At 58.8% G+C, this 54,538-nt stretch carries 58 protein-coding genes, 1 tRNA gene and 3 pseudogenes (1 of these 62 only partly in view); 36 read left to right on the forward strand and 26 right to left on the reverse strand.

What is annotated here, in order from left to right; all coding sequences use genetic code 11:
- The 6 genes in view from ACLBW8_RS15800 to cysG are tightly spaced (at most 54 nt apart) and all read left to right on the forward strand, a layout consistent with a single transcriptional unit that may run on beyond the window.
- Positions 1-2,338, forward strand: partial view of a DNA translocase FtsK gene (locus tag ACLBW8_RS15800; RefSeq protein ID WP_447805779.1) — the 3' portion only. 68 nt of this gene lie to the left of the window's left edge; the window shows 2,338 of its 2,406 coding nt (coding positions 69-2,406); its start codon lies beyond the left edge, outside the window; its stop codon occupies positions 2,336-2,338.
- Between the two features lie 54 nt (positions 2,339-2,392).
- A complete protein-coding gene (lolA, locus tag ACLBW8_RS15805; RefSeq protein ID WP_064452889.1) occupies positions 2,393-3,016 on the forward strand; it encodes an outer membrane lipoprotein chaperone LolA in 624 nt (207 codons plus the stop codon).
- Between the two features lie 27 nt (positions 3,017-3,043).
- Entirely contained in the window at positions 3,044-4,366 is a 1,323-nt protein-coding gene (locus ACLBW8_RS15810) for a replication-associated recombination protein A (RefSeq protein WP_447805780.1), read from the forward strand.
- Positions 4,366-4,740 carry a fluoride efflux transporter CrcB gene (crcB, locus tag ACLBW8_RS15815; RefSeq protein ID WP_024076158.1) on the forward strand — a complete coding sequence of 125 codons (375 nt, stop codon included), beginning with the start codon at positions 4,366-4,368 and terminating at the stop codon, positions 4,738-4,740. Before ACLBW8_RS15810 ends, crcB begins: the two co-directional genes overlap by 1 nt.
- Before the next feature lie 16 nt (positions 4,741-4,756).
- Positions 4,757-6,037 (forward strand): serine--tRNA ligase, encoded by a 1,281-nt coding sequence (serS, locus tag ACLBW8_RS15820; RefSeq protein ID WP_447805781.1) that lies wholly within the window; start codon positions 4,757-4,759, stop codon positions 6,035-6,037.
- The gene (gene cysG, locus ACLBW8_RS15825) at positions 6,038-7,432 is read left to right on the forward strand and encodes a siroheme synthase CysG (protein WP_128587991.1); all 1,395 of its coding nucleotides are present in this window, start codon (positions 6,038-6,040) and stop codon (positions 7,430-7,432) included.
- Between the two features lie 113 nt (positions 7,433-7,545).
- Here the strand turns inward: cysG and ACLBW8_RS15830 are convergent, their stop codons facing one another.
- The 6 genes from ACLBW8_RS15830 to tusD form a co-directional block, all read right to left on the reverse strand.
- Positions 7,546-8,541 (reverse strand): glutathione S-transferase family protein, encoded by a 996-nt coding sequence (locus tag ACLBW8_RS15830; RefSeq protein ID WP_447805782.1) that lies wholly within the window; start codon positions 8,539-8,541, stop codon positions 7,546-7,548.
- A gap of 88 nt (positions 8,542-8,629) precedes the next feature.
- Positions 8,630-9,631 (reverse strand): glycosyl transferase family protein, encoded by a 1,002-nt coding sequence (locus tag ACLBW8_RS15835; protein ID WP_432750727.1) that lies wholly within the window; start codon positions 9,629-9,631, stop codon positions 8,630-8,632.
- A complete protein-coding gene (locus ACLBW8_RS15840; protein ID WP_064452883.1) occupies positions 9,628-9,963 on the reverse strand; it encodes a TusE/DsrC/DsvC family sulfur relay protein in 336 nt (111 codons plus the stop codon). The genes ACLBW8_RS15835 and ACLBW8_RS15840 overlap by 4 nt, the downstream gene beginning before the upstream one ends.
- On the reverse strand, positions 9,960-10,238 hold the full coding sequence (gene tusB / locus ACLBW8_RS15845) for a sulfurtransferase complex subunit TusB (protein WP_064452882.1): 279 nt from the start codon (positions 10,236-10,238) through the stop codon (positions 9,960-9,962). Before tusB ends, ACLBW8_RS15840 begins: the two co-directional genes overlap by 4 nt.
- Positions 10,238-10,588, reverse strand: coding sequence for a sulfurtransferase complex subunit TusC (gene tusC / locus ACLBW8_RS15850; protein WP_064452881.1), 351 nt, complete (start codon positions 10,586-10,588; stop codon positions 10,238-10,240). Before tusC ends, tusB begins: the two co-directional genes overlap by 1 nt.
- Position 10,589: 1 nt before the next feature.
- Positions 10,590-10,982 carry a sulfurtransferase complex subunit TusD gene (tusD, locus tag ACLBW8_RS15855; RefSeq protein WP_447805783.1) on the reverse strand — a complete coding sequence of 131 codons (393 nt, stop codon included), beginning with the start codon at positions 10,980-10,982 and terminating at the stop codon, positions 10,590-10,592.
- A gap of 158 nt (positions 10,983-11,140) precedes the next feature.
- On the opposite strand from tusD, the gene ACLBW8_RS15860 reads away from it, so the two are divergent.
- Positions 11,141-12,322, forward strand: coding sequence for a CaiB/BaiF CoA transferase family protein (locus ACLBW8_RS15860; RefSeq protein WP_447805784.1), 1,182 nt, complete (start codon positions 11,141-11,143; stop codon positions 12,320-12,322).
- A 110-nt stretch (positions 12,323-12,432) separates the two neighbouring features.
- Here ACLBW8_RS15860 and ACLBW8_RS15865 read toward each other — a convergent pair whose 3' ends face one another.
- Positions 12,433-12,927: a SprT family zinc-dependent metalloprotease gene (locus tag ACLBW8_RS15865; RefSeq protein ID WP_064454959.1), complete on the reverse strand. Its 495-nt coding sequence runs from the start codon at positions 12,925-12,927 to the stop codon at positions 12,433-12,435.
- A gap of 128 nt (positions 12,928-13,055) precedes the next feature.
- Positions 13,056-13,658, reverse strand: a complete 603-nt coding sequence (locus ACLBW8_RS15870) for a Yip1 family protein (protein WP_064452879.1) — start codon at positions 13,656-13,658, stop codon at positions 13,056-13,058.
- 274 nt (positions 13,659-13,932) lie between these two features.
- Between ACLBW8_RS15870 and ttcA the strand changes: the two genes are divergently transcribed.
- Both ttcA and ACLBW8_RS15880 read left to right on the forward strand, forming a co-directional pair.
- On the forward strand, positions 13,933-14,757 hold the full coding sequence (ttcA, locus tag ACLBW8_RS15875; RefSeq protein ID WP_128588005.1) for a tRNA 2-thiocytidine(32) synthetase TtcA: 825 nt from the start codon (positions 13,933-13,935) through the stop codon (positions 14,755-14,757).
- 67 nt (positions 14,758-14,824) lie between these two features.
- On the forward strand, positions 14,825-15,496 hold the full coding sequence (locus ACLBW8_RS15880; RefSeq protein ID WP_064452877.1) for a DNA-3-methyladenine glycosylase I: 672 nt from the start codon (positions 14,825-14,827) through the stop codon (positions 15,494-15,496).
- 89 nt (positions 15,497-15,585) lie between these two features.
- Here the strand turns inward: ACLBW8_RS15880 and ACLBW8_RS15885 are convergent, their stop codons facing one another.
- The 3 genes from ACLBW8_RS15885 to arsC are packed head-to-tail and all read right to left on the reverse strand — an operon-like array spanning position 15,586 to position 16,950.
- Positions 15,586-16,002 (reverse strand): DUF2069 domain-containing protein, encoded by a 417-nt coding sequence (locus ACLBW8_RS15885; RefSeq protein ID WP_447805785.1) that lies wholly within the window; start codon positions 16,000-16,002, stop codon positions 15,586-15,588.
- Positions 15,986-16,600 carry an NAD(P)H:quinone oxidoreductase gene (gene wrbA / locus ACLBW8_RS15890; protein ID WP_064452875.1) on the reverse strand — a complete coding sequence of 205 codons (615 nt, stop codon included), beginning with the start codon at positions 16,598-16,600 and terminating at the stop codon, positions 15,986-15,988. The genes ACLBW8_RS15885 and wrbA overlap by 17 nt, the downstream gene beginning before the upstream one ends.
- Positions 16,597-16,950 carry an arsenate reductase (glutaredoxin) gene (gene arsC / locus ACLBW8_RS15895; protein ID WP_447805786.1) on the reverse strand — a complete coding sequence of 118 codons (354 nt, stop codon included), beginning with the start codon at positions 16,948-16,950 and terminating at the stop codon, positions 16,597-16,599. Before arsC ends, wrbA begins: the two co-directional genes overlap by 4 nt.
- A 115-nt stretch (positions 16,951-17,065) precedes the next feature.
- On the opposite strand from arsC, the gene ACLBW8_RS15900 reads away from it, so the two are divergent.
- A complete protein-coding gene (locus ACLBW8_RS15900; protein ID WP_053256807.1) occupies positions 17,066-17,527 on the forward strand; it encodes a TlpA disulfide reductase family protein in 462 nt (153 codons plus the stop codon).
- Between the two features lie 140 nt (positions 17,528-17,667).
- Here ACLBW8_RS15900 and ACLBW8_RS15905 read toward each other — a convergent pair whose 3' ends face one another.
- The 4 genes from ACLBW8_RS15905 to ACLBW8_RS15920 form a co-directional block, all read right to left on the reverse strand.
- A complete protein-coding gene (locus ACLBW8_RS15905) occupies positions 17,668-18,072 on the reverse strand; it encodes an META domain-containing protein (protein WP_447805787.1) in 405 nt (134 codons plus the stop codon).
- Entirely contained in the window at positions 18,069-18,509 is a 441-nt protein-coding gene (locus ACLBW8_RS15910) for a hypothetical protein (protein WP_053256805.1), read from the reverse strand. Before ACLBW8_RS15910 ends, ACLBW8_RS15905 begins: the two co-directional genes overlap by 4 nt.
- A gap of 71 nt (positions 18,510-18,580) precedes the next feature.
- Entirely contained in the window at positions 18,581-19,570 is a 990-nt protein-coding gene (locus ACLBW8_RS15915) for a 2-hydroxyacid dehydrogenase (RefSeq protein WP_447805788.1), read from the reverse strand.
- Positions 19,571-19,621: 51 nt separating this feature from the next.
- Positions 19,622-22,375 (reverse strand): response regulator, encoded by a 2,754-nt coding sequence (locus tag ACLBW8_RS15920; RefSeq protein WP_064454958.1) that lies wholly within the window; start codon positions 22,373-22,375, stop codon positions 19,622-19,624.
- Between the two features lie 205 nt (positions 22,376-22,580).
- On the opposite strand from ACLBW8_RS15920, the gene ACLBW8_RS15925 reads away from it, so the two are divergent.
- Positions 22,581-23,309: a response regulator transcription factor gene (locus ACLBW8_RS15925; RefSeq protein ID WP_447805789.1), complete on the forward strand. Its 729-nt coding sequence runs from the start codon at positions 22,581-22,583 to the stop codon at positions 23,307-23,309.
- Positions 23,296-24,654: a histidine kinase sensor domain-containing protein gene (locus tag ACLBW8_RS15930; protein WP_447805908.1), complete on the forward strand. Its 1,359-nt coding sequence runs from the start codon at positions 23,296-23,298 to the stop codon at positions 24,652-24,654. The genes ACLBW8_RS15925 and ACLBW8_RS15930 overlap by 14 nt, the downstream gene beginning before the upstream one ends.
- Here ACLBW8_RS15930 and ACLBW8_RS15935 read toward each other — a convergent pair.
- Complete coding sequence (locus ACLBW8_RS15935) at positions 24,651-25,172, reverse strand: DUF2062 domain-containing protein (RefSeq protein WP_069552728.1); 522 nt, start codon at positions 25,170-25,172, stop codon at positions 24,651-24,653. The genes ACLBW8_RS15930 and ACLBW8_RS15935 overlap by 4 nt on opposite strands.
- 135 nt (positions 25,173-25,307) lie before the next feature.
- Between ACLBW8_RS15935 and ACLBW8_RS15940 the strand changes: the two genes are divergently transcribed.
- The 8 genes from ACLBW8_RS15940 (at position 25,308) to murB (ending at position 32,163) form a co-directional block, all read left to right on the forward strand.
- On the forward strand, positions 25,308-27,533 hold the full coding sequence (locus ACLBW8_RS15940; RefSeq protein WP_447805790.1) for a DNA internalization-related competence protein ComEC/Rec2: 2,226 nt from the start codon (positions 25,308-25,310) through the stop codon (positions 27,531-27,533).
- A gap of 109 nt (positions 27,534-27,642) precedes the next feature.
- Positions 27,643-28,278: a MotA/TolQ/ExbB proton channel family protein gene (locus ACLBW8_RS15945; RefSeq protein WP_064452867.1), complete on the forward strand. Its 636-nt coding sequence runs from the start codon at positions 27,643-27,645 to the stop codon at positions 28,276-28,278.
- Positions 28,275-28,703 (forward strand): ExbD/TolR family protein, encoded by a 429-nt coding sequence (locus ACLBW8_RS15950; RefSeq protein WP_064452866.1) that lies wholly within the window; start codon positions 28,275-28,277, stop codon positions 28,701-28,703. Before ACLBW8_RS15945 ends, ACLBW8_RS15950 begins: the two co-directional genes overlap by 4 nt.
- Entirely contained in the window at positions 28,703-29,713 is a 1,011-nt protein-coding gene (lpxK, locus tag ACLBW8_RS15955) for a tetraacyldisaccharide 4'-kinase (RefSeq protein ID WP_447805791.1), read from the forward strand. Before ACLBW8_RS15950 ends, lpxK begins: the two co-directional genes overlap by 1 nt.
- Before the next feature lie 23 nt (positions 29,714-29,736).
- Positions 29,737-29,922, forward strand: a complete 186-nt coding sequence (locus ACLBW8_RS15960) for a Trm112 family protein (protein WP_003174668.1) — start codon at positions 29,737-29,739, stop codon at positions 29,920-29,922.
- The gene (gene kdsB, locus ACLBW8_RS15965) at positions 29,919-30,683 is read left to right on the forward strand and encodes a 3-deoxy-manno-octulosonate cytidylyltransferase (RefSeq protein WP_064452864.1); all 765 of its coding nucleotides are present in this window, start codon (positions 29,919-29,921) and stop codon (positions 30,681-30,683) included. Before ACLBW8_RS15960 ends, kdsB begins: the two co-directional genes overlap by 4 nt.
- Positions 30,683-31,147, forward strand: coding sequence for a low molecular weight protein-tyrosine-phosphatase (locus ACLBW8_RS15970; protein WP_064452863.1), 465 nt, complete (start codon positions 30,683-30,685; stop codon positions 31,145-31,147). The genes kdsB and ACLBW8_RS15970 overlap by 1 nt, the downstream gene beginning before the upstream one ends.
- Positions 31,144-32,163 carry a UDP-N-acetylmuramate dehydrogenase gene (gene murB, locus ACLBW8_RS15975; RefSeq protein ID WP_447805792.1) on the forward strand — a complete coding sequence of 340 codons (1,020 nt, stop codon included), beginning with the start codon at positions 31,144-31,146 and terminating at the stop codon, positions 32,161-32,163. The genes ACLBW8_RS15970 and murB overlap by 4 nt, the downstream gene beginning before the upstream one ends.
- A gap of 62 nt (positions 32,164-32,225) precedes the next feature.
- On the opposite strand, the gene ACLBW8_RS15980 is transcribed toward murB, so the two are convergent.
- On the reverse strand, positions 32,226-32,897 hold the full coding sequence (locus ACLBW8_RS15980) for a Bax inhibitor-1/YccA family protein (RefSeq protein ID WP_064452861.1): 672 nt from the start codon (positions 32,895-32,897) through the stop codon (positions 32,226-32,228).
- A gap of 152 nt (positions 32,898-33,049) precedes the next feature.
- On the opposite strand from ACLBW8_RS15980, the gene ACLBW8_RS15985 reads away from it, so the two are divergent.
- Positions 33,050-33,140 (forward strand) — tRNA-Ser (locus tag ACLBW8_RS15985).
- Between the two features lie 127 nt (positions 33,141-33,267).
- Here the strand turns inward: ACLBW8_RS15985 and ACLBW8_RS15990 are convergent.
- A pseudogene (locus ACLBW8_RS15990) lies at positions 33,268-34,110 on the reverse strand (tyrosine-type recombinase/integrase); the annotation flags it as partial.
- A 172-nt stretch (positions 34,111-34,282) separates the two neighbouring features.
- Here ACLBW8_RS15990 and ACLBW8_RS15995 point away from each other — a divergent pair.
- The 5 genes from ACLBW8_RS15995 to ACLBW8_RS16015 all read left to right on the forward strand — a co-directional run bounded on the left by ACLBW8_RS15995 (position 34,283) and on the right by ACLBW8_RS16015 (position 40,053).
- Positions 34,283-34,636: a hypothetical protein gene (locus tag ACLBW8_RS15995; RefSeq protein ID WP_447805793.1), complete on the forward strand. Its 354-nt coding sequence runs from the start codon at positions 34,283-34,285 to the stop codon at positions 34,634-34,636.
- Positions 34,637-34,986: 350 nt separating this feature from the next.
- Complete coding sequence (locus ACLBW8_RS16000) at positions 34,987-36,372, forward strand: MFS transporter (RefSeq protein WP_447805794.1); 1,386 nt, start codon at positions 34,987-34,989, stop codon at positions 36,370-36,372.
- A gap of 118 nt (positions 36,373-36,490) precedes the next feature.
- On the forward strand, positions 36,491-37,825 hold the full coding sequence (locus ACLBW8_RS16005; RefSeq protein WP_447805795.1) for an OprD family outer membrane porin: 1,335 nt from the start codon (positions 36,491-36,493) through the stop codon (positions 37,823-37,825).
- 217 nt (positions 37,826-38,042) lie between these two features.
- The gene (locus ACLBW8_RS16010) at positions 38,043-39,032 is read left to right on the forward strand and encodes a LacI family DNA-binding transcriptional regulator (RefSeq protein WP_447805796.1); all 990 of its coding nucleotides are present in this window, start codon (positions 38,043-38,045) and stop codon (positions 39,030-39,032) included.
- Positions 38,989-40,053 (forward strand): nucleoside hydrolase, encoded by a 1,065-nt coding sequence (locus ACLBW8_RS16015; protein ID WP_447805797.1) that lies wholly within the window; start codon positions 38,989-38,991, stop codon positions 40,051-40,053. The genes ACLBW8_RS16010 and ACLBW8_RS16015 overlap by 44 nt, the downstream gene beginning before the upstream one ends.
- A 351-nt stretch (positions 40,054-40,404) precedes the next feature.
- Here the strand turns inward: ACLBW8_RS16015 and ACLBW8_RS16020 are convergent.
- From ACLBW8_RS16020 to ACLBW8_RS16030, 3 genes and pseudogenes are all read right to left on the reverse strand, one after another.
- A pseudogene (locus ACLBW8_RS16020) lies at positions 40,405-41,453 on the reverse strand (tyrosine-type recombinase/integrase).
- Between the two features lie 1,624 nt (positions 41,454-43,077).
- Positions 43,078-43,554, reverse strand: a complete 477-nt coding sequence (locus ACLBW8_RS16025; protein WP_064452857.1) for a hemerythrin domain-containing protein — start codon at positions 43,552-43,554, stop codon at positions 43,078-43,080.
- A 352-nt stretch (positions 43,555-43,906) separates the two neighbouring features.
- Complete coding sequence (locus ACLBW8_RS16030) at positions 43,907-44,338, reverse strand: hypothetical protein (protein WP_082895912.1); 432 nt, start codon at positions 44,336-44,338, stop codon at positions 43,907-43,909.
- 492 nt (positions 44,339-44,830) lie between these two features.
- Between ACLBW8_RS16030 and ACLBW8_RS16035 the strand changes: the two genes are divergently transcribed.
- Positions 44,831-45,850 (forward strand): alpha/beta hydrolase, encoded by a 1,020-nt coding sequence (locus tag ACLBW8_RS16035; RefSeq protein WP_447805798.1) that lies wholly within the window; start codon positions 44,831-44,833, stop codon positions 45,848-45,850.
- Positions 45,851-45,981: 131 nt separating this feature from the next.
- Here the strand turns inward: ACLBW8_RS16035 and ACLBW8_RS16040 are convergent, their stop codons facing one another.
- Positions 45,982-46,323, reverse strand: coding sequence for a hypothetical protein (locus ACLBW8_RS16040; protein WP_447805799.1), 342 nt, complete (start codon positions 46,321-46,323; stop codon positions 45,982-45,984).
- A 64-nt stretch (positions 46,324-46,387) separates the two neighbouring features.
- On the reverse strand, positions 46,388-47,047 hold the full coding sequence (locus tag ACLBW8_RS16045; RefSeq protein ID WP_447805800.1) for a LexA family protein: 660 nt from the start codon (positions 47,045-47,047) through the stop codon (positions 46,388-46,390).
- 86 nt (positions 47,048-47,133) lie between these two features.
- Here ACLBW8_RS16045 and ACLBW8_RS16050 point away from each other — a divergent pair.
- The 9 genes and pseudogenes from ACLBW8_RS16050 (at position 47,134) to ACLBW8_RS16090 (ending at position 52,199) form a co-directional block, all read left to right on the forward strand.
- Positions 47,134-47,321: pseudogene (locus ACLBW8_RS16050) on the forward strand (YdaS family helix-turn-helix protein).
- A gap of 250 nt (positions 47,322-47,571) precedes the next feature.
- Positions 47,572-48,129: a hypothetical protein gene (locus ACLBW8_RS16055; RefSeq protein ID WP_447805801.1), complete on the forward strand. Its 558-nt coding sequence runs from the start codon at positions 47,572-47,574 to the stop codon at positions 48,127-48,129.
- Between the two features lie 162 nt (positions 48,130-48,291).
- Entirely contained in the window at positions 48,292-48,525 is a 234-nt protein-coding gene (locus ACLBW8_RS16060; RefSeq protein ID WP_221295025.1) for a hypothetical protein, read from the forward strand.
- A 131-nt stretch (positions 48,526-48,656) separates the two neighbouring features.
- Entirely contained in the window at positions 48,657-48,854 is a 198-nt protein-coding gene (locus ACLBW8_RS16065; protein WP_447805802.1) for a hypothetical protein, read from the forward strand.
- 84 nt (positions 48,855-48,938) lie between these two features.
- On the forward strand, positions 48,939-49,019 hold the full coding sequence (locus tag ACLBW8_RS16070) for a Com family DNA-binding transcriptional regulator (protein WP_410524802.1): 81 nt from the start codon (positions 48,939-48,941) through the stop codon (positions 49,017-49,019).
- A 155-nt stretch (positions 49,020-49,174) separates the two neighbouring features.
- The gene (locus tag ACLBW8_RS16075; RefSeq protein ID WP_447805803.1) at positions 49,175-49,927 is read left to right on the forward strand and encodes an ankyrin repeat domain-containing protein; all 753 of its coding nucleotides are present in this window, start codon (positions 49,175-49,177) and stop codon (positions 49,925-49,927) included.
- A 125-nt stretch (positions 49,928-50,052) separates the two neighbouring features.
- Positions 50,053-50,370, forward strand: coding sequence for a hypothetical protein (locus ACLBW8_RS16080; RefSeq protein WP_447805804.1), 318 nt, complete (start codon positions 50,053-50,055; stop codon positions 50,368-50,370).
- 51 nt (positions 50,371-50,421) lie between these two features.
- Positions 50,422-51,584, forward strand: a protein-coding gene (locus tag ACLBW8_RS16085) for an IS3 family transposase (protein WP_447805805.1) whose coding sequence is annotated in 2 segments (ribosomal slippage) — positions 50,422-50,677 and positions 50,677-51,584 — 1,164 coding nt in all. Because the reading frame shifts where the segments join, the coding sequence is not laid out codon by codon here.
- A gap of 156 nt (positions 51,585-51,740) precedes the next feature.
- Positions 51,741-52,199, forward strand: a complete 459-nt coding sequence (locus ACLBW8_RS16090; protein WP_064452848.1) for an Hsp20 family protein — start codon at positions 51,741-51,743, stop codon at positions 52,197-52,199.
- Positions 52,200-52,357: 158 nt separating this feature from the next.
- Here ACLBW8_RS16090 and ACLBW8_RS16095 read toward each other — a convergent pair whose 3' ends face one another.
- From ACLBW8_RS16095 to ACLBW8_RS16105, 3 genes are all read right to left on the reverse strand, one after another.
- Complete coding sequence (locus tag ACLBW8_RS16095) at positions 52,358-52,918, reverse strand: fasciclin domain-containing protein (RefSeq protein ID WP_447805806.1); 561 nt, start codon at positions 52,916-52,918, stop codon at positions 52,358-52,360.
- 191 nt (positions 52,919-53,109) lie between these two features.
- Positions 53,110-53,634 carry an N-acetyltransferase family protein gene (locus ACLBW8_RS16100; RefSeq protein ID WP_447805807.1) on the reverse strand — a complete coding sequence of 175 codons (525 nt, stop codon included), beginning with the start codon at positions 53,632-53,634 and terminating at the stop codon, positions 53,110-53,112.
- Between the two features lie 441 nt (positions 53,635-54,075).
- On the reverse strand, positions 54,076-54,258 hold the full coding sequence (locus tag ACLBW8_RS16105) for a hypothetical protein (protein WP_447805808.1): 183 nt from the start codon (positions 54,256-54,258) through the stop codon (positions 54,076-54,078).
- Between the last annotated feature and the right edge of the window lie 280 nt (positions 54,259-54,538).

Here is a 54,538-nt window from a genome sequence, read left to right on the forward strand (position 1 = left end):
ACTCAAGGAAGGTGCGCTGATCGCCATTGGCGCCCTGTGCCTGTTCCTGATGATGGCCTTGCTCACCTATGGCAAGGACGATCCGGGCTGGAGCCACAACAGCAAGATCGAAGACGTGCAGAACTTCGGCGGCCCCGCCGGTTCCTACAGCGCCGATATTCTGTTTATGGTGCTGGGCTACTTTGCCTACATCTTCCCGCTGCTGCTGGCGATCAAGACCTGGCAGATCTTCCGCCAGCGTCACGAGCCGTGGCAGTGGAGCGGCTGGCTATTCTCCTGGCGCCTGATCGGCCTGGTGTTCCTGGTGCTCTCCGGCGCGGCACTGGCGCATATTCATTTCCACGCACCCACCGGCCTGCCGGCGGGCGCGGGCGGGGCGCTGGGCGAAAGCCTTGGCGACCTGGCGCGCAAGACCCTGAATATCCAGGGCAGCACCTTGATGTTTATCGCGCTGTTCCTGTTCGGCCTTACCGTGTTCACCGACTTGTCGTGGTTCAAGGTGATGGACGTGACCGGCAAGATCACGCTCGACCTGCTCGAGCTGTTTCAGGGCGCCGCCAACCGCTGGTGGTCGGCCCGGGTTGATCGCAAACGCATGGTTGCGCAACTGCGCGAGGTCGATACCCGTGTCAACGAAGTGGTGGCCCCGAGCACACCGGACCGACGTGAGCAAGCCAAGGTCAAGGAGCGCCTGATCGAACGCGAACAGGCCCTGAGCAAGCACATGTCGGACCGCGAAAAGCAGGTGCCGCCAGTGATTACGCCAGCGCCGGCCAAGGCGCCCGAGCCCAGTGCACGTGTGCAGAAAGAGAAGCAGGCGCCGTTGTTTGTCGACAGCGCCGTCGAAGGCACCTTGCCGCCGATCTCGATTCTCGACCCGGCCGAAAAGAAACAGCTCAACTATTCCCCGGAGTCGCTGGCGGCCGTAGGTCACCTGCTGGAAATCAAACTCAAGGAATTCGGCGTCGAAGTCACCGTGGATTCGATCCACCCAGGTCCGGTCATTACCCGTTACGAGATCCAGCCGGCCGCTGGCGTCAAGGTCAGCCGTATTTCCAACCTGGCGAAAGACCTGGCGCGCTCCCTGGCCGTAACCAGTGTGCGGGTTGTGGAAGTGATTCCCGGCAAGACCACCGTCGGTATCGAGATTCCCAACGAAGACCGCCAGATCGTGCGCTTCTCCGAGGTGCTGTCGACTCCGGAATACGACAACTTCAAATCGCCGGTCACCTTGGCCCTGGGCCATGACATCGGCGGCAAGCCGGTGATTACTGACCTGGCGAAAATGCCGCACTTGCTGGTTGCCGGTACGACGGGTTCCGGTAAGTCGGTGGGTGTGAACGCGATGATCCTGTCGATCCTGTTCAAGTCCGGCCCCGATGACGCCAAGCTGATCATGATCGACCCGAAGATGTTGGAATTGTCGATTTACGAAGGCATTCCGCACCTGTTGTGCCCGGTCGTGACCGACATGAAGGACGCCGCCAACGCACTGCGCTGGAGCGTCGCCGAGATGGAGCGCCGCTACAAGCTGATGGCGAAGATGGGCGTGCGTAACCTGTCGGGCTTCAACGCCAAGGTCAAGGAAGCCCAGGACGCCGGCACACCGCTGACTGACCCTTTGTACAAGCGCGAAAGCATTCACGACGAAGCGCCGCTGCTGACCAAGCTGCCGACCATCGTGGTGGTGGTGGATGAATTTGCCGACATGATGATGATCGTCGGCAAGAAGGTTGAAGAACTGATTGCACGTATCGCCCAGAAGGCGCGGGCCGCCGGTATTCACTTGATTCTCGCTACCCAGCGTCCGTCGGTGGATGTCATCACGGGTCTGATCAAGGCCAACATCCCGACGCGGATGGCGTTCCAGGTCTCCAGCAAGATCGACTCGCGGACCATCATCGACCAGGGCGGCGCCGAGCAATTGCTCGGTCACGGTGACATGCTTTACATGCCGCCGGGCACCAGCCTGCCGATTCGTGTCCATGGCGCCTTTGTGTCCGATGACGAAGTGCACCGCGTGGTGGAAGCCTGGAAGCTGCGCGGCGCACCGGAATACAACGACGATATCCTCGCGGGCGTTGAAGAAGCCGGCAGCGGCTTCGACGGCGGCAGCGGTGGCGACGATGATGCCGAAACCGACGCGCTGTACGACGAAGCCGTGGCGTTCGTGCTCGAAAGTCGTCGTGCTTCTATCTCCGCAGTGCAGCGCAAACTGAAAATCGGCTACAACCGAGCCGCCCGCATGATCGAATCCATGGAAAATGCCGGCGTCGTGACTGCTATGAACACCAACGGCTCGCGTGAAGTCATCGCCCCAGGGCAGATGCGCGACTGATCACATGCCGCGTGGCAGCACGCGGCTCGCCCTAACGACTCAATGAGGACTCCCATGCGTCTTATCCGCATGCTGTTGTTGCCGGCACTGGCCCTGACGGCTGTTTCGGCCCACGCCGATCCGGCCTCCGTGGCCAGCCTGAAGAACCTGTTGGACAAATCCCAAACCCTCACCGCGCGCTTCTCTCAGTTGACCCTGGATGCCGGTGGCACCCAGCTGCAGCAAACCGAAGGTGAAATGGCTGTGCAGCGCCCAGGGCTGTTCTATTGGCATACTGAAGGGAAGTCCGAGCAGACCATCGTTTCCGACGGCCAGAAAGTCACGCTGTGGGACCCGGACCTGGAGCAGGCGACCATCAAGAAGCTGGACCCGCGCCTGAACCAGACCCCGGCGTTGTTGCTCTCGGGCGACGTGTCGAAAATCAACGACAGCTTCGAGATCACCTCCAAGCAAACCAGCAACGTTATCGAGTTCACCCTCAAGCCGAAATCCAAGGACACGCTGTTTGACAGCCTGAACCTGTCGTTCGGCAACGGCGTGATCAATAACATGCGCCTGATCGACAGTGTTGGCCAACGCACCGATATCCTGTTCTCCGGGGTCAAGGCCAACCAGCCGGTGCCGGCATCCAAGTTCAAGTTCGACATCCCCAAGGGTGCCGATGTGATCCAGGAATAACCTGCCCAGAGGTTTCAAACGCTGCCCATGGACCTGTTTCGAAGTGACCCGATTGCTCAGCCCCTGGCCGCACGCTTGCGTTCGACCAACCTGGATGAGTACGTCGGGCAAGAACACCTGCTCGCTCGCGGCAAGCCATTGCGCGAAGCCCTGGAGCAGGGGGCGCTGCACTCGATGATTTTCTGGGGGCCGCCGGGCGTGGGTAAAACCACCCTGGCACGGCTGCTGGCGAAAGTCTCGGACGCACACTTCGAAACGGTTTCTGCGGTGCTGGCCGGGGTCAAGGAGATCCGCCAGGCGGTGGAAGTCGCCAAGCAGCAGGCCGGGCAATATGGCAAGCGCACCATCCTGTTCGTTGATGAAGTGCACCGCTTCAACAAGTCCCAGCAGGATGCGTTTTTGCCGTATGTCGAAGACGGCACGCTGATCTTTATTGGCGCGACCACCGAAAACCCTTCGTTTGAACTCAACAACGCCTTGCTCTCACGGGCGCGCGTCTACGTGCTCAAGAGCCTGGACGAAGCGGCGATGCAAAAGCTGTTGCACCGCGCCTTGACCGAAGACAAGGGCTTGGGCAAGCGCCAGCTCAGTCTCGGTGACGAAGGCTTCAAGATTCTGCTGAGCGCCGCCGATGGCGACGGCCGCCGTTTTCTGAACCTGTTGGAGAATGCCTCCGACCTGGCCGAGGACGGCAGCGAGATCGGCGTCGATCTTCTGCAAAGTTTGCTCGGCGACACCCGCCGCCGTTTCGACAAGGGCGGTGAAGCCTTTTACGATCAGATCTCGGCGCTGCACAAGTCTGTGCGCGGTTCCAACCCCGACGGCGCGCTGTACTGGTTTGCGCGGATGATCGACGGTGGCTGCGATCCGCTGTACCTGGCGCGCCGCGTGGTGCGCATGGCCAGCGAAGACATTGGCAACGCCGACCCGCGCGCGCTGAGCCTGTGCCTGGCGGCCTGGGAGGTGCAGGAGCGCCTTGGCAGCCCGGAAGGCGAGTTGGCCGTAGCACAGGCCATTACGTATCTGGCCTGCGCGCCAAAAAGCAACGCGGTGTACATGGGCTTCAAATCGGCCCTGCGCGCTGCTGCCGAACACGGCTCGCTCGAAGTACCGCTGCACCTGCGCAACGCCCCGACCAAACTGATGAAACAGCTGGGCTACGGCGACGAATACCGTTATGCCCATGATGAGCCGGACGCCTATGCCGCCGGCGAAGATTACTTCCCCGATGAGCTTGAGCCGCAGCCGTTCTACCAGCCGGTGCCTCGTGGCCTGGAGCTGAAGATCGGTGAAAAGCTCAATCACCTCGCCCAACTCGATCGCCTCAGCCCCAAACAGCGGAGAAAGTAGTGCTCAAGACGATTCTTGCCGTGTCCGTAGCCGGCATCGCTGGTACATTATTGCGTTTCGCCACCGGTACTTGGGTCAACGCCAACTGGCCGAAGCATTTTTATGCGGCGACCCTGGCGGTCAACCTGGTGGGCTGCTTGATCATCGGGCTGTTGTACGGGTGGTTCCTGTTGCGCCCGGAAGTGCCGATTGAAATTCGGGCCGGCTTGATTGTCGGCTTTGTAGGCGGTCTGACGACCTTTTCATCCTTTTCACTGGATACGCTGCGCCTGCTGGAAAGCGGGCAGGCCCTGGTAGCCTTCGGTTACCTGGGCATCAGCGTGTTCGGCGGGCTGCTCGCCACCTGGGCTGGCCTGTCCTTGACCAAACTTTGATAAACGAGAGACCGACATGCTCGATTCCAAACTGTTACGTAGCAACCTTCAGGACGTAGCGGACCGCCTGGCATCCCGTGGCTTTGCCTTGGATGTTGCGCGCATCGAAGCGCTGGAAGAACAGCGCAAGACCGTCCAGACCCGCACCGAAGCACTGCAGGCTGAGCGTAATGCGCGTTCCAAATCCATCGGTCAGGCCAAGCAGCGCGGCGAAGACATTGCGCCGTTGATGGCGGACGTCGAGCGCATGGGCACCGAGCTGTCCGACGGCAAAGTCGAGCTGGAAGGCATTCAGAGCGAGCTGGACTCGATCCTGCTGGGCATTCCCAACCTGCCGCACGAGTCGGTACCGGTTGGCGAAGACGAAGACGGCAACGTCGAAGTGCGCCGCTGGGGCACGCCAAAAGCCTTTGATTTCGAGATCAAGGATCACGTCGCCCTGGGCGAATTGACCGGTGGCCTGGATTTCGAAACCGCCGCCAAGATGTCCGGCGCGCGCTTTGCCTTGCTGCGCGGTCCAATTGCACGGATGCACCGTGCCCTGGCGCAGTTCATGATCAACCTGCACACCGGCGAACACGGCTACGAAGAAGCCTACACCCCGTACCTGGTGCAGGCACCGGCGCTGATGGGTACCAGCCAGTTGCCGAAATTCGAAGAAGACCTGTTCAAGATCAGCCGCGATGGCGAAGCCGATCTGTACCTGATCCCGACGGCCGAAGTGTCGCTGACCAACATTGTGGCCGGCGAGATCCTCGACGCCAAGCAGCTGCCGATCAAGTTCGTCGCCCACAGCCCATGCTTCCGCAGTGAAGCCGGCGCGTCGGGGCGCGACACCCGCGGCATGATCCGCCAGCACCAATTCGACAAGGTCGAGATGGTGCAAGTGGTTGAGCCATCGACCTCCATGGAAGCCCTGGAAGGCCTGACCGCCAACGCCGAGCGCGTCCTGCAACTGCTTGAGCTGCCTTACCGCGTGTTGGCGCTGTGCACCGGCGACATGGGCTTCAGCGCCGTGAAGACCTACGACCTTGAAGTGTGGGTGCCGAGCCAGGACAAATACCGCGAAATTTCGTCGTGCTCCAACTGCGGTGATTTCCAGGCGCGTCGCATGCAGGCGCGTTTCCGTAACCCGGAAACCGGCAAGCCGGAACTGGTGCACACCCTCAACGGTTCGGGCCTGGCGGTAGGCCGCACCCTGGTAGCCGTGCTGGAAAACTACCAGCAGGCTGACGGTTCGATCCGTGTACCTGAGGTGCTCAAGCCTTACATGGCGGGCGTTGAGGTCATCGGCTAAATGGAATTTCTGCCGCTGTTTCATAACCTGCGCGGCAGTCGTGTGTTGGTCGTCGGTGGCGGGGAGATTGCGTTGCGCAAATCCCGGCTGCTGGCCGACGCCGGTGCGTTGCTGCGGGTGGTTGCTCCCCAGATCGAAGACCAGTTGCGTGAACTGGTACTGGGCAGTGGCGGGGAACTGATTTTACGCGGTTATCAGGAGCCCGACCTTGAGGGTTGCACCCTGATTATCGCCGCGACTGACGACGAGCCGCTGAACGCGCAAGTGTCCAGTGATGCCAAGCGTCGCTGCGTGCCGGTCAATGTGGTGGACGCGCCAGCCTTGTGCAGCGTGATCTTCCCGGCAATTGTCGACCGTTCGCCCCTGGTGATTGCCGTGTCCAGCGGCGGCGATGCGCCGGTGCTGGCGCGCTTGATCCGGGCCAAGCTGGAAACCTGGATTCCTTCCACTTACGGCCAGTTGGCCGGGTTGGCGGCGCGTTTTCGTGCCCAGGTCAAAGGCTTGTACCCGGACGTTCAGCAGCGTCGTGCGTTTTGGGAAGAGGTTTTCCAAGGCCCGATCGCCGACCGTCAGTTGGCCGGGCAGGGTGCTGAAGCTGAGCGCTTGTTGATCGAGAAGGTTAACGGCGCGCCACCGTACGCGCCAGGTGAAGTCTATTTGGTGGGCGCAGGCCCGGGTGATCCGGACCTGCTGACCTTCCGCGCCCTGCGCCTGATGCAGCAAGCCGACGTGGTGCTGTATGACCGTTTGGTTGCTCCGGCGATTCTTGAACTGTGCCGCCGGGATGCCGAGCGTATTTACGTCGGCAAGCGTCGCGCCGATCATGCCGTGCCGCAAGACCAGATCAACCAGCAATTGGTGGATCTGGCCAAGCAAGGCAAGCGTGTGCTGCGTCTAAAAGGTGGCGATCCGTTCATCTTTGGCCGTGGTGGCGAAGAGATCGAGGAATTGGCGGCCCATGGCATTCCGTTCCAGGTAGTGCCGGGAATCACTGCCGCCAGTGGTTGCGCGGCCTATGCCGGGATTCCGCTGACGCACCGTGACTATGCCCAGTCGGTACGTTTTATCACCGGGCATTTGAAGAACGGGACGTCAGACCTGCCTTGGCAGGATCTGGTGGGGCCGTCGCAGACCCTGGTGTTCTACATGGGTTTGATTGGCTTGCCGATCATCTGTGAACAACTGATCAAGCACGGTCGCGCAGCGGATACCCCGGCGGCGTTGATCCAGCAGGGCACCACGTCCAATCAGCGCGTGTTTACCGGCACCCTGGCGGACTTGCCGCGCATGGTGGCGGAGCATGAAGTGCATGCGCCGACCTTGGTCATCGTCGGTGAAGTGGTGGTGTTGCGCGAGAAGCTGAAGTGGTTTGAGGGCGCGCAGTCCCAGGTCTGAGCCTTAAAAGCATCGCGGGCAAGCCCGCTCCCACATTGGCCTGTGTGCACAGATCCAAATGTGGGAGGGGGCTTGCCCCCGATGAGGCCTTCAAACACAGCCAATGATTCGGATCAGCCCTGGACGCCTTTGCCACTTAGCCGCTTCCTGTCATGCCCGGCATCAAAGGTTTGCAACGGCCCCTTCGGCACAATCCCCGTCGGATTGATCGTCCGATGGCTCGCATAGTAATGCCCCTTGATGTGCGCAAAATCCACCGTCTCGGCCACGCCCGGCCACTGATACATCTCCCTCAGCCAGTTCGACAAGTTCGGATAATCGGCAATCCGCCGCAGGTTGCATTTGAAGTGGCTGTAATACACCGCATCAAAACGAATCAGCGTGGTGAACAGCCGCACATCGGCTTCGGTCAGGTATTCACCGGCCAGGTAACGGTGCGCGTCCAAGTGCTGCTCCAGGTGATCCAGCTCGGCAAACACATCATCAAACGCGCTTTCATAGGCCTTCTGCGAGGTGGCGAAGCCTGCGCGGTACACGCCATTGTTCACGGCTGGGTAGATGCGTTCGTTCAGCGCGTCGATGCTCGGGCGTAGCGCCTCGGGGTAGAAGTCCAGCGTGTTGCCGGTCAGTTCGTTGAAGGCGCTGTTAAACATGCGGATGATCTCCGCGGATTCATTGCTCACGATGCGCTTGAGCTTTTTGTCCCACAGCACCGGTACGGTGACGCGGCCGGTGTAGTTGGCGGTGTCAGCGGTGTAGCGCTGGTGCATGAATTGGAAGTCATCGAGTTTGTCGCCGCTGGAGCCATGGGCCTTGTCGAAGGTCCAGCCGTTTTCCAGCATCAGCCAACTGACGACGGAAACGTCGATCAAGCTTTCCAGGCCTTTGAGCTTGCGCAGGATCAAGGTGCGGTGGGCCCACGGGCAGGCGAGGGAAACATACAGATGATAGCGACCGGCCTGCGCCTGGAAGCCGCCGTCGCCACTGGGGCCAGGCTCGCCGTCGGTTGTCACCCAGTTACGCCGTTGCGCCTGCTCGCGCTGGAAAGCGCCGTCTGCACTACTTTCGTACCACTGGTCTTTCCAATGTCCTTCGATCAGCAAACCCATGACTGGCTCCTTGGCTAATAAGCGTTGGAGCCCAGTCTAAAGGGATGAGTTCGAACTAAAAGCGCAAAGACTGCGGGCAAATGATCGATTAAATCGATTTGTCCCGCGCGTCCCAGTATTGCTGGGCGAGTTCGAAGGCTTGCACCCGTGGGTGGCCGAGGCCGCGCAAGGCCAGGGCCATGGTGGCGATCAGGGCCAGTTGCGGATAGCTGTCCTCGACATCGCCGCGCCACAGCGCTTTCAACTGCTCGGGCTCCAGGGTCGCGGGTTTGACGTGGCGCTGAGCGGAGAGGGCGGGCCACTCTTCGTCCCAGCTTTCGCCGCCGGTGGTGCCGTAGAGGTGGCTCAGGGTGTCGGGGTTGATCTCGACCTCGCCGCCGTCACCCTTGACCACAATCACGTTGTCGCCGAGCAGGCCGCTGGCGTCACGGTGCACGCCCTGGTAACCGGGGTGGAAAATACTTTGCAGGCCGCAGCGTGCATTCAGCGGGTTGAGCAGGCGCGCCAGGGAATGGATCGGCGAGCGCAGGCCCAGGGTGTTACGCAGATCAATCATGCGTTGCAGTTGCGGCGCCCAGTCACCCAGCGGGATAAACGCCAGGTTGCCGTGTTCGAACGCGCTTTCAACCTGCTGCCAATTGCGGCACAGCGGGATGTGCAGGCCTTCCAGCAATTGCTCGGTGTACAACCGGCCAGCGGTGTGAGCGCCGCCGCCGTGCATCAGGATGCGCACGCCGTTCTGCGCCAGGCATTTGGCCGCCAGCAAATACCACGGCAGGTGGCGTTTTTTCCCGGCGTAGGTGGGCCAGTCGATATCCACGTTCAGCGCCGGCGCATTCAGGCGTTCGCGTACCGCTTCGGTGAATCCGGCGAGTTCTTCCGGGCTTTCTTCCTTGTGCCGTAGCAACATCAGGAAGGCGCCGAGCTGGGTGTCTTCGACTTTTTCGTCGAGCAGCATGCCCATGGCCTCACGGGCTTCTTCGCGGGTGAGGTTGCGCGCGCCGCGCTTGCCTTTGCCCAGGATGCGCACGAACTGCGCAAACGGGTGTTCGGCAGGGGTTTCAAGGGTCAGCGGGGCAAAGTCGGTCATAAGCAATTCGTCGGCCTGGGCAGGCCCGCCAGCTTGGCGGCGAGTTTGGCGGGAGTGCCGTTGAACAGTTTGTTGAGGTGCAGGCTGTTGCCCTTTTCCGGGCCCAGCTTCAAGGCGGTGTACTTGATCAGCGGGCGCGTGGCGGGGGACAACTGGAATTCGGCGTAGAAGCCACGCAGCAGTTCGAGGATTTCCCAATGGTCCGCGGTCAACTCCAGGGGTTCGGCGGCGGCAAGGGCGTTGGCCACGTCGGTGGACCATTGACTCAGGTCGACGAGATAGCCGTCCTTGTCCAGTTCGAGGGTGCGCGAACCTACGGTCAGGGTGTTCATAGCCAGGTGTTGACCTTGTCGTAGTCGATCGACAACTGCACGAAACCTGGATAGTCCACGCTGTCGGCCCAGTCTGGCAGGGGCAGGTTGCGCGCCTGCATGTCTTCGGCCAGCACAAAGACCTTCACACCCTTGGTCTGCAGGGCCGGATTGTGCAGCCCGTAGGCGCCATCGCCGCACAGCAGGATCGCGTCCTCGGGGCCGCAAACGCGCAGGCAACTGGCGAGGCGGCTATCGGTAAACGGGGAGTGGGACACCACATGTAAAGTCGACATCAGAGGGTAATCACCTGGTCGTAACGGTCAATCAGTTGGGAAATCTGTTCGCTGCCCAGCGCTTGAGCACTGGCGGGGGGCGCGAGCCCGCGCTCGGCCAGGCTGTGGCTGCAGGCGAACACGTCATCGATACCGAACAGGCCCAACGCCTGCAAGTTGGCGCCGAGGTCTTTTTGCTGCACGGCCTTGGCGTCCTGGTGTGGCGCCAGCTGAAACACCCCGTCATCCATAAACAGCAGGCCGATCGGCAGATCAAATGCACCGCCGGCCAGCACGATATCCAGCGCTTCGCGCGCGCTGGGCCCCGACCACGGTGCCTGGCGGCTGATCACCAATAAGGATTTGGACATGTCATGGCCCTCCAAAGCAAATCAGGCGGTCAGCGGCCTGGGTGGCGTCATGCAGCTGCCCAAGGCCCGACAGCGCCCAGGGCGCGTCGAGGTTCACTGCGCTGCGTTGATAGCGCGTGGCTTCTTCCTTATTCAACACGCCACGGCGCAAGGCAGCGGCGATGCACACCACGCCGTCGAGCTGGTGCGCGCTGACGAACTCGCGCCATTGCCGGGCGATGTCTTGCTCATCCTGGGGCGCAACGATGTTAGTGGAGGCGCTGTACACCCCGTCCTGATAAAAAAACAGCCGCACAATTTCGTGCCCGCCGGCAAGCGCTGCCTGTGCGAACAGCAAGGCGCGGCGCGAGGAGGGCGCATGGGCGGCGGAAAACAAAGCAATCGCAAACTTCATGGAACACTCTGCAAGCAAACGTAAGCCAATCATAAAGCCGCCGCCGCGAAAAAGCCCGCCGTGATCAAAACGGTCACTCGCGGTGATTGTTCTGACGATTGCCGCCAGGCTCAAGGCTGCCTACGCTGTGGGCATTCGAAACCCCAAATGGAGTCTCCATGTCAGGTCCCTTGGCATCGCTCAAAGTGCTGGATTTTTCCACCTTGCTGCCGGGCCCGTTCGCGTCCTTGATGCTGGCGGACATGGGCGCTGAGGTATTGCGCATCGAATCGCCCACGCGCATGGATCTGTTGCGGGTCTTGCCACCCCATGACCACGGCACCTCGGCGAGCCATGCCTACCTCAATCGCAATAAGCGCAGTCTGGCGCTGGATCTCAAGCAGGTCGAGGCGCTGGAGATCGTGCGCGAACTGGTCAAAGACTACGACATCGTCCTTGAGCAATTCCGGCCTGGGGTGATGGAGCGTCTGGGCCTGGGTTATGAGGCGTTGAAGGCGATCAACCCCAAGCTGATTTATGTTTCGATCACCGGCTATGGCCAGACCGGCCCTTACAAAGACCGTGCAGGGCACGATATCAACTACCTGGCGCTGGCCGGCGTCGCCAGTTACACCGGCCGCCAAGACAGCGGGCCGTTGCCGCTTGGCGTGCAATTGGCGGATGTGGGCGGTGGTTCGCTGCATGCGGTGGTCGGTTTGCTCGCAGCGGTGATTGCCCGGCAACAGAGCGGTGTCGGCCAATACCTGGATGTGAGCATGACCGATTGCTCGTTCAGCTTGAACGCGATGGCCGGCGCTGGGTATCTGGCCTGTGGCGTGGAGCCGGGTTGGGAGACGCATGTGCTGAACGGCGGCAGTTTCTACGATTATTACCGGTCCCGCGATGGGCGCTGGATGTCGGTCGGCAGCCTGGAGCCCGCGTTTATGCAGGCATTGTGCGCGGCATTGGGGCGGCCGGAGTTGGCGGCACAAGGCCTGTCTCCCAAGCCGGAGCAGCAAAAAGCACTGAAGCTGGCATTGCAGGTCGAGTTTGAGAAACGCAGCTTTGACGAGCTGTGCGAGCTGTTTGCCGGGGTGGATGCGTGTGTGGAGCCGGTACTGACGTTGAGTGAGGCTGTGGAGCATCCACACTTGAAGGCGCGGCAATTGGTCAGCCAGGTGCCACGCGGTGATGGCTCGACCCAGGCGCAAATGGCCTGTCCGTTGAAGTTTTCCGAGGGGTTGCCGCAGCCTCGGCATATTGGGGCGGCTGTGGGGGCGCACAGTGATGAAGTGCTCGCCGAGTTAGGCTTCAGTGCTCAGAGGATAGACGCCTTGCGGCGGGCCAAGGTGGTTGGGTAGTGCCTGCACGGATGCTATCGCAGGCAAGCCAGCTCCCACATTTGATAGGCGGCGCGGTCAAAGTGTGGGCGCTGGCTTGCCTGCGATGGGGCAATCACTGACACCACCCCTCACTCCACCCGCGTTTCCCCGGTGTACACCAAGGTATGCCGGCACCGCCGACACAAATAACGCCGGCCCTGATTCACCAACCCATGCCGCTGGGCCGAGAACGGGAAGTCGCTGTCGGCACACGGGCAGCGGTAGATATAGCGGGTCACTTGTCGACGCTTGATTGCATAGGTGTGGCAGCGATCCGGCGGCAGCTCGTAAACCCCGCGCATGATCAATTGCCATTCCTCGCCATGGGGCTGGATGCGCTCGCCAAACAATTGATGGGCAATCAGGTGCGCCACTTCATGGGCCACGGTCTGTTTAAGGAAGTGCTGGCTGTTTTCGCGGTACAACTGTGGGTTGAAGCGCAGCAGGTTCTCGTGCAAATGCGCGACACCGGCTTTCTGGCCCCGCAGCTTGAGGCTGACCTGGGGGCGTTTGAAGCTTCGTTTGAAAAAGGATTCGGCTTGCAGGAAACAATCTTCGACGCGGGTATTGAGTTGCTCGGGCATGCTGTACATATCTCCAGAGACGTCCAGTATGCCGCAAAAGCAGGTGTTTCCGAATCTGTCAGGCGCCGAATGGTCATGCATAACGCACAAAGCCACCTTGCGGTGGCCTTGCCCAGGTTTTTATCAGCCTAATTGGTATAGATCGGGCCCACGCCCAAGCCCCAGACGATCACGGTAAACGCCATGATCGCCACCAGCACCACCAGGCCCACGGCCAGCACCGAGCTGGAAAACAGGAAGCCCTCGTCCGGGTCGATGCTCATAAAGGTCGGCAGCCCGACATACAGCAGGTACACCGTGTAGCAAATCGCCGCTGTACCCACGACCATTCCCAGCCACATGTGCGGGTAAAGCGCCGCCAGCCCGCCGATAAACAGCGGTGTCGCAGTGTACGTGGCAAACGCTACACACCGCGCCATGCTGGGGCTGGCGTCATAGGTACGGGCCATCCAGTGAATGAACGCGCCCATCACCGCCACGCCGCCGAGCATGGCCGCATACGACATGATGGTCATCCACAGCGCGCTTTCCTGAGTCAGCATGACCGGGGACCGGCTGCCAATCACCCAGCCGACGCGGGTGGTGCCGATGAAGGCGGAGACGGCGGGGATCGCCGCGAGAATCAAGGTATGAGTGAGGTACATGTGGCCGATACTTTCTTCCTTATCGCCACGAATTTCCCGCCATTCCTGGTCGGGATGGGTAAACAGCCCCACGACGTGATGGATCATGCCAGTCACTCCTGTCGTTGTTACCATCGCCCCCCATCGGAGCGCCCACGGGCCAAATGGCCTCAAAGGTCCTGGATAGTTGTGCGACCTCAAGTCGCAGTATAGGAAGTCATGACCGGAAAAACTGTAGGGCTTTAGAGTAAATTGCGCTGTAAACACTAGCCCTAATCGCGGCGAGGTCTGTCAAACCCCCTCGATCAGAAATGGATCTTGGGCGTCCTTACCGCTAAAATACCGCGCTTTTCGTCACACACCTCTCGCGGATCCAAGCGCCATGGGCACTCTTACGGTCAACCAGAACAAACTGCAAAAACGCCTGCGTCGCCTGGCCGGTGAAGCGGTTGCCGATTTCAACATGATCGAGGAGGGCGACAAGGTCATGGTCTGCCTCTCCGGCGGCAAAGACAGCTACACCCTGCTTGACGTGCTGCTGCACCTGCAGAAGGTCGCACCGATCAAGTTCGAGATCGTCGCCGTCAACATGGACCAGAAACAACCGGGCTTCCCCGAACACGTATTGCCGGCCTACTTGAAAGCGCTGGGCGTCGAGTACCACATCGTCGAGAAAGACACCTATTCGGTGGTCAAGGAACTGATCCCGGAAGGCAAAACCACCTGTTCGCTGTGCTCGCGCCTGCGCCGTGGCACGCTCTACACCTTTGCCGATGAAATCGGCGCGACCAAGATGGCCCTCGGTCATCACCGCGATGACATCGTCGAGACATTCTTCCTCAATATGTTCTTCAACGGCTCCCTCAAGGCCATGCCGCCCAAGCTGCGCGCCGATGATGGGCGCAACGTGGTGATCCGCCCGCTGGCGTATTGCAACGAGAAGGACATCCAGGCTTACTCCGACTTCAAGCAATTCCCGATCATCCCGTGCAACCTGTGTGGCTCCCAGGAAAACCTGCAACGCCAGGTGGTCAAGGAAATGCTCGTGGATTGGGAGCGCAAGACTCCCGGGCGCACCGAAAGCATCTTCCGCAGCCTGCAGAATGTGCAGCCGTCCCAATTGGCCGACCGCAACCTGTTCGACTTCACCCGCCTGAAAATTGATGAGACCGCCGCTTCGCGCTTCGTCAATGTTGTGAACCTCTGACACCTTTCAACGCTCTGAAAGACGGCGCTTGCGGGCGCCGTTTTCAATTCAATTGCCAGGAGAGGGCATGCGCGATTACAAGTGGCTGCACGAATATTGTCTGAACCGCTTCGGTTCGGCGGCCGAGTTGGAAGCCCATCTGCCTGTACCCAAGACCCCGGCGCAATTGCGCAAGATCAGTGATGACCGTTACCTGTCGACCCTCGCGTTGCGGGTGTTTCGCGCCGGGCTCAAGCACAGTGTGGTGGACGGTAAATGGCCGGCGTTCGAGCAAGTGTTCTTCGGTTTCGACCCGGAAAAAGTCGTGCTGATGGGCGCTGAGCACCTGGAGCGCTTGATGCAGGACACCCGCATCATCCGTCACCTGGGCAAGCTCAAAAGTGTGCCGCGCAATGCGCAGATGATTCTGGATATCGAGCAGGAAAAGGGCAGTTTCGGCGCGTTTATCGCCGACTGGCCGGTGACCGATATCGTCGGTTTATGGAAGTACCTGAGCAAGCATGGCCATCAGTTGGGCGGGCTGTCGGCGCCGCGCTTCCTGCGCATGGTAGGCAAGGACACATTTGTGCCGAGCGATGACGTGGTAGCGGCCTTGAACGCGCAGAAGATCGTCGACAAGGCCCCGACCAGCCTGCGTGATCTGGCGACGGTGCAGGGCGCGTTCAACCAATGGCATGCCGAGAGTGGTCGGCCGATGTGCCAGTTGTCGATGATGCTGGCTTACACAGTGAATCATTGAGACCGACGTGTGGCTATCGCAGGCAAGCCAGCTCCCACAGGGAAATGCATTCCAAATGTGGGAGCTGGCTTGCCTGCGATGACTGACTGTCAGGCACCCTGGGCTAGCGCCAACCGCCGATTCAGTTGATGCCGCCAGCGCACATACAACAGCGCCGTACAAAACACCGCCAGGCTCGCCAGCATCTCCAGCACCCCGAACCACTGCCGATTCGGGTCATACGCCGCCAGCGCGCCCTTGATGAAATACAGGTTCACCACAAAGCACATCCATGAATGCCCGCGCGCGCTGCCGAGCAGCATCCCCGGCGCCAATAACACCAATGGCACCAACTCGATCAGCAGGATTACCCATGGGCGTGCGCCGTGCAGGTCGGCGACGAACAGGTAATACCCGCACAGCAAACCCACCAGGCCAAAAAACGCCAGCAGGCTCAGCGCCCGTGCGACCTTGACCCGTGGTTCCAGCCAGTCTTGGGGCGGGAGGACCTTAGGCTTTCTGGCCACGGCCGTTCTCCAGCAGCATCGCGGTGTTGGCCAGGCGCAAGCCCAAGGCGCGGCACAGGGTGGTTTCGTGTTGATCGAGCATGCGCTTGCCGTCGGGCCCGGCGTGATGGCTGGCGCCATACGGCGTGCCGCCGCCCTGGGTATCGAGCAGCGCCTGTTCGCTATAAGGCAGGCCGGTGATCAGCATGCCGTGGTGCAACAGCGGCAACAGCATCGACATCAGCGTGGTTTCCTGGCCACCATGCAGGCTGGCGGTGGAAGTGAACACACCCGCAGGCTTGCCGACGAGCGCGCCGGTGAGCCACAGGTTGCTGGTGCCATCAAGGAAGTATTTGAGCGGTGCGGCCATGTTGCCGAAGCGCGTCGGGCTGCCGAGGGCCAGGGCCGAGCAGTTTTTCAAATCATCGAGGCTTGCATACAGCGCGCCTTCGTCCGGGATACTCGGCGCCACGGCTTCGCATTCGGCGGAGATCGCCGGCACGGTGCGTAATCGCGCTTCCAGGCCACCTTGCTCGATGCCCCGGGCAATCTGACGGGCCATTTCGCTCACCGAGCCATTGCGGCTGTAATACAACACCAGCACATACGGCGCAGTCACGGCAGGATCTCCAGCACGTTTTCCGGCGGACGGCCAATGACGGCTTTACCGCGGGTTTCCAGAATCGGGCGTTCCATCAGCTTCGGGTGCTCGGCGATGGCCGCGATCAACTGGGTTTCGCTGAGACTGGCGTCGGCCAGGTTGAGGGCTTTGTATTCCTCTTCGCCGGTGCGCAGCAGTTGGCGCGCGCTGATCCCCAGCTTACCGAGCAAGGCCTTTAATTGCGCAGCGCTCAGCGGGGTTTCGAGGTAGCGAACCACGCTCGGATTCAGGCCGCGAGCTTCCAGCAGTTCGAGCGCTCCGCGGGATTTCGAGCAGCGCGGGTTGTGATAAAGCGTCAGATCGGTCATGTGCGGGTCGCATCTTGCGTAAGGTGGCGGGTATTCTACCTGCGCTGCGGCCCGTCCTTAAACCGTAAGAGGCGATAGGTCGCAGCCAACGTTCATTTTTGCGAAGGATTACCCCATGACTAGGCGACTGATCGGTGCATTGGCGATCATCACAACCCTGCTGCTCAGCGGCTGCGGTAACGATTACGGCGTTGACCAATACGGCAAGAAAGTGGCGGCCGAACGCCTGGACAAGCAATGGGTGGTGGTCAATTACTGGGCCGAATGGTGTGGCCCGTGTCGCACGGAAATCCCGGAACTCAATGCCTTGGCCGAGCAATTGAAAGGGCAGAACGTGGGTGTGTTCGGGGTCAATTTCGACAATGTACAGGGTGAAGAACTCAAGGCCGCCAGCGAGAAGCTGGGGATTAAGTTCACCGTCCTGGCGCAGAACCCGGAGGAGATTTTTGATATTCCGCGCAGTGAGGCGTTGCCCGTGACCTACATCATTGATGACAAGGGCAAGGTGCGTGAACAGTTGATGGGTGAGCAGACGGCGCAAGGGGTGCTGGCCAAACTTAAAGCCTTACGCGGCTAAAGCAACAACAGAAAACCAATGTGGGAGGGGGCTTGCTCCCGATGGCAGTCTGTCAGCGACTTATTAGTTGACTGACCCACTGCTATCGGGAGCAAGCCCCCTCCCACATTTAGACCTCACCCGTATCTGGATGGGGGCTATCAGCCTTCTTCAAGCCACAGGCGAATGGGCTTGCCTTCGACAGGCCAGAAGCGCGTCTGCTCGATCGGCGAGATGTCCCAGCGCTCAACGCCTTGCAGGGCCTGGAAGAAGCGGTGTTCCTGCTCCATCAAGGCGTCGGCGCACAGTTTGCGGGTACTGCCGATCTTGCCGAAGCTGAGCTTGTCGCCCTCGACGGTGTACGGCGCAAACCAGTGGTTGCAGCCGCCATTGCCATAGGCGCGGCCATCGGCACCGAGGGTGACGGTCAGGTTCGCGTAGTCCATCAGCGGGCGCTCACCAATCCATTCCACTACGTAGCTGTGATCCTGCTCAAGCTTCACTGCATCCCCGGCGCAGCCCGTCAGGCCAACCCCGATGGCGGCGAGCACAAGCGCGCCTTTCATTGCGCGGCCTGCTGGCATTTCGGGCAGCGGTGCTTGTCGCCTTCGCTGGCCCAGCCCAACTCCTTGATGCGCGCGTTGGCGGCCGGTTGCAGCGGCTCTTTGGTCAGCTTGGTTTCCACCGCGAATTCAAACTCCAGCACGCTGTCGCAGCTGTCGCAATTGACCTTCCAGGTGTGAATCTCCAGCTCGCCGAATTTCGGCCCCTGGGCCATGGCGACCCATTGGCCCGCCGGGCGGATGGAATAGCGCGCGTCACCTTCGACGGTCAGGCGCATCGACAGGGTTTTACTGCCGCGCAGGGTGACAATCAGAATGTCGCCATGCTTGATCGAACCACCGTTGCCAGTGACTTGGTAACGGCCCGGCACCAGGGCGCGGCATTCGATCAGGGTGTGTTGCGGGCTCAGCAAGCTGAAGCGGAAATCGTGTTCGGCCATGGATCCTCCAAATAGGCGCGGCATCCTATCACGGGTGCCGGCCTATCATGAGCCTGGTATGTGACCGCTGATCAACCTTCGACGAGGTTCTGCGGCTGGCCATTGGCCCAGGCGGCAATGTTGGCCAACGTGGTGCCGGCGATTGCCGCCAGGGCTTCACGGGTAAGAAATGCCTGGTGTGCGGTGATGATCACGTTGGGAAAGGTCAGCAGGCGCGCGAGCACATCGTCTTGCAGGGGCAGGTCGGAGCGGTCCTCAAAAAACAGTTGGGCCTCTTCTTCGTACACGTCCAGCCCCAGGTAGCCGAGTTGGCCGTTCTTGAGTGCTTCGATCAGCGCCGGCGTGTCTACCAAACCACCGCGACCGGTATTGATCAGCATCGCGCCAGGTTGAATCTGCGCCAAGGAGCGGGCGTTGATCAGGTGTTTGCTGTCGGCGGTCAGCGGGCAGTGCAGGCTGATGATCTGCGCTTGGGCCAGCAATTCAGGCAGGCTTACGTAATGGGCGCCGAGGGCCTGTACCTGCGGGTTGGGGAAGGGGTCAAAGGCAAGCAACTGGCAGCCGAACCCGGCCATGATCCTGGCGAACGTGGCACCGATCTGCCCGGTGCCAACCACGCCGACGGTCTTGCCTACCAGGTCAAAGCCGGTGAGCCCATGCAAGCTGAAATCACCGTCGCGGGTGCGGTTGTAGGCGCGGTGCAGGCGGCGGTTCAGCGCGAGGATCAGGGCCACGGCGTGCTCGGCCACCGCGTGAGGCGAGTAGGCGGGGACGCGCACGATGCTCAGGCCCAGGCGCTTGGCGGCGGGCAAGTCGACATGGTTGTAACCGGCGGAGCGCAGGGCAATCAGGCGTGTACCGCCTGCGGCCAACTGTTCCAGCACCGGGGCGCTGAGGTCATCGTTGATAAAGGCGCAGACCACTTCGTGGTGTTCGGCCAGGGCCACGGTGTCGAGGTTGAGCCGGGCAGGTTGAAATTGCAGTTCAAGGCCTGTTGGCAGTGGCTCGCCGAGAAAACTGTCGCGGTCGTAGGTCTGGCTGCTGAAAAGTATCACGCGCATTAAAAAGCTCCCTGCACTCGCTGAAAAAATACATCACCCCACAGAGAAGTCTCAAGCGCTGACGCGCGCCTCGCTGGCCAGCCGTGCAATGGCCATGTCCAGTTCGTCCAGTGCGGTAATGGCTTTGGCGTCGTCTTGCTTGAGCAGGGTTTCCGCGCGTTGGCAGGCGGCGCGCAATTGCGGCACGCCGCAGTAGCGGGTGGCGCCATGCAAACGGTGGACGCGCTCGATCAGGGCATTGTTGTCTTTGGCTTCGCGGGCAGCGGTAATGGCCAGGCGATCAGCTTCCAGGGAGGCCAGCAACATGGCGAGCATATCGGCCGCGAGGTCGGCTTTGTTGGCCGCCAGGCGCAGGCCTTCGTCATGATCCAGTACCAGCAGTTGTACGCCTGGGCCAAAGCTGTCGGTCGTACGTTCCGGCCCTTGATTGCGCAGCGCCAGGCCGGTCCATTTCAACACCACTTGGGCCAGTTGCCGCTCGCTGATGGGTTTGGTCAGGTAGTCGTCCATGCCGCTTTGCAGCAGGGCGCGTTTTTCGTTAGCCATCGCGTGGGCGGTGAGGGCGACCACCGGCAAAGGTGTGCCGTGGCGCTCGCTTTCCCATTGGCGGATTGCCTCGGTGCTTTGGCGGCCATCCATGCCGGGCATTTGCACGTCCATCAGCACCAGGTCGAAGGTTTCCTGCTTCACGGCGTCGATGGCGGCGTAACCACTTTCCACGGCCTGGACCTTGGCCCCCATGTCTTCGAGCAGGGTTTGCACCAACAGCAGGTTTGCCGGGTTGTCGTCCACGCAAAGCACACGGGGTGCGCGGCTGGACAATGGCTCGCCGGGCTCATTGCGCAACGGGCGCGGGCTGATCAAGTCGGCAAGGGCGCGGCGCAGCTTGCGTGTACAGGCCGGCTTGGCCTGCAACTGGCTGTTGGGGTTGGGCACCGACTGGTTGAACAGCATCTGTTCGGTGGTCGGGCACAGCACCAGCACCTTGCAACCGAGGTGTTCAAGGTCCCATAGATGCTGGTTGAGGCGTTCGGGCGGAATGTCATTGGCGGTGACGCCGAGCACGGCCAGGTCAATCGCCTGTTCGGTCTGATGGGCGCTGGTGATGCCGTTGGTCAGGCTTTCCAGGGTATTGAACGGCGTGACTTCCAGGCCGCAGTCTTCCAGTTGATGTTGCAGGGCCTGGCGCGCCAACTCGTGGTTTTCCAGCACCGCCACACGGCGGCCGAGCAACGGCGGGGAGGGCAGGTCTTCGGCGTCGTCGCGGGTCTTGGGCAGGTTCAGGCTGATCCAGAACTCCGAGCCTTCGCCCGGCGTGCTGTCGACACCGATTTCACCACCCATCTGCTCGATCAGTCGCTTGGAGATCACCAGGCCCAGGCCGGTACCGCCCGGTTGACGCGACAGCGAGTTGTCGGCCTGGCTGAAGGCTTGGAACAGCGCGCGTACATCCTGGTTGGACAGGCCGATGCCAGTGTCTTGCACGCTGATGCGCAGTTGGACGCTGTCTTCCTGTTCGTCCTCGACCATCGCCCTGGCGACGATGGTGCCCTCGCGGGTGAACTTGATCGCATTACTGATCAGGTTGGTGAGGATCTGCTTGAGGCGCAGCGGGTCGCCCACCAGCGCCAGCGGGGTATCGCGGTACACCAGGCTGACCAGTTCCAGCTGTTTGGCATGGGCGGCGGGGGCGAGGATGGTCAACGTGTCTTGCAGCAAGTCGCGCAGGTTGAAAGGCACGCTGTCGAGCACCAGCTTGCCCGCTTCGATTTTCGAGAAGTCGAGGATTTCGTTGATGATGCCCAACAGGTTGTCGGCAGATTTCTCGATGGTGCCCAGGTAATCCAACTGGCGCGGCGACAGCTCGCTTTTCTGCAGCAGGTGGGTAAAGCCGAGGATGCCGTTGAGGGGCGTGCGGATTTCATGGCTCATATTGGCCAGGAACTCCGACTTGATACGGCTGGCTTCCAGGGCCTCCTTGCGTGCCAGGTCCAGCTCGATGTTCTGGATCTCGATGGTTTCCAGGTTCTGGCGCACGTCTTCGGTGGCCTGGTCGATGCTGTGTTGCAGTTCTTCCTGGGCATTTTGCAGGGTTTCGGCCATGCGGTTGATGCCCGAGGCCAACTGGTCCAATTCCTGGCTGCCCAAGGGCGGCAAGCGGGTTTCCAGGTTGCCGTCCTTGAGTTGGGCCACGGCCTGCTTGATCTGGCCGATCGGTGAGTTGATCGTGCGGCTGATCCGCAGGGCCAGGGCGGCGGTGCAAATCAGGCCAATGGCGATTAGCAGCAGGCTGGCAAACAGGCTGCGATAGCCGCGCAGCAACATGCCATTGTGCGACAACTCCACTTCGACCCAGCCGAGCAGGCGGTCGGCTTCGTCGGGGATCAACTCGCCGGCGAGGTTGCGATGGCGGCCGAATACCGGCTGCAGGTAGCGTGTGGCGTCATTGCCGGTGCGCTGCAGCAGGTGGGAGCTGTTGCCGACGGGCGGCTGGTTAAGCATGGTCGGGCCGGCGTGGGCCAGGGGCGAACGGTCCGGCGCAAGGAACGACACGGCGCGTACGTCCGGTTGCTCCAGGGACTGGGTGGCGATGCGCTCCAGCAGGTCGGTGTTCTTGGCGCTCAACGCCGGGGCCACCAGCGGTGCCAATTGCTCAGCGATCATTTCGCCGCGTTGCAGTAATTGGGACTGCAATTCCGACAGCTGCATCCAGGTGAAATAGCCCCCCAGCAACAGGGCCATCAGGCTGGTCGGTAATAAGGTCAGCAACAGTACGCGGCCTTTTATTCCCATTTTTGTAAGCACGCCACTCTCCTGTTGCCACATTGTTTTCAATTATCCACGCGGGCATCCGGCCCACGCGACTTGCGCAGTGTAGCCATTTGCGCGGTTCGGAATCTCGCAAATTAATGACAGAGCGCAATCTTCGGGCCGTTGGGCACTGGCTGGCGATTGCCTGCGACAGCTTAATCTTGAATAATCAGTGATTGAGAATGACTTGCAGACGCTAATGAATCCCGCAGTGGTTGGCCTACCCAGTATCCTGACAATCGAAGATGACCCTGTGTTGGGCGCCTATGTCCATGAACACCTGGGCCGCTGTGGCTTCCAGGTCACCTTGTGCCGTAACGGCGAACGGGGCCTGCAAATGGCGCGTGATCAGGTGTTCGACGTGGTGTTGATGGATATCCTGCTGCCCGGCATGGACGGCTTGTCGATCCTCACGCATCTGCGCCAGAGCCATACAACCCCCGTGATCCTCATGTCGGCGCTGGGCGCCGAAGCGGATCGCGTCAGCGGCTTTCGTCTCGGTGCGGACGACTACTTGCCCAAGCCGTTCAGCATGATCGAATTGCGGGTACGCATTGAGGCCATCCTGCGTCGCGTGGCCCTGGACCGTCGCCCGTCGCCCACGCTTTTACCGGCGCGCGACGATATTTTCCCCCTGCGCTTTGACGATGAACGGAATGACGTCTGCTACCAGACACTCTGGGCAGGGTTGACCCGCAGCGAATTTCGCCTGCTGGAAACCCTGCACCGCAATGCCGATGAAGTGCTCAGCAAAGCGTTCCTTTATCAGCATGTGTTGCAGCGCGGTTATGCGCCCCACGACCGTAGCCTGGACATGCATATCAGCCAGATTCGCCGTAAGCTCAAGGCAATCGGCTACAACGAGCGCGAAGTGCGCACGGTGTGGGGCAAGGGCTATGTGCTGAGCGTTCATGATGAAGTGCTTTGAGCAACTGCCCGGCAAGCACTCGTTATTCTGGAAGCTCGCGTGCCTGTTGATCGCCTTCTGTCTGCTGATGATTTGGCTCAGTTGGTCCTGGGGCCGGTACATGGAACAGCGCAGTGCCTATGTGGCCGAGGAGTCGCGCGAAATTCTGCGGGGGTATGCGGCGGGGGCGGAACTGGCATGGAGTACACAGGGCAGCGCAGGCGTGGACGCCTGGTTGCAGCTGATGGCCAAGCGCGAATCCACGTGGATGGGGGTAATCGGCCACGACTTGCAGTCGCTGAGCAGTACACCCCTGAGTGACAAAGAGAGCCAGCGCCTGACCTTTCTGCGCGGGCTGGAGTGGCCGGTCAGTCGGCATGTCAAAGGCCTGCCGTGGGTGAAAATCCCATTCCCTGTGGACGCTGGGGTTGGCTCGCTGGTGATTGAGTTACCCCAGCGCTTTATGCCGGGGCGTTACCAATTGTTCTGGCGCGTGGTGACCAATGGCGTGATTCCCGGCCTGTTTACCTTGCTGCTGTGCGTGGGCCTCTATCGGCTGCTGATCATGCCCCTCAACCAATTACGCGAGCAGGCCAATGCGTGGCGTGCCGATCAATTGAATACGCGTCTGTCCAGCGAGGCCACCAGCCGCCAGGATGAATTGGGTGAGTTGGGCCGTGCCTTTGACCACATGTCCGAGCGTTTGCAGGGCACCGTGCTGTTGCAGCAACAACTGCTGCGGGACATGTCCCACGAACTGCGTACCCCTTTAAGTCGTTTGCGGGTGGCCTGTGACAGTGAGCAGGATCTGGCGCAGTTGCGTGAGCGATTGAGCCGGGAAATCGACGCCATGCAATGCCTGGTAGAAGACAGTCTGCAACTGGCGTGGCTGGACAGCGAAACAGCGCCGCTGCCCCACGAAGATATCCAGCTTCAGGCCTTGTGGGACATGCTGCGGGAAAACGCCTGTTATGAAAGTCACTGGCCGGCGTCGCGTTTGCCCTGCCTGTTGCCAGCGGATTGCTGGGTGCGTGGCAACCTGAATGCGCTGGCCCAGGCCCTGGAAAACATCCTGCGCAATGCCATCAGGCATTCTCCCGCCCACGGGGTGGTGACGCTGGACGGGTGTCGCGAAGGTGATGAATGGCATATCTGGCTGGAAGATCAAGGCGGCGGCATTGCTGAGCAGGACTTGGAACGTATTTTTGCGCCGTTTACCCGATTGGAGGGCTCACGGCCCGGTGATGGCGGTTTCGGCCTTGGCTTGAGCATCGCCCGCAACGCCGTACGGCGCCAGGGCGGGTGTTTGTGGGCGGAAAATACCGAGCAAGGCTTGCGCGTGCATCTGCGACTGCGGGCAGGTTAGCTTCCAGCGCGACGCTGCTTGCGCTTCTTCCACTGGTGCGCGACCCACCAACGCCAGTACCCCATCGTCAGGCAGTACGCCAGCGCGGCCAGCACCAGGCCGCACACCACGGAGCCCAACAGGAACGGTTGCCACAGGGTGCTCAACTGGCTGCTGATCCATTCCCAGGTCAAGTCATCGGGCAAGCTGCGTGGCGGCGTGTTCATCAGCCACGCGCCGGTCAAGTACGTACAGAAGAATACTACCGGCATGGTGATCGGGTTGGTCAGCCACACCAGGCTGACAGCAATCGGCATATTGCCGCGCACGGCGATCGCCAGGATCGCCGCCAATAACATCTGCAGCGGAATCGGGATAAACGCCGCGAACAGGCCCACCGCCATGGCGCGCGCGACGGAGTGCCGGTTCAGGTGCCAGAGGTTGGGGTCATGCAGCAACGTGCCGAGAAATCGTAAGGACTTGTGTTCCCGGATACTCGTGGGGTCGGGCATGTACCGTTTGAATAAGCGCCGGGGCATAAGGGGTCCAGGTCAGTGCGAGGGGCAAGTATGCCCGCATTCTATAAACAGAAAATTCAGACTTTGTGACAAAACATCATAGGCCATGCTGGGCGCCCGACTAAGACTGAGTGGATCACTTGAAAAGGATGATTCATGAGAACAGGCATGTTCGCACTCGGGCTTGGATTACTTGCGCTGCGATTTCTACCGGCACTGCCGCCGACTGCATGGCTGCTGGCCATGTTGGTGCTTGCGTTGATGCTGTTGCCGTTTCGCACCTACCCGGTGGCGTTCTTCCTGCTGGGCTTGAGTTGGGCCTGCATCAGCGCGCAATGGGCGTTGAATGATCGCCTCAAGCCTGCGCTGGACGGGCAGACGCGCTGGGTAGAGGGCCGTGTGATTGGGTTGCCACAGCAAACGAGCACCGGCGTACGCTTCGAATTGGCCGACGGCCGGTCGCGTAACGCTCGGTTGCCCAAGCGCATCCGAGTGTCCTGGCAGGGTGGCCCGCCGGTAAACAGCGGCGAGCGCTGGCGGCTGGCGCTCACGTTGAAGCGGCCCTCGGGGCTGCTTAATTTTCATGGCTTTGACTATGAGGCCTGGTTGCTGGCCCAGCGTATTGGTGCCACCGGCTCGGTGAAAGATGGCCAGCGCCTGGCGCCGGCCCGCAATGCTTGGCGCGACAGCGTCCGGCAGCGCTTGAAAACAGTCGATGCTCAAGGTCGCGAGGCGGGCTTGGCGGCGTTGGTGCTGGGCGATGGCTCGGGGCTGGCGACCGAAGATTGGCGGGTGTTGCAAGACACCGGAACCGTGCATCTGCTGGTGATTTCCGGTCAGCACATCGGCTTGCTGGCGGGTTTGATCTACGGCCTGGTGGCCGGTCTGGCACGCTACGGTTGCTGGCCCCGAGCCTTGCCGTGGCTGCCGTGGGCGTGCAGCCTGGGGTTTGCCGCCGCGCTCGGTTATGGCCTGCTGGCGGGGTTCGGTGTACCGGTGCAGCGGGCCTGTGTGATGGTCGGGCTGGTATTGCTGTGGCGTTTGCGTTTTCGGCATTTAGGCGTCTGGTGGCCGTTATTGCTCGCCCTCGATGGCGTGCTGGTGCTCGAGCCGTTGGCCAGTTTGCAGCCGGGGTTCTGGTTGTCGTTCGCAGCCGTGGCGGTGCTGGTTCTGGCGTTCAGCGGGCGCTTGGGCCCGTGGAGTATCTGGCAGGCCTGGACTCGCCCCCAATGGTTGATAGCCATCGGTTTGTTTCCGGTATTGCTGGTGCTGGGTTTGCCCATCAGCCTCAGCGCGCCGGTTGCCAATCTCTTTGCCGTGCCGTGGATCAGCCTGGTGGTGTTGCCATTGGCACTGCTGGGGACCTTGCTTCTGGCGGTGCCGTTAGTGGGAGAGGGCTTGTTGTGGTTGGCCGGTGGAGCGCTTGATGGCCTTTTCAGGGGGTTGACGCTTTTAGCGGGGCTGCGCTCGGCCTGGGTGCCCGCCGAGGTGCCTGTGGGGTATTGGTTATTAAGCGCTGTGGGCGCGGTGTTATTGCTCTCGCCCAAAGGCGTGCCGTTTCGGTTGCTGGGCTGGCCGTTGCTGATGCTGGCAATCTTTCCGCCCCGGGCGCTGGTGCCACATGGGCAGGTGGAGGTGCTGCAACTGGATGTTGGCCAGGGGCAAGCGGTGATCCTGCGCACGCGCAATCACGCAATGCTCTACGACGCAGGGCCGCGCTCGGGGGCGGCGGATCTCGGTGCGCGGGTGGTCTTGCCTTCGCTGCAAAAGCTCGGGGTAGGGGCGCTGGACCTGATGGTGATCAGCCACGCCCACGCAGACCATGCAGGCGGTGCAACCGCTGTCGCCCGTGCGCTTGCGGTCGGGCGGGTCGTCGGCGGAGAGTCCGCAGGGCTGCCGGCATTTCTCGATACGCAGCCTTGCATCAGTGGTGAGCAATGGGAGTGGGATGGCGTGTCGTTTGAGCTGTGGCAATGGCCTGGCGCCACGAGCAGCAATCCGAAATCCTGCGTATTGCGTGTACACGCCCAAGGCGAAGGCCTGTTGCTGACGGGGGATATCGATCAAGCGGCTGAAAAGGCCTTCCTCACTTCGCCATTGGCGGTGCAGACGGATTGGCTGCAAGCGCCGCACCATGGCAGTCGCAGCTCCTCATCCTGGCGGTTCCTGCAACGGCTTGCGCCCAGGTCAGTGCTGATTTCACGCGGGCGTGGCAACGCATTTGGTCATCCCCACCCACAGGTAATGGAGCGTTATCAAGCGTTGGGCAGCCGAGTCTACGACAGCGCGGAACAAGGTGCCGTACGTCTGCAACTGGGTACCTTCCAACCACCGGATGTTGCTCGTAGTCAACGCCGATTCTGGCGCGAGGCGTTACCGTAATCCAGGCTTACCAAATACCGCGGGCCGCGAAAGGCGGGCCTTTGGCTGGCGAACCACGCTGGCGAACCTATATGGTAAAGTGGCGCACTTTTTCGAGGGGACATTCACTGTGTGGGAATTGGTCAAATCCGGCGGCTGGATGATGTTGCCGATTATCATGAGCTCCATCGCCGCACTTGGCATCGTTGCCGAACGCCTGTGGACCCTGCGCGCCAGCCGAATAACGCCTGAGCATCTGCTGGGGCAAGTCTGGGGCTGGATCAAGAACAAGCAGCTGGATAAAGAAAAGCTCAAGGAGTTACGGGCCAACTCGCCTTTAGGTGAAATCCTTGCGGCCGGCCTCGCCAACTCCAAGCATGGTCGAGAGATTATGAAAGAGTGCATCGAGGAGGCCGCTGCCCGGGTCATCCATGAAATGGAGCGCTATATCAATGCGCTTGGCACCATTGCGGCCATGGCACCGTTGCTCGGCCTGTTGGGTACGGTGCTGGGCATGATCGATATTTTCAGCTCGTTCATGGGGTCGGGCATGACCACTAACGCCGCCGTGCTGGCGGGCGGTATCTCCAAGGCGTTGATTACCACGGCTGCGGGCCTGATGGTCGGCATCCCTTCGGTATTTTTCCACCGTTTCCTGCAACGTCGCATCGATGAGCTGGTGGTCGGTATGGAGCAGGAAGCCATTAAGCTGGTCGAAGTGGTGCAGGGCGATCGTGATGTCGATTTCGTCGAGGGCCGAGCGTGAAATTTCGCCGCAAGCAACGGGAGAATGTTGATATCAACCTGGCGTCGCTGATTGACGTCGTTTTTATCCTGCTGCTGTTTTTTGTTGTCACCACCACGTTCACCCGGGAAACCCAGCTGCGTGTCGACTTGCCGGAAGCCGTGAGCGGCTCCCCGGCCGAAGACCAGGAAACCAAGCAACTGGACATCGCCATCAGTGCCGACGGCGTGTTTTCGGTGAATAACCAATTGCTCGAGAAAAACGACCTCGCCAGCCTGATGGACGCCCTGCAGAAAGAGTCCGGGGGCGACACTAAAATGCCGCTCTCGATCAGTGCGGACGGTAAAACCCAGCACCAAGCCGTGATCACGGCGATGGACGCTGCGGGCAAGCTGGGTTTCAGCCATCTGCGCATGACCACCGTCGAGGCGGCGACCCAACCCTGATGGCCATTTCCGATCGTTTGCTCAAGGCCTGGTACGAAGGGCATCCGGCACTCACGCTGCTGCGGCCGCTGGAGTCGTTGTATCGCCGCGTGGTGCAGTGCAAGCGCGCGCGCTTCCTGGCGGGTGAGGGTGAGATCTATCAATCACCGGTGCCCGTGGTGGTGGTGGGTAATATCACCGTAGGTGGCACGGGCAAGACGCCGTTGATCCTGTGGCTGATCGAGCACTGTCAGCGCAGTGGCTTGCGTGTAGGCGTGGTCAGTCGCGGTTACGGTGCAAAGCCGCCACAGTTGCCCTGGCGGGTCGAGGCCAGCCACAGCGCAGCGGTGGCCGGCGATGAACCGCTGCTGATCGTGCAGCGCTGCGGTGTACCGCTGATGATCGATCCTGACCGAAGTCGCGCGGTGAAAGCGCTGCTGGCCAGCGAGCACCTTGACCTGATTCTCTCCGACGACGGCCTGCAGCACTACCGCCTGGCTCGCGACCTGGAGTTGGTGCTGATCGACGCCGTCCGTGGCCTGGGTAACCGCCGTTGCCTGCCTGCCGGGCCGTTGCGTGAACCAGTGGAGCGTCTGCACAGCGTCGATGCGCTGCTGTACAACGGTGCAGGCTCCGACCGTCAGGATGGTTTTGCCTTTCGTCTGTTACCGACGGCGTTGATCAACTTGAACACCGGCGAGCGCCGCCCGGTCGATCATTTTCCGGTTGGCCAGCAGGTTCATGCGGTTGCCGGTATTGGTAACCCGCAACGTTTCTTCAATACCCTCGAAACGCTACACTGGCAGCCGATACCCCATGCGTTTGCCGACCATGCGCCCTACAGCGCTGAGGTCCTGAATTTTACGCCGTCATTACCGCTGATCATGACCGAAAAGGACGCGGTGAAGTGCCGCGCCTTCGCCCAGCCCGACTGGTGGTACCTTGCGGTGGATGCGGTGCCGTCACCTGCGTTTGTGGCCTGGTTCGACACGCAACTGATGCGCCTGCTGCCCGCCCGACTCTTGCCTTAAATCGCTTCTTCCAGGAAATACTCATGGACACCAAACTGCTCGACATCCTCGCTTGCCCGATCTGCAAAGGCCCGCTCAAGCTCAGCGCCGACAAAACCGAGCTGATCAGCAAGGGTGCTGGCCTGGCTTACCCGATCCGTGATGGCATCCCGGTAATGCTCGAAAGCGAAGCCCGCACCCTGACCACCGATGAGCGCCTGGATAAATGACCACAGCCTTTACCGTCGTCATTCCTTCACGCTACGCATCGACGCGCCTGCCGGGCAAACCCCTGCAATTGATCGGCAACAAGCCGATGATCCAGCTGGTATGGGAACAGGCCTGTAAAAGCAGCGCCGAACGGGTAGTGGTCGCCACCGATGACCCGCGCATCATTGAGGCCTGCAAAGGTTTCGGCGCCGAAGCGGTATTAACCCGCGAAGACCATAACTCCGGCACTGACCGTCTGGCCGAAGTCGCCACGCAACTCGGTCTGGCCGCCGATGCGATCGTGGTCAATGTGCAAGGTGACGAGCCCTTGATCCCGCCGAGCGTGATCGATCAGGTCGCCGCGAACCTGGCTGCCCATGGCGAGGCGCGCATGGCGACCCTGGCCGAGCCCATCGAAGACATTGACACCCTGTTCAACCCGAACGTGGTGAAGGTTGTCAGCGACATCAACGGCCTTGCGCTGACATTCAGCCGCTCGATACTGCCTTGGGCGCGAGACGCCTTCGCCAGGAACCCTGACGTATTGCCGGAAGGCGTGCCGTATCGCCGCCATATCGGCATCTATGCCTATCGCGCCGGTTTCCTGCATGACTTCGTCAGCTGGGGCCCGTGCTGGCTGGAAAACACCGAGTCCCTGGAACAGCTGCGTGCCCTGTGGCATGGCGTGCGCATTCATGTGGGAGACGCCCTCGAAGCGCCACCTGCCGGTGTCGACACCCCGGAAGACCTTGAGCGCGTTCGTCGCCTGCTGGGGGCCTGATGGAGGTCTTGTTCGTCTGCCTGGGCAATATCTGCCGTTCGCCCACCGCTGAGGGCGTCCTGCGCCACAAATTGCGCGAGGCGGGGTTGGCAGACCAGGTTGAGGTGGCATCGGCCGGAACGGGTGAATGGCATGTCGGCAACCCGCCGGACAAGCGTAGCCAGCGCGCGGCACTGGAGCGGGGCTACGACTTGTCCGCTCAGCGTGCCCAGCAGGTTTCCCGCGCTGACTTTGCGCGCTATGACCTGATCCTGGCCATGGACCACAGCAACCTGCGCAATCTCAAGGCGCTGCACCCCGGGCCAGGCAAGGCGGAGCTGGATTTGTTCCTGCGCCGGTATGACGCCGAGGTGGACGAAGTGCCAGACCCTTACTACGAAGGCGAACAAGGCTTTGAGCGGGTTCTGGACCTGATCGAGCGAGCCTGTGATTTATTGGTGATCGAATTGAAGGGGCGGTTATGACCTTGCAAGTGCTTGCGCAGGTATCGCTCAAGCCATTCAACAGTTTCGGCATTGACGTGCGCGCCCAGTTGTTCGCCGAGGCCCACAGCGACGCCGATGTGCGTGACGCGTTGGCCTATGCTGCCGCACAGGCGTTGCCGCTGTTGGTGATTGGTGGTGGCAGCAACTTATTGTTGACCCAGGATATCCCGGCGTTGGTGCTGCGCATGGCAAGCCAGGGCATTCGCGTGCTGCAAGATGATGGTGTGCACGTGGTGGTCGAGGCCGAAGCGGGCGAAGCCTGGCATCCGTTTGTTCTGTGGACCCTGGAACACGGTTTCTGCGGCCTGGAAAACCTCAGCCTGATCCCGGGCACCGTCGGTGCCGCGCCGATGCAGAACATCGGCGCCTACGGTGTGGAGATCAAGGACGTCTTTGCCGGCCTGACCGCTTTGGATCGCCAAACCGGCGAGTTGCGGGATTTCAGCCTGCAAGAGTGCCACTTTGCCTACCGCGACAGCCTGTTCAAGCACGAGACAGGGCGCTGGCTGATCCTGCGTGTGCGCTTTGCCTTGAGCCGTACCAGCCACTTGAAACTCGACTACGGCCCGGTGCAGCAGCGCCTGGCCGGGCAGGGCATCACCGAGGCGACGCCCAGTGACGTGAGTCGCGCCATCTGCAGCATCCGCCGCGAAAAACTGCCGGACCCGGCAGAGCTTGGCAATGCGGGCAGCTTCTTCAAGAACCCGTTGGTATCCCAAACGCTGGCCACAGAGTTGCAGGCGCTGTATCCGGACCTGGTGGCGTACCCGCAGGCCGATGGGCAGATGAAGCTTGCTGCCGGCTGGCTGATCGACAAGGCTGGCTGGAAGGGCTTTCGTGACGGCGATGCGGGCGTGCATAAGATGCAGGCGCTGGTGTTGGTCAACTATGGTGCCGCCACAGGGCACGACATTGCCAGCCTGGCGCTGCGTATCCAGCAGGACATTGCTGAACGCTTCAAGGTTGACCTGGAAATGGAACCTAACCGGTACTGAAGCGTTAAAAACAAAAAGGCCCCGCATCTTTCGATGCGGGGCCTTTTTTATGCCGCTAGCAATCAGTCATCACGGCTCATGATGCCGAAGATCTGCAACAGGCTGATGAACAGGTTGTAGATCGATACATACAGGCTGACGGTCGCCATGATGTAGTTACGCTCACCGCCGTGGATGATGGCGCTGGTCTGGAACAGGATGCACACGGAGGAGAACAGCACGAAACCGGCGCTGATCGCCAGCTGCAGACCGCTGATCTGGAAGAACATCCCGGCGACCACTGCTGCCAGCAACACGAAGAAGCCTGCAGTAATGAAGCCACCCAGGAAACTCATGTCCTTACGGCTGATCAGCACGTAGGCCGACAGGCCACCAAACACCAGGGCTGTCATGGCAAACGCCGAGCTGACCACTTCCGCACCGCCGGCCATGCCGAGGTAACGGTTAAGGATCGGGCCGAGGATAAAGCCCATGAAACCGGTCAAGGCAAATGCCGACACCAGGCCCCAGGCCGAATCGCGCAGCTTGTTGGTCAGGAAGAACAGGCCGTAGAAGCCGATCAACACGACAAAGATATTCGGGTAGCCAACGTGCATTTGCTGCGCTACGTACGCCATTAAGCCGCTGAATGCGAGGGTAAGGGCGAGCAAACCGTAGGTGTTGCGCAACACGCGGCTGACTTCAAGCTGCTCAGCCTGCGCGTTACCATTCACTGCGTAATTCTGTTCGCGCATGGCGACACTCCTTCAGTTTTGAAACATTCAGTCGCAAGGATCATAACAGACGCTCTGTAACAAGCCATGGCAAGAGTTTGACAGTGTGTTTCATTCGGGTATTATGGCGCCCGCTGACACGGGATGGGCTACTATAATCCTGTGATGCAAAAGGGAAATTGGCAGAGTGGTTGAATGCACCGGTCTTGAAAACCGGCGGACGTTAATAGCGTCTCCAGGGTTCGAATCCCTGGTTTCCCGCCAAGATTTACACGAAAGCCTCGCGAAAGCGGGGCTTTTGCGTTTCTGGGGTTTGGTGTCGCCGCCATCTTAACGGCTGATCGTTTCCGCATCATTTCAGGCAGTTTCCGCAACTCGTTGCAAATTGCGGTCACCGAGTTGGCTTCACGATCTCTCCGACACGTCGATAAACTGTTTCGGTTATCCGCTTGTCCGTGTGTCCTAACAGTCGGCTTGCATCACCCAGGTCGAGGATCTCGCTTGCCGCTTTCGGGCGAATATCACGGAATTGGAATTGGCGAATGCTGGCCGCCAACACCCCGTCGCCTTTCTCTTTGGCGGTTGCGATAGCCTTGTCGCGTGCGTCGTCGAAGCGAAGGCGAAGCATGTGCTTGGTAACCTGCCGGCCATCCTCGGTGATGATCAGGTATGGGTTTCGGACACTGCGTGTTCGGCGCTGCTCGATGAGCCGCTGTACCAGCGCGCCGAGATCGTTTAGCACACCAGCAGCGGTCAGGCGTATGCGCAGTTTTTTGGATGTCTTGCCTTGGGCAACCTGCAGGAACTCGTTCACTGCATCAGCCTCCCTCATCGATAGCACGTCCGCTGGGCGCTGGCCGGTTAAATAGGCCAGGTCCATTGCATCACGTAGCTCCGACGCCGCGACCGCGTAGACAGCGCTCCAAATTTCTTCGGTTGCATAAAAGTCGCGAGGCGCTTCTTTGTTCTTGCGCACGCCGGCGGCAGGGTTGTTTTCGGTGAGACCCCACTCGCGCGCGATGTTGTAAATGTGTGACAGCAACGATATTTCCCGGTTGGCGCGTACCTTCGCTGTGCGGCCGTCTCGGTGCTGCGCGATGATCTGCGGTGTCACCGCGTCGATGGGAGCATCGGTGAAGGCTTTACGCAGCTGCTTCAGGCTCAGCAGATTATCGCTTTGCGTCTTCGGCGCTTTGCCGGGGATGATCTCTCGCTCGTATCGGTCGAACAAGCGCTACGCAGTTTGCTGACTATCTACTGCGTCGCGGGCTGTTCACTGTTAGGGCGTGAGCTCAAATTGATTTGGTGATAGCCAGCAGATAATGTTCATCCTTAAGACGTGGCGGGAGGTTCTTCCCTTCTAATGTTTGCAAGAACTCCACGACGATAGCCCCCGGTAAAAACTCTTGAATTTTGTCTCGAATGTAGCCTGCCACTTCGAGGCGATTCTGGCGTTACTGGACGGTTACGCCATCTGGCTCCAAAGCGGCCGTCAAGCCGACAACCTGGTTGCCCGAATCGGCAAAGCTGAAACGGCACCTTTTCCGCAGATCGATCCGCGTACCCGTGACCAGTACCTGCGGTTGCTGAAGCAATACCTGTCCTGGTGCGTCACCCGTTATATCCCGCGCGCCCGTCGGAACTCAGCCACACACGCTGACTCGACGTGGTATTTGCCGATGTCGCCGGCGTCATTGAGCGGCGCTTTGAATGCTCGCCGCCCGCGAACTGCGCCGCGGTACCTTGTAGCTGCTCTGTGAACTCGAACCGTTGCGCCACCTAGTCATCGAACAGCCGTCCCTGCGATTGCTATGAAGTCAGGTGAATGCCACACCGATCCTGTCATTCGAATGAAATACAACCCCGTCTAAGATCCCGATACGAGGCTGCCTACGCACGCCTCCTGCTTGACGCGAAAGTGTTGAGTGCTGACTGAATGTCGCGCCATTGATTTCCAGCATCGGCCTTTGAGGTTTACTCCGGGCCGATTTTCAAGGATCGCTATCTACGCGCGTAGATAGCAGTAGAAAAAGAGATCAGGTGGGTGTCGACACTAACGCAGCCCCCCAAATGGTCCTGTGTGGGCCGTCCTTGTATCAGGAGTTTGTTAATGTCGACAGTTGCAAGTGCTGCTCAACCCGAAACGCCTATCGCGTGGGGCGCAGCGGATGAAAATTTGATAACCCCGCAAGGACGCCGGGAGTTGTATCGCGCCATCCTCGCCTGTTGGCTTGGCACGGCAATGGAATATGCAGACTTCGCCCTGTATGGCCTGGCTGCGGGCCTTATCTTCGGCGATGTGTTTTTCCCGAACGTGTCACCCGCGATGGCGTTGCTTTCCACCTTCGCGACCTGGTCGGTGGGGTTTGTGGCGCGGCCGATCGGTGCGCTGTTCTTCGGATGGCTGGGTGATCGCAAGGGCCGCAAGGTGGTCATGGTCTCGACCGTCGTGTTGATGGGGGCTTCCACCACGTTGATCGGCTTGATCCCCAGTTATGCATCGATCGGTATCTGGGCGCCGGCATGCCTGGTACTGCTGCGTTTTACCCAGGGCTTCGGTGCAGGCGCAGAATTGGCCGCAGGCACGGTAATGCTCGGCGAGTTTGCACCCGCCAAACAACGCGGCCTGATGTCTTCGGTAATTGCCTTGGGCTCCAACAGCGGGACCCTGCTGGCTTCATTGGTTTGGCTTGCCGTGGTGCAAATGGATCAACTGCAATTGCAGGATTGGGGATGGCGCATTCCGTTCCTTTGCAGTTCGCTGATAGCGCTGGCTGCCCTGTGGCTGCGGCGCAACCTGAGCGAAACGCCGGTGTTTGAACGTCGAAAGGCCGAATTGCAGACCCAACGCAATCACGCCCTCACCGCCCCTGCGCAGCCCGAAGGTTTCTGGAAGGGCAGCCGGGCGTTTCTCACCATGGTCGGTTTGCGCATTGGCGAGAACGGCCCTTCCTACCTGGCCCAGGGTTTTATCATCGGCTATGTGGTGAAAGTGCTCGCCGTGAACAAATCTGTCGCCACCCAGGCCGTCTTGATCGCGTCGATACTCGGCTTTTTGATCATTCCTTTGGCGGGCTGGTTATCTGATCGGTTTGGCCGACGCATCGTGTACCGCTGCTTTTGCCTGCTGCTGATGCTCTACGCCTTCCCGGCGTTCGTGCTGCTGGATTCCCGTGACCCGGCGATTGTCATGGCGACTATCGTGGTCGGCATGGGTCTCGCTTCACTCGGCATCTTTGGCGTACAGGCGGCCTGGAGCGTTGAAATATTCGGCGTGAAAAACCGCTACACCAAGTTGGCCCTGGCCAAGGAACTGGGCTCGATCCTCTCGGGCGGTACCGCGCCGCTGGTGGCGGCAGCGCTACTGACCTGGACCGGCCACTGGTGGGCGATTGCCGGGTACTTTGTCGCCATGGCAGGGATCGGTTTCCTGACGACCTTTGTCGCCCCGGAAACCCGTGGCCGCAACCTCAACGCGCTGGAAGATGCCATCTAGTTTCATCCCCCTGAACAACCGCTGACGCCTCGTAGAAAGGCGCAAACCCGCACGACTGTTTAACCACAGATCGGGCGAAGCCATGCCTGTAAATCGGCAAATCCATCGGAGCATTTACATGAAACGGTCCACCCTTGCACTGGCAGTCACCACTACGATCCTTGCGCAACAAGCGCTGGCCGCAGGCTTTATCGAAGACAGTACGGCGTCGGTCAGCGCGCGTACTTTTTACCTTCGCAGCGATAACCCCAACACCCCGGGCGTTGATCAGAACGAACTGACCCAGGGTTTCAAACTTGACTATCTCTCGGGGTTTACCCAGGGCACTGTTGGCCTCGGCCTCGACGTTCAAGCCATGCAGGCGTTCAACTTTTCCGGGGGTACCCAACACCCGAACGCCAGCACCTCGAACTCACTCGCACCGGTGAATTCCGACGGCACGCCAGTGGACAACTGGAGCCGTCTTGGGGCCAACGCAAAGCTTCGCGTGTCCAAGACCGAGTTCCATGCCGGCAGCGCGCTGCAGCCTAACCTGCCGATCCTGGTGGCCAACGACGGCCGGCTGCTGCCGCAAACCTTTGAAGGCGTGACGGTGACCTCCAAAGACATCGATAACCTGACGATCAATGCCGGGCAACTCAACCGCTCCACGGGGCGTGCGTCGTCCAACTCCACAGGGTTGGCCATTGCCGGTGGCACCGAGGACAGCAACTCATTCACCTACGCTGGCGCCGACTGGAAAATTACCCCCACGACAACCCTGCAGTACTACCGTGCCGACCTGAAGGACTACTACACCCAGGATTTCTTTGGCCTGTTGAACACCACGCCGCTGGGTGAGAACTCCCGCTTTAAAACCGACCTGCGCTACTTCAACAGCAAGTCCCAGGGTAAAAACGGCACCACCGGCTACCTCTTCAACAACAACGGCGGCTATGCCAGCGAACCGGGCAAAGTGGATAACACCACTTGGAGCGCAGCGTTCACCTACTACCTGGGCGGCAACGCATTCATGCTCGGCCGCCAGCAGGTTTCCGACTCGGGCGGTACCGTGTACTTGAACCAGGGCAACGTAGAGGGCGGTGCCGGCAACAACGAAGGCAATGGCGGCGCCAGCGTCTACCTGATTACCGACGTGATGGATAACTCGTTTATCCGCGCAGGCGAAAACACTAACTTTGCCCAGTACTCCTATGATTTCGCCGCGCTGGGCGTGCCCGGCCTCTCGGCCTCGGTGCTGTACCTGCATGGCGACAACATCCGCTCGGTCGACGGCGCCAGCCGGTACTCGGAGTGGGAACGTGACATGCGCATCGACTATGTGGTGCAGAGCGGTCCGTTGAAAGGGTTTGGCACTTCGTTGCGCGAAGGCAGTTTCCGCAGCGGCATTCCCAACGTGGGTGCGGTGGACCAGGCGCGTGTGATCTTCAGCTACACCTACGCGATCTTCTGATCCTGAAGGGGCTGCGGGTGACTAAACGGAGCCGTACACACGTCATCAAACTGAAATAAACCAGCAGTGATAATGCCGCCCATCTCAGCCCTTATCTTGCCGTAAACATCTACGCGGGTAGACCTATCATCGGGTACCGCCCGCGTGTCCATCGACTCACAGGAAATGGCAGGTCGCTTTGACAAAACAGTATCCCACTCGGGCCACACGCGATGATGTGGCCCGCGAAGCAGGAACCTCGGTCGCGGTCGTCAGCTATGTGATCAACGACGGCCCAAGGCCCGTCGCCAAGGCGACGCGCCAGCGTGTGCTGGATGCAATAAAACATACCGGTTACCGGCCCAATGGCGTTGCACAGGCACTGGCTTCAGGCAAGACCCGCACGTATGGGCTGGTTGTGCCGAACATCTCGAATACCTTCATCGCCTCCTTTGCCCATGCGCTGCAACAGGAAGCATTGGACAACGGGCTGGTCATCCTGCTGGGCGATTCCGGTGACTGCCGCAAGCGTGAGTTGAACCTGATCAACAACCTCCTGAGCCAGCGGGTGGATGGCCTGTTCTATACCAGCGTCGACCGCCACCCGCATATCGAGCTGATCCAGGCCAGCGGCACGCCTTTTGTGATGCTCGACCGGGTCGACCCCAACCTCCCCGTCAACATGCTGCGGGTTGATGAGCGCGGCGCAGCACGTCAAGTCACGGAGCATTTGCTGAGCCATGGTTACCGTGAGGTAGGCATCATTTGTGGCCCACTGGAAATGCTCAACGCTCAGGACCGCTTGAACGGCTGGCGTGACGCGCTGGCGGACTACGGGATTGAGGAACGCGCCGAATGGATATTGCCCACACACTACACACGACAAGGCGGGTATGACGCGACGCAACGCATGTTGGCCGACGGCCCTCCTGCCCGTGCGCTGTTTTGCTCCAATGAAGCACAAGCCATCGGCTGCATTAGGGCCCTGTCGGAACACGGCATAAAAGTCCCTGAACAGGTCGCGCTGGTGTGCTTTAACGGTACCGAGGAGTCGGCGTTTTATTCGCCGTCACTGACCACCGTGTGCCAACCCGTCAGAGAGATGGCCAAAGCCGCCATTGCGATGCTGCTGGCCTGGAATGGCGAGGTGAAGCTGCAAGAATTTTCTCACCGTCTGGTCATTGGTGAGTCCTGCGGATGCAGTGCTGTGCAAACACCGCGAGTTTAAGAAAGAAGGTGAAATGAAACGTTTAATTATTGATTGCGATCCCGGAAACGGGATTGCAGGTGCCAATGTTGACGACGGTCTGGCATTGGCACTGGCACTGGCTGCACCCGAACTGTCGCTTGAACTGGTCACCACTGTTGCAGGCAACACGCCCAGCACAGTGGGTTACAACGTCGCCAAAGACCTGATGAGTCGAATCGGCCGTTCGCTGCCCGTGGTCAGGGGCAGCACCCAGGCACTACAGGAGCCCGGCGGCCCCTGGCGCGATGTGCTGGACAACGCCGTACACAAGCGTCAGCTCGCTCATTTATGGGATGGCGTGCGTCCTCCCCTTGATTTCGAGTCTCCGGCCCAGGAAGCGGCTGACGCCATAGGCCAGTTAATTTGCGCGAACCCCGGGGAAATCACCCTGGTGGCGATCGGCCCGCTGACCAACGTGGCGCTAGCGATTGAACGCTACCCGGCCATGATCAAGGCGGTCAGGCAAATCGTGATCATGGGCGGTGTATTCGCCCTGGATGACTTCATCAAGGACACCAACTTCGGCTTCGACCCTGAAGCGGCGGACCGCGTCCTCAATTGCGGCGCAAATATCACTTTGGCGCCCCTTGATGTCACCACGAAAACCTTGATGACTCACCACGACCTGGACCGTATCCAGCAACTCGATACGCCCCTCGCGAATTTTATCTGTGAGACGTTCAGACCCTGGATCGACTATTCAATGGCCACCCGCAGCCTGGCCGGTTGCTGGATTCATGACGCCCTGGTGATTGCCTGGTTGCTGGACCCGCGCGTGGCTACCGCCACGCAGTACTACACGGAGGTAGAACTGCGCGCCGGCCGCACGCGGGGAAAAACATGGCGCTACCAGCAACCCCTGCGGCTGGACGTTGCAATCACGCCGCCCACCAGCGGCCTGGTATACGTGCTGAAGACCGTCGACAACCGATTATTGCTTGAAATCATAGAAAAGTATTTATCGACTAATCCTGGCTCAGCCTCAAAGGACCATCAATGATATTGGAGCCATGACTCAGTTCGATTTTGGTGTGCGCAGACCAGTGCGCTGAAAAGGTCCCGCGTCCCTAGAGACCTCCGACACTCACAATTGAGGCTATTAGCAGATGGCATGAACAACCGGCTCCGGGACAGACCACACTGATCAATGGACTGCCCCCTGCACCGCAGACTGGCACCGTAAGAGGTTGGGACAACGAGGCTATGGTCGGCGGGGGAAACTGGGTTTCCCGCCAAGATTTACACGAAAGCCTCGCGAAAGCGGGGCTTTTGCGTTTCCGGGGTTTGGTCGGCGAAGTTGGGCAAACAGTAGGAGTTCCGAAACTTTCGGGTAGGGGTTCCGAAACTTTGCCTATTTGGAGGGCTTGGCAGTCGCGCCAATCCTCCGGTAAACCCGCTTTGTGATCTCCTGTTTACTATGGCCGAGCAGCAAGCTCGCATCGCCAATGTCGACGATTTCCGACGCCGCTTTAGGCCGGATATCACGGAATTGAAACCCGCCAATTTTCGCAGCCAGCAATGGGTCACCCTGGTCGATTGCTTTCTGCTGCTCCGTCTCCCTTGCCTTGTCCCAGCGCAAGCGCAACATGCCCTTCGTCATTCTCTTTCCATGCTTGTTGATCAATAGGTACTTGGAAGAGTGATGTGCATTCCTTTCTGAAATCTCCCTTATAAGTTTACCCAAGCTGTTTTCGCCGGCGTTAGTGCGCATTAAGATCCTGAGCTTCAGCCCAGTCTTGCCCCGCGTCACCAGGAAGTAGTCGCCCTCGGTATCGTCGCTGCGCATGATTATCACGTCAGCGGGCCGCTGCCCGGTCAAATATCCAAGATCCATCGCTTCCTTGAGCTCAGGCTCTGCCATTCCATAGACCGCATCCCACACCACCGCGTTTGCGTAGAAGTCGCGTGGCGTTTCTTTGTTCTTCCTGATGCCTTGGCAAGGGTTCTCCCGCTCGGTAAGCCCCCATTCTCGCGCCATGTTGAAAACGTGAGAAAGCAGGGCGATTTCCCTGGTCGCCCTGACTTTTGCTGAGCGTGCATCGCGATAGCATGCAATGTTGGCCGGGGTTATCGAGTCGATGGGAGCCCCGTCGAATGTGGGCCGAAGCTGTTTAAGTTCGGCCAGGTTGTCCTTCTGGGTCCGCTCTCCCTTTTTTGGGATAACGTCGCGTTCGTACCTGTCGAAGATCCCTTTCATCGTGGTCGGGTCGGCTGGTTTTCCTTCGCCTCCAGCTCAGCCCATTTCAAACGGGCCTTGCTCAAGTCGCCGCCCAAGGGGATTTCCTTTCCGGTGGAGTCCCGGTAGTAGTACCCGACCCATACTTTGCCGTTCTTGCGCGGGCGCTTGCGCCGCACCATGCCCGGCGGCAAGTCCCTGTTTTCCGTATTACGGGGGCGCATATCAGTTCACTCTGGAAAAATCAGGCGTCCAAGCCGGTCGCGCCGGCGGCGGCCCTTAAATACCTGCGCTGAACTCATGGATTGCGGCGGGGATTGCCTTGAATGCATGGCTGAGTGCGGTGATCCAGACGCACAAATGGCGATGAAGAAAATTATTGAAGATCGTAGTGGCGAGAAATATCTCGATAGCGATGAATCTGAGCGCTCGGTTTAGGCTCTAAACGCTTCTTAAGGTTAATTCTGCATGCCGCTATAGCGGCTGACTTTGAAGGGCGAGGGTTACTGTCAGGTAGCGCTTCCAACGCGGTATGCTTCGGTTTTCAACGATGCGAGGAACACGGATGTCTAGCTCGTTTCAGGCCTTCGGGTTTATCTTTCTTGCGAGTGGTGCGAGTCTTCTTCATCTATGGCTTATCTGCAGGGTAATGGTTAGCAGCATCGGCGGATTGAAGAGAGCCCTGTTACTGGCGGCACTTTTACTTGCTCCGGTATCTGCTCTTACGGCCGGGCACGGCTGGTATGGAAAGCTCATCTTTCCAGAAGATATCGAGATCAGTTCGGACTAGGGGCTGCCCGCGCGCATGCAGATGGTCATTGCGTGGAAGGCGGCGATGTTGAGGCCTGGCAGGCCGCTCATGGGGCCGCTGAGGTAAATTCGTTTCACGGGGAGTCCTTGCCGGGCCATGCCCGGTTGGTGGTCTGGGATTTTTGTAGGAAGCGCAGCGACAAGTTGCAGGTATACAACCGAATTCGTCGTGACATCAGAATCAGTGGCACCTAAACGAAACGGTGCTGCACACATGCAAACCCTGATTGATGTACTCGAACTGATCTCCCTGATCCTTGCGATTATTTGTTCGCTCAAGGAGCTGGGAGTGCTCCGATTAACATCACGCCACCCAAGAGCAGAATAGGAGTTAGGACAACCCAAACCCAAATCGGTGTTCCTGTTGTCGTGGGCAGCTTTGCGCTGTTAGACCCTGCTGCCAGGCTGGCCCCGCAATGCTTGCAGAGTATCGCTTCTGCTTTGATTGTCTCAGCGCAGAATGGGCATTGCTTCTCAGATGGTTCCAAAGTTCGACCTCCTTATCATAAAGGCGCCATCCTATCACTCTGACCTGGCGCTACCATCAGGACAAAAAAGCCCGCTCGGTGGCGGGCTTTGCGGGTTAGCAGGGTTGCTCATGGCACCTCCTAATTGGCCTCAGTTTAAGGCAAAGAGGTGTCTACGAAACCCCGGGCGATTCATACAGCCACCATTGGTCTAAAGTCCGCCTTGATGCGCGTCAGCGAGCCTATGCTGAAGTCACCCCATTACTGTGATAGAGGCTCCCATGAAAGAGGCGCAGCGAAGACTGAACCTGACAGCGTGGCGTGAGCTTTCTGCACTGGCTGGAGGTCGAATGGACGCAGAGTTGAAGTATTTCGAATTGCTGAGACGGGCTGACGCCATGGAGCGATCCGACATGATCACGAGTGATGAGTGGAGAAGGCTTGTGAAGCATGCCGGAGCATTGCTTTGCAGTACTGCGCAATGTATGGGCGGGCCAGGGTAGGGCAGATACAAGAAGCCCGGCGCTGGGCCGGGCAATTTCATGCAAAAGGTATCTGCACTGGCGGACCGTTAGGCGGCGAGTTTTGAAGCCCCTAAGGTCTTTTTCAAAGTCGCCTTCAGCTCCAACATCTGCTCGCCGAGTTGATCTAGCTTAGCCTTGCCAAGAAGCTTTTTGGCCTTTGGGAACATTTCTGTTTCTTCTTCCTCAATGTGATGTTCGAGCAACTCTTTAACCACCTTTACTCGGCCCGCAAATTCCGGCGTTGTAGGATCTGTAGCTTTGAGGTCGGGCAAGACGAGTGAGTCGACGGTGCGATGCTCTTCCTTTGCCTCGTAGTACATCTCTGCTTCGTCTTTCCCACCGGCTGCTTTGAAGGCGGGGTAGAGGATCTGCTCCTCCAACTGAGTGTGGATCGAGATTTCCATTTCCAATTTGTTCAATAGGTCGGTGCGTTTCTTCACTGCCCGATCCGTGGACTCACTTAGTTGGGTCAGAATGGATTTAACTTTTTCGTGGTCGGCTTTAAGAAGGTCTATAGCGTTCATTTTTTGTAGCCTCAGTAACACGGAGTGGAGATGCCGATCTTTGTCGGCGTTGTCCCAATAGATTTGGCATTAACCGTGCCATTGCTGAGTTTCTATAATTTTTCTTAAATTTCATTCTGTTAGTGTGTGTGCTGGCTATTAGCGCTCGTGCAGCCTGCCCGAACGTAGCATTTGAGTGATGCATATAGCCCTGTCAAATCACAGGTAAAGCAAAGCCCTCAATGATGAGAGACGGGCGTAAAAGTATTAGCTAGGCGCTGAGGTATCCCAGGGGGGGCGACTGTGATAGAGCTGTGAAAGGGCATGAAGAAGCCCGACTCTGGGCCGGGCTTCGATGTAACAGCGTCAGAAACTAATGATGCTTGTTCTTGTGTTTATGCTTGTTGTTGCCTTTGTGCGTCCTACCATCCGACCGATGATTGCTCTCATCATCCGCCAGGTTGTTTCCTAGTGCCCCACCCGCAGCGCCGCCAAGACCTGCACCGATAGTCGAGCCAGTTGCGCCGCCGAGGCGATTACCAATAAGTGACCCGCCAGCTGAGCCGATACCGCCACCTAATGCAGCTTCAGCTCTGTTGCCCCTTTGAGCGCCGACAGCACCGCCGGCGGCACCACCTACGCCTGCGCCTACCGCAGCGCCAGTCGAGCCCCCGAGCTGTTGGCCTACGATGTTGCCAAGTGCACCACCAACGCCGCCTCCAAGAGCGGCTGTGCCATCTCCGGCTGCCATCGCTCCTTGCGAAATGAGGACACCCAAAGCGAGGGCGGGTAGTGTCATTTTCATTTTGTGAACCTCTATGGGTTGTCAGCAGGCGCTCACGGTTTAAGGCACGCCTACCATTAAGACTAGAGTAAAAGTTTGAAGTTCTCTACGGACGGTGGCTATGGGCGAATGGTTGTAAAAAGGCACGCCGCGGTGGGTTTGGTAGCGGAGCGCTTCGATTTGTTTTATGTGCGCGGGTCAACAAAACAGCCCGCGATGGGAAGTAGCGGGTTAAAAGGGGTGTTCACTAGGAGTTGAGGTAAGCATAGGCGCTCCATTGTAGAAGGGATGTGAAGGGCGGAGAAGTCGCCTTCTCAACCTCAGCATAAGGGCGATGGTGTCCATTTAAAGCACGTGTGCGGCGATGCAAAAGCACCTTAGGCGACCTTCAGTTCAGCGCCGCGCCCGTCTGGCGTGAAGGCATTAACTAGATGGGAACAAAATACGAAGTGAACCGCTCAGTATAGTGTTGCCGCTTCGCATTTTTCAGTCGGCGCGGCGTAAGGAGATCCTGTGTCCACTTCCACGCTGGCTTCGCGCTTTTTAAGCACGTCCCGTCATACGACGTATTATTTAGAGTCGGGACCTGCCGATGGGCCATTGATGATGCTCCTACACGGCTGGCCGGAGCTCGGTCTGATTTGGCGTGCTCAGATGGAAGCGTTCGCTGCCCAAGGCTGGCACTGTGTCGCACCAGACATGCGCGGCTATGGAGGTTCTTCTTCGCCAACCGCCATCAATGCATACACGATTGAGAACATCGTGGCAGACATGACAGAACTTCATGATCATCTCGGTGGAATGCCCGCAATCTGGGTGGGCCACGATTGGGGCAGCGTTGTGGCTGGTGAGTTGGTCGCTCATGAGACTCATCGGAGCCGCGGCGTTGTGTTGATTTCGGTGCCGTATTTCCCCCATACGAATGCGCTGCCTACGCTCGTCCCGCTGGTTGACCGAGCGATCTACCCAAGGGATCAGTATCCAGACGGTCAATGGGATTATTACCGCTACTACAACACGCACTTTGCGTCCGCAGTTGCTGATCTTGATGCGGACAAAGCAGCATCGCTGGCATCGATCTACCGGCGAGGCGACCCTGCTAACATCGGCAGGGTTGCATCAAATGCCGAGGTGACCAGGAAAGGTGGGCGGTTTGGCAAAGCGCATCGGGCCCCAGCCACCCGACCAGACACCGCGCTCTGGCCAGAGACGGACTTCGCAGCACTGGTGAGGACTTTCGAGGAGCATGGTTTCCGCGCTCCGTGCGCGTGGTATCTAAACGACGATGCCAACATCGAGTACGCCCGCCGAGCGCCCAATGGCGGCCGCCTTTCATTACCCGTGCTTTTTGTAAATGGGGATTACGACCAGATGAATACCATTAAGGGTAATCAGTTGGGCGATCCAATGCGTGGCGTCTGCGCAGATCTTACCGTGACGAGCATATCCGGCGGGCATTGGTTGCCAGTGGAGTGCAAGACAGAACTCGTTGAGGCCATAAGTACATGGTTACAGGGTAAAAAGTTTCGATGAGGATCGCGAGGCCGGGGAGCATCATAAGGAAAGCTAAGCAAGCAACGACCCCTACTTTGCTCCAGAAGTTTTGCTCACGCTATGCAGTCATTCGTTATCCCTGAATTTCTCCGCCAACCCCATTTTGGCGTCTACGGTTCGTGATACAAGAACATTCCCTTCTTGTCACTTTCATCAGCGGCACTCAGCGCTCGAGCCGCCAAGGCCATCGTTTCACGGTAGTGAAAGGTATACCGGGGAGGGAGCACAAGCACGCTTGTCCACGAGGGGTCGCCTTCTATAGCCAGCGGTAGGTTGTGGCAAACCAATTGATTCTCATCAGATCTACTGCCCAGCGCGGCTCTCAATTCCTTCGTCAGATCCGCAGCGCCGGGGCGCGTGTAGTAGTTAGCTAACACAAGGCCATAGGCCTTCAGCGCGCCCAAAATCTCACCTTGGTCCGACTCATCATTCAGCACAGCAACTACTGGCATATCGCACTCCTTGCAATACAGATTTACGAATCTCGACCACCGAATGTAACAACAGGGTTAGCACTCAGTAAAACTTCTGCAGCGCCTGCACAACTACGCCCACGATCCGGCAGTTCTCGTCTACCGCCTCAATTGGGTAGCTAGGGTTCAGCGGTTTTAAGAACAGCCGACCACCATCGCTGACCAGCTTCTTGAAAGTGGCTTCATTGCTGTCTGGCAGCTTGGCCACGACCAGCTTACCTAGCGCGACCTCTGCCTCTGTGTCTACCAGGATCAGCGTGCCTTCAGTGATGCTTTGGCCGGCGGGCGCCGTCATCGAGTCACCTTTGACAGTCAGCCAGAACGCAGGGTCTTTGGAGTCGTACTCGGAGAACTCGTAGCTGTCCGAGAATCCGGCCGGGTAGGGCTCTACGGCTTCCGCCCAGGCGCCGGCGGCAACCCAGCTGATTACTGGGTAGCGGAATGATTTGGTGGGCTGGGCGGCAACTGAGATGTTGGATTCCGAGGCGCTCACACCAGTCATTGGCCCGGTGTTTTCCGAGAGCCAAATAGCGTTCACACCGCACACGTGCGCGATCTTCGGGAGGTGTGCGCTTTGAAGGTTTTTTCCGGTCTCCAGCTGCGAGATTACCGGCTGCTCAACACCCACTTTTAAGGCGAGTGCCTTCTGCGTCAGCTTGGCGTGGTTGCGTGCGGTTTTGATTCGTTCGGCGAGTGTGCTCATGAGCTGAAATTTATAAGTTCACTTATTGCCATGCAAATAAGTTTTCTTTTACTTTGGATAAGCAGGCTTATCAGGAGGGGGCGCTTATGACCCCTATCGGAAGGCTCGTCGACTTCTTCGGCGGGCAAACCAAAACAGTTTTGGCCATCGAGGTCTCCCAGGCCGCGGTTTCGTACTGGGTTCCGGGATTCATCCGATGGGTGCCGAAAAAGCATTTAAGGCTGAAGAGCTGACCGGCAGAAAGATTACGGCTCGCGAGCTGTGTATGCGCTAAAGAGACATCCAGTCGGTCGCCTGATATGACAACCGCGCTCCTCGATCCATGTAGCCAGTATCGGCGCAGCCGGTCTGCGAAGTAAGAAACCTGAAGTCGCTGGAGTTTTATCCAGTGGGTTTTGAATGGGCTGAAACGTGGAGCAGGATAGGGAGGTTCACGCCGTTGCGCTGAATTACAGGCAATAAAAAAGCCGACGTACGAGGTCGGCTTCTTCAAAAGCTTTATGCGAGAGAAATCATGCCAAACATTGTTCCGATACACAACCCTCGGGGATTCACCCGTATGGACAGTTCGGGCGCTCGCGGCCGAGACCATTACGTCCGCCGGCGGCTGTGACTTCAAGCCGAAGGTGCAGTGCGCCAAGCAGAAGGGTGAGATCGTCGGCAAGGAGGCGGCGTTCCTCCAGGACTGCTGGGTGTTCGGTCGCCTGCACAAGGCGCTCACTCCGGCGCACTGGCGAGCACTTGTGGCGAAGTACTCGACACACCAGGAGCGCAAACACGGCGCCATCCTGGAATTGCTGAACTCGGTGAAGACACCGGCGCCGAAACGTTTCCGGGAATGCGCAGTGCTGACCTGGGCCATTCCGCAGGTTGCAGGCGCCGAGGGCAAGCGCTCCGCCGCGGTGCTGCCGGCCGCCTGGTACGACATCACCAATTGGGACAACGACGGCAAACCGGAGTCGACCCGGTACCGGTGGCGTTCAGGGATCCGCAAGACGCTTGATGACCAGGTGAATGAGGCGCTCACTGCCGCTCAGGAACTGCTTGATGCGGAAGGGTTAATCGAAAGTTGTGTGGCGTAGCAGAAAGCCGTTGCAATGAGTGAGAGAGTGTTTACCCATCCTATCGATCTTGCGCGTTAGGGGTTCACACTGCAAAGCCCGGCTTATATGTCGGGCTTTTTATTGCGCTCAGTTTGTGCAAGGTCGAAAATAGAGCTTCCGACTATAAACTGGGAGAGCGTCATGGTTTTGCGTGGCATGGCACAGATGCATGTCGACGACTTGGCGGAACGGTTCAAGAAGTTGGTTGTAGGGCAGGCTGGCAACGCGGATATTCAGTTTGCGTGGGTTGTTTTTTATCAGGGCCGAATGTTCGGGGCTTATTCAACGGCCGAGCTTGCGCTGGAGAAAATAACGGACATCGAGCACTGCATTAGCATCGACGAGGCCCCAGTCCCTCAAGCCTCAGACGACTAAAGTTTCGTTAAGCCCCGCCTAGAACGGGGCTTTTTGCTTTTCGCCGTTCGTCCAGTGTTCGGCACTCACTGCAACCCGCCGACTACCATGTTTAAGCACGGATATTCCGAGCGTTTGAACGGAGAGGCAGCATGAATATTGATAAGAGTGCCCCAGGCAATATTTCGCAGCAGGAAGTGACACGCGGCACGGACAACGAAGCGGGTCACGACCCTCGCCGGGATGAGCGCGAGATCCGGCCGCCTCAGAATGATGATCCCTCCCTTGAAGAGGATATGTCGGACGTGGACGCTGCCGATTCAGTGGCGAGCGAGCATCCCGATAACTGACGAGTTTCATGTCAACGAGCCCGGCCATCGCGTCGGTTTTTTTATTGCCCACGGAAAGCGCGATTCAGCAAAAGGAATTTGCAGATGTTGAAAGAATTCAGATGCGGTAACTGCAAAAGACTTCTCGCCCGTACGGGTGGGGTTGAATCGCCCCGGATTCTCTAGATGCCTTGCAAGGTCAGGGGAGCAATCAGCTTTTTGGTCAGTGGTGGCCACTTGCCTTTGGCAACAATCCAAGTCATTTTGGCTAAAGGCCGTTCATGATCCGATCAGTTTCGAAAAAAACTTGTGATAGCGCCATTCAGGAGAAGGATGCCTTGATGAGTAAAAAAGGATTTTCACTATCAGTGATCTTGTTATTGTTTTTGAGTCTGACGGCCTGTCAGTCAAACACGCGTGTCGCTGGGAATACCGTAAATCAGGTCTATAAAGACGCTAAAGTCACGGCAATGATTAATGCGGCAACGGATGGGCGCACTCAAGACGTCGCTAAATTTGCCTCCCAAGGGGCTGATGTAAATGGCGAAGGTACCGATGGGACTACGCCGCTCATTTGGGCGATAAAAGCAAGAAACTGGCAGGGTACAGAGGCGTTACTTAAAGCAGGAGCCGACCCCAATTTTGCGACCGAGAAATTCAAAGGGATTTCTCCGATGTGGCTCATGTCGGGGGGTAATAGCCTAGAGGGTTTAGCTCTGATGCTTCGCTATGGGGGAGACGCAAAAGGCGATTCTCAGCCACACATGAGAGATCGGCCCCTGAACCTCGCGGCCAGCGAAGGCAGACTAGAAAACGTAAAGCTACTTGTCGCCGCTGGCGCAGATATTAACGCTCATGACTCTTTTGGGGGATCTGCAGCTGATGAAGCTGCAATCTTCTCGCACTTTGAAGTCGTAGCCTGGCTGCTTGAACATGGTTACAACTACGATCTAAATAAGTTGGCCAAGCTGGTTCAAATAGGCAGAGAGCCACCGGGATCCGAGTCTCAGCGATGGAAGAACACAGTGATATCTATGCTGGAAAAGCGCGGTGTGACATTTCTCACTCCGGTCACGCGTGATCCTCGTCCTTAGTTTTGGGGGGATAGGCCCTTGCTAGGCTTTTGCATTACACCTCGCTGACGTGGATGCCCGGCTAGGTCCGAGGTACAGTCGTTGAGTTCCAAATTTTCCTATCCGTCTAAATCGCAAGGATGCCCATGCGTAAAATCTTGATAGCTTTGTCGCTCGTTATTCCCTCGCTCGTGCTGCCTGGCTGCTCAGCTGTGTCGACGTTCGACAAGTATGCATCCTTGCGCTTTTATGAATTGACTCGAACGAACGTTCAGTACAATTACTTTGATGGCAAGTCAGGCATGCTGAGTTCTAATCCCAACTTTCGGAATAGAATGCTGCCCGCACGGATTGCCGATAACAATCAATGGATGGACTTCACTGATGACATGGGGCGAGTCATAAAGACGTTTGGAAATACTCTACATCGCGACACATTTCCAGCTGGGCTTGTAGTGGTCTAATGAAACCGGCCACCCATTTAGGCGAGAATGCTCGCCAGATCGAGGTGTCAGATGACCAAACAACGCCGCTCCTTTACTCCTGAATTCAAGCGCGAGGCTGCCGACCTTGTGCTCAAACAAAACTACAGCTACATCGAAGCCAGCCGTTCACTCGGCATTGGTGAATCGGCATTGCGTCGCTGGGTTGACCAGATTCAGAAAGAACATAAAGGCGTCACCCCGCAGAGCAAGGCACTGACTCCGGAACAGCAAAAAATTCAGGAGCTGGAAGCCCGGATTGCTCGGCTTGAGCGAGAGAAATCAATACTAAAAAAGGCTACCGCGCTCTTGATGTCGGAAGATCACGAGCGTTCGCGCTGATTGACCAGTTGAACGCCCATGAACCGGTTGATTGGCTGTGCAAGGTGTTTGACGTCACTCGCTCGTGTTACTACGCCCAGCGCCTGCGGCGCCGCACGCCCGATGTTGAACGGCTTCGATTGCGTAGTCGCGTCAGTGAGCTGTTCTCGCAAAGTCGCAGCTCTGCTGGCAGTCGCAGCATCCTGTCGCTGATGCGTGAAGACGGTGAGCAACTCGGTCGATTCAAAGTGCGTAGCTTGATGCGCGAGCTTGATTTAGTCAGCAAACAACCCGGCTCCCATGCCTACAAGCGGGCAACAATAGAAAGACTGGATATCCCGAACACATTGAACCGCGAGTTCGACGTGCCAGCGCCCAATCAAGTCTGGTGCGGCGATATCACCTACATTTGGGCGCAAGGAAAGTGGCATTACTTGGCTGTCGTCCTGGATCTTTGTACGCGTCGGATCGTGGGCTGGGTGCTGTCGGAAAAGCCAGACGCTGAGCTGGTGATCAAAGCGCTGGATATGGCTTACGAGCAGCGTGGCAGGCCTTCGGATCTGCTATTCCACTCGGACCAGGGATCGCAATATGCAAGCCGACTCTTTCGCCAGCGGTTGTGGCGATACCGCATTCGCCAGAGCATGAGTCGACGAGGAAACTGCTGGGATAACGCACCGATGGAGCGCGTATTTCGCAGCTTGAAAACAGAATGGATACCGACCGTGGGCTATCGAACTGCGCAGGAAGCACAGCGCGATATCAGCCATTTTTTGATGCATCGCTACAACTGGATTCGGCCTCACCAATTCAACGATGGGTTGGCGCCAGCGCGGGCCGAGGAAAAACTTAACGTCGTGTCCGGGATTAGTTGACCACTACAAACCTCGTTAACCACGGCTTTGCCTAGGCATCGTAAAATTTTTTATCTGCCCTCTTGAAATTTTTTCCGTCGCACATAAATTTTTATCACGCGACGCCGAATGCGGGTCGCGCACTTGATCACTTGGATTTAATCAGGAGATTTAGAGATGGCTACTACCCTTTCGTTGGCCCCGCTGTTCCGTCAATCTGTGGGCTTCGATCGTTTCAATGACCTGTTTGAGTCGGCGCTTCGCAGCGAGGCTCCGAATACCTATCCGCCTCATAATGTGGAAAAGCATGGTGATGACGAATACCGTATTGTCATCGCAGTAGCTGGGCTCACTGAAGCGGATCTGGATATCCAGGTCGAGAAGGGGGTTTTGACAGTCGTTGGCGACAAGCGTGAAACCGGGAAAGAAGTAACTTATCTGCACCAGGGCATCGCGCAACGAGCATTCCGGTTGTCATTCCGTCTGGCGGATCACATTGAGGTTCGCGGTGCTTCGATGAACAACGGACTGTTGAGCATTGACTTGCTGCGCGTGATTCCTGAAGAAGCCAAACCGAAAAAAATCGCTATCGGTGGCGAAGCTACGCCCGAGCTGCGTCAGGTTGGCTTGCAGTAAGTTGGCGGTAAAAAAGGCGCTCTTAGTAGCGCCTTTTTTTGTGGCCTGGAGTGAAGGCTTAGCCCTATGTACAGAGCCTGCGAACCTCTGGAGCCGTTTCCTTGACATACACGTCCCAACACCCGGCAAGCGCTGCGCCTGCCGGGTGTGAAGAGCGTTTAAGGCATCAAGACCGAGTCGACAACGTGGATCACGCCGTTGGACTGCATCACGTCTGCGATGCTGATACTTGCTTTGCCGCCCTTGGCATCGACTACCCACAGTTTGCCGTCGTGCAGTTTGATATTCAGCGACTCGCCTTGAACGGTTTTCAGCACAACGGTGCCTCCGTTCTTTTTGGCGTCGGCCATCAGCTGTGCCGATGTGTGAGTGCCAGGCACAACATGGTAGGTGAGGATTTTAGTCAGGTCGGCTTTGTGTTCAGGCTTGACCAGTGTGTCGACGGTACCTGCCGGCAGCTTGGCAAAGGCTTCGTTTGTCGGTGCGAATACGGTGAAAGGCCCTTTACTGTTGAGCGTATCAACCAGTCCGGCGGCCTTGACTGCCGCAACGAGTGTTGTGTGGTCCTTTGAGTTGACCGCGTTTTCTACGATGGTTTTGCTGGGGTACATCGCTGCGCCTCCGACCATCACGGTGTCGGCGGCAAAGCTGAGCGTTGCGGTGACGGAGAGAATCGAGAAGCAGGCGGCAGCAGCAAGTTTTTTGTAAAAAGCGTGCATGATGTATCTCCTTGGCTCTTATGCCCTCCGAGTGAGGGTATTGAATCTACGAGCCAACGATCAAAGTGGATGCACCGGTTCATAAAATAATTTTTCAAGGACTGCGCGGGCCTGTTCAGGCCTGTGGGTTGCTGCCAATGATGTGCGATCTACACCAGGGCGCGCATAACAAAAAACGCACCCCTTCTTGCCTAGCTCAACCGGGTAAAGGGCAACCCATACCTCACCTCTACCAGTGCTGCACCGCCGCGCTGAAGATTACGCTCACTGCCTTTTTCCTCCACGCATCCGGCCCTGCGATAAAATCGGATAGCCCTTTCATTACCGGTCAACACCCAAAGCGTTAAGCGCTGATATCCCTGCTCAATCAAGCACTGCAAACCTGCTTTCCACAAGGCCAGCCCGACGCCGGTTTGCCAATGGCTGGCTAACACATAGATGGCCATGACCTCACCTGCGTTTCCCTCGGCGGCATCTTCGTCACGGCTGGCGCCGACTGATATCCAGCCAACGACCTGCTGGTTCAGCTCCGCGACCCATACGTTCGACTCGGCCGATTCAATCGAGCGAATCCAGGATGATTCACGCTGAGCCAGCGTTGCGTCCAACGCGTTCAAGTATTCGGCAGGTATCAGGTCGCGATACGCTTGCTGCCAACTGCTGATGTGCACCTGGGCGATGGCCTTTGCGTCGCTGGGTAATGCTTGACGAATCATTGATGAACTCCTTGTTCGGGCACTGAGCGCCCTTTAGTCAATCCAGTAAGCACGGCGATAAACAAACAGGCAATGACGCCCCTACGCAGCTGCGTTGGAAACCGCGATATCGCAGTTTTTTATTGCCTGGAGGAAAGCAGGGGCGAAGCGCGTGGTGTTGGCTTCGTCCAACCCCAAAGCACCAGCGTAGTCCAGCACAGTTTTCTGTCAGTTCGGTTACCGCAGGCGCGCTTTGACGGGCCTTGCAACTCAGTCGTTACGATAAACAACCCGTCTAGATCAATGGTTACAACGCAATTCAGGGTTGCCACAGGTGATTTTGGCCGTTAACCTGAAAATGTATGAATTGTTACGAATAGTTTCGTGCATGACCTGTTTCGGGTCACGCGACTTCAGGATGAGGAACGAAAAATGTTTTCACACGAAGGTCCCGCAATAGAGCTACTGCTGTTCATTTTTGGCTTGGCAGGCCTGCTTTTGGTCGTTTGGTTTTTTCACCACCGATACGAGCGAAAGAACGGGAAAGGCGTAAAAAAACAACAAAATCGTAACGAAAGGCGCTCTGCGTAAGCGGTTGCTTACGATCAGGTCGGGCCGGGTTGGAGCAGTGGCGGCTTCCATCATGAGAAGTGGCCAGGCTCCGAGCGGGGTGCGGACTGGCAGCAAGCGATGCTTGAATACGCCGTGTACCGTGTTCCAGCGAGCAAAATATGCTCAGGCCTGACGGCTACGACTACAGCGCCGGTAAACACGTGCAGTGGGCGCATGATGCGAAGGTGATTGCAGCGCATAAAGCCACCGTTCACCGGACAAAGAAAAGCCCACGATGGGGGCGCGGGCTTAAAAGGTGTTCACTTAGGAGCTGGGTTAAGCCTAGGCGCTCAACTGTGAAAACCCTGTGAAA

Source organism: Pseudomonas sp. M5A4_2d, assembly GCF_053345295.1.

What these genes read in the sequence shown, in the direction of transcription:
- ACLBW8_RS16060 (WP_221295025.1), top strand. Translation starts at nt 48,292, where the DNA reads ATGGTTTTGCGTGGCATGGCACAGATGCATGTCGACGACTTGGCGGAA.
- ACLBW8_RS15930 (WP_447805908.1), top strand. Translation starts at nt 23,296, where the DNA reads ATGAAGTGCTTTGAGCAACTGCCCGGCAAGCACTCGTTATTCTGGAAG.
- ACLBW8_RS15840 (WP_064452883.1), bottom strand. Translation starts at nt 9,963, where the DNA reads ATGAACACCCTGACCGTAGGTTCGCGCACCCTCGAACTGGACAAGGAC.
- ACLBW8_RS16070 (WP_410524802.1), top strand. Translation starts at nt 48,939, where the DNA reads ATGTTGAAAGAATTCAGATGCGGTAACTGCAAAAGACTTCTCGCCCGT.
- ACLBW8_RS15925 (WP_447805789.1), top strand. Translation starts at nt 22,581, where the DNA reads ATGAATCCCGCAGTGGTTGGCCTACCCAGTATCCTGACAATCGAAGAT.
- ACLBW8_RS15830 (WP_447805782.1), bottom strand. Translation starts at nt 8,541, where the DNA reads ATGGGTTTGCTGATCGAAGGACATTGGAAAGACCAGTGGTACGAAAGT.
- ACLBW8_RS16030 (WP_082895912.1), bottom strand. Translation starts at nt 44,338, where the DNA reads ATGAAAATGACACTACCCGCCCTCGCTTTGGGTGTCCTCATTTCGCAA.
- ACLBW8_RS15940 (WP_447805790.1), top strand. Translation starts at nt 25,308, where the DNA reads ATGAGAACAGGCATGTTCGCACTCGGGCTTGGATTACTTGCGCTGCGA.
- cysG (WP_128587991.1), top strand. Translation starts at nt 6,038, where the DNA reads ATGGAATTTCTGCCGCTGTTTCATAACCTGCGCGGCAGTCGTGTGTTG.
- ACLBW8_RS16095 (WP_447805806.1), bottom strand. Translation starts at nt 52,918, where the DNA reads ATGCACGCTTTTTACAAAAAACTTGCTGCTGCCGCCTGCTTCTCGATT.
- lpxK (WP_447805791.1), top strand. Translation starts at nt 28,703, where the DNA reads ATGGCCATTTCCGATCGTTTGCTCAAGGCCTGGTACGAAGGGCATCCG.
- murB (WP_447805792.1), top strand. Translation starts at nt 31,144, where the DNA reads ATGACCTTGCAAGTGCTTGCGCAGGTATCGCTCAAGCCATTCAACAGT.
- ACLBW8_RS15860 (WP_447805784.1), top strand. Translation starts at nt 11,141, where the DNA reads ATGTCAGGTCCCTTGGCATCGCTCAAAGTGCTGGATTTTTCCACCTTG.
- ACLBW8_RS15835 (WP_432750727.1), bottom strand. Translation starts at nt 9,631, where the DNA reads ATGACCGACTTTGCCCCGCTGACCCTTGAAACCCCTGCCGAACACCCG.
- ACLBW8_RS15980 (WP_064452861.1), bottom strand. Translation starts at nt 32,897, where the DNA reads ATGCGCGAACAGAATTACGCAGTGAATGGTAACGCGCAGGCTGAGCAG.
- kdsB (WP_064452864.1), top strand. Translation starts at nt 29,919, where the DNA reads ATGACCACAGCCTTTACCGTCGTCATTCCTTCACGCTACGCATCGACG.
- lolA (WP_064452889.1), top strand. Translation starts at nt 2,393, where the DNA reads ATGCGTCTTATCCGCATGCTGTTGTTGCCGGCACTGGCCCTGACGGCT.
- tusB (WP_064452882.1), bottom strand. Translation starts at nt 10,238, where the DNA reads ATGTCGACTTTACATGTGGTGTCCCACTCCCCGTTTACCGATAGCCGC.
- ACLBW8_RS15865 (WP_064454959.1), bottom strand. Translation starts at nt 12,927, where the DNA reads ATGCCCGAGCAACTCAATACCCGCGTCGAAGATTGTTTCCTGCAAGCC.
- ACLBW8_RS15905 (WP_447805787.1), bottom strand. Translation starts at nt 18,072, where the DNA reads ATGAAAGGCGCGCTTGTGCTCGCCGCCATCGGGGTTGGCCTGACGGGC.
- ACLBW8_RS16045 (WP_447805800.1), bottom strand. Translation starts at nt 47,047, where the DNA reads ATGAGCACACTCGCCGAACGAATCAAAACCGCACGCAACCACGCCAAG.
- ACLBW8_RS15935 (WP_069552728.1), bottom strand. Translation starts at nt 25,172, where the DNA reads ATGCCCCGGCGCTTATTCAAACGGTACATGCCCGACCCCACGAGTATC.
- serS (WP_447805781.1), top strand. Translation starts at nt 4,757, where the DNA reads ATGCTCGATTCCAAACTGTTACGTAGCAACCTTCAGGACGTAGCGGAC.
- ACLBW8_RS15915 (WP_447805788.1), bottom strand. Translation starts at nt 19,570, where the DNA reads ATGCGCGTGATACTTTTCAGCAGCCAGACCTACGACCGCGACAGTTTT.
- ACLBW8_RS16040 (WP_447805799.1), bottom strand. Translation starts at nt 46,323, where the DNA reads ATGCCAGTAGTTGCTGTGCTGAATGATGAGTCGGACCAAGGTGAGATT.
- ACLBW8_RS16000 (WP_447805794.1), top strand. Translation starts at nt 34,987, where the DNA reads ATGTCGACAGTTGCAAGTGCTGCTCAACCCGAAACGCCTATCGCGTGG.
- ACLBW8_RS16090 (WP_064452848.1), top strand. Translation starts at nt 51,741, where the DNA reads ATGGCTACTACCCTTTCGTTGGCCCCGCTGTTCCGTCAATCTGTGGGC.
- ACLBW8_RS15900 (WP_053256807.1), top strand. Translation starts at nt 17,066, where the DNA reads ATGACTAGGCGACTGATCGGTGCATTGGCGATCATCACAACCCTGCTG.
- tusD (WP_447805783.1), bottom strand. Translation starts at nt 10,982, where the DNA reads ATGAAGTTTGCGATTGCTTTGTTTTCCGCCGCCCATGCGCCCTCCTCG.
- ACLBW8_RS16100 (WP_447805807.1), bottom strand. Translation starts at nt 53,634, where the DNA reads ATGATTCGTCAAGCATTACCCAGCGACGCAAAGGCCATCGCCCAGGTG.
- ttcA (WP_128588005.1), top strand. Translation starts at nt 13,933, where the DNA reads ATGGGCACTCTTACGGTCAACCAGAACAAACTGCAAAAACGCCTGCGT.
- ACLBW8_RS15970 (WP_064452863.1), top strand. Translation starts at nt 30,683, where the DNA reads ATGGAGGTCTTGTTCGTCTGCCTGGGCAATATCTGCCGTTCGCCCACC.
- arsC (WP_447805786.1), bottom strand. Translation starts at nt 16,950, where the DNA reads ATGACCGATCTGACGCTTTATCACAACCCGCGCTGCTCGAAATCCCGC.
- ACLBW8_RS16005 (WP_447805795.1), top strand. Translation starts at nt 36,491, where the DNA reads ATGAAACGGTCCACCCTTGCACTGGCAGTCACCACTACGATCCTTGCG.
- ACLBW8_RS16025 (WP_064452857.1), bottom strand. Translation starts at nt 43,554, where the DNA reads ATGAACGCTATAGACCTTCTTAAAGCCGACCACGAAAAAGTTAAATCC.
- tusC (WP_064452881.1), bottom strand. Translation starts at nt 10,588, where the DNA reads ATGTCCAAATCCTTATTGGTGATCAGCCGCCAGGCACCGTGGTCGGGG.
- ACLBW8_RS16080 (WP_447805804.1), top strand. Translation starts at nt 50,053, where the DNA reads ATGCGTAAAATCTTGATAGCTTTGTCGCTCGTTATTCCCTCGCTCGTG.
- ACLBW8_RS15960 (WP_003174668.1), top strand. Translation starts at nt 29,737, where the DNA reads ATGGACACCAAACTGCTCGACATCCTCGCTTGCCCGATCTGCAAAGGC.
- ACLBW8_RS16075 (WP_447805803.1), top strand. Translation starts at nt 49,175, where the DNA reads ATGAGTAAAAAAGGATTTTCACTATCAGTGATCTTGTTATTGTTTTTG.
- ACLBW8_RS15870 (WP_064452879.1), bottom strand. Translation starts at nt 13,658, where the DNA reads ATGATCCATCACGTCGTGGGGCTGTTTACCCATCCCGACCAGGAATGG.
- ACLBW8_RS15810 (WP_447805780.1), top strand. Translation starts at nt 3,044, where the DNA reads ATGGACCTGTTTCGAAGTGACCCGATTGCTCAGCCCCTGGCCGCACGC.
- ACLBW8_RS15910 (WP_053256805.1), bottom strand. Translation starts at nt 18,509, where the DNA reads ATGGCCGAACACGATTTCCGCTTCAGCTTGCTGAGCCCGCAACACACC.
- ACLBW8_RS16105 (WP_447805808.1), bottom strand. Translation starts at nt 54,258, where the DNA reads ATGATGGAAGCCGCCACTGCTCCAACCCGGCCCGACCTGATCGTAAGC.
- ACLBW8_RS16065 (WP_447805802.1), top strand. Translation starts at nt 48,657, where the DNA reads ATGAATATTGATAAGAGTGCCCCAGGCAATATTTCGCAGCAGGAAGTG.
- ACLBW8_RS15880 (WP_064452877.1), top strand. Translation starts at nt 14,825, where the DNA reads ATGCGCGATTACAAGTGGCTGCACGAATATTGTCTGAACCGCTTCGGT.